Source organism: Methylophilus luteus (assembly GCF_042676265.1).
Taxonomy (GTDB): domain Bacteria; phylum Pseudomonadota; class Gammaproteobacteria; order Burkholderiales; family Methylophilaceae; genus Methylophilus; species Methylophilus luteus.
On the sequence record NZ_JBHTKB010000001.1, the window covers coordinates 1,816,390 to 1,872,167 of the forward strand.

Genomic DNA, 55,778 nt, shown 5'->3' on the forward strand with positions numbered 1-55,778 from the left:
TACTACCCGGCCTTCAAACAGGCTTGTGACGAATATTTCTTTCTCAAACACCGCAAAGAACCGCGCGGTGTGGGCGGTATCTTTTTTGATGACTTTAGCGAGCTGGGCTTTGCGCAAAGTTTTGCCCTGCAACGCGCGGTGGGCGATGCTTTCCTGCATGCCTACCTGCCTATCGTGCAGCGCCGCAAGCACCAGACATATGGTGAACGCGAACGCGACTTCCAGGCTTACAGGCGTGGCCGCTATGTCGAATTCAACCTGATTTATGACCGTGGCACCATTTTTGGTCTGCAATCCAATGGCCGCACTGAATCCATACTGCTTTCCATGCCGCCCATCGTCAAATGGCGCTATGACTGGAAACCGGAGACCGGCAGCCCGGAAGCCAAACTGTACACAGATTTTTTAATCGAGAAAGACTGGGTTTAACATGCCAATCTCAATAGATGCCAGACAACGCGCCCTAGCCCTGCTGGAGTTTATTGATGCCAGCCCCAGCCCCTGGCATGCCGTCACCCAGGTTGAACAGGCATTGGCCGCGCATGGCTACTGCCGGCTGCAGGAGCAGGACAGCTGGCAGTTCACTCCTGGTGGCAAATACTACGTCGTGCGTGATGGCGGTTCTATCATTGCGTTCGTGCTCGGTCTACAGCCTATTGCCGAACAGGGCTTCCGCATCGTAGGTGCACACACCGATTCGCCAGGCTTGCGCCTGAAACCCAAGGCGGCTTACAGCACTGAAGGGATCGCGCAACTTGGGGTAGAAGTGTACGGCGGGCCTATCCTGGCTACCTTTACCGACAGAGACCTCAGCCTGGCCGGGCGCGTCATCGTTAAAACCGCTGGCGGCCATAGCTCGCACCTGCTCAGACTGGAGCAGGCAGTCGCCCGCCTGCCTAACCTGGCTATCCATATGAACCGGGAAGTGAATGAAAAAGGCCTGGCTTTGAACAAGCAAACCGGCCTGCCGCTGATTTTTGGCCATGCCGCCAATAGCGAAGCGGCCAGACAATTACTGTCAGACACCCTGGCCAGCCACTTGCAGGTAGCGGCGGAAGATATTTTAAGCTGGGACCTGGCGCTTTATGACACCCAAGCCGGCAGCTTCTGGGGCATGGAACAAGAGTTTATTGCCGATAGCCAGCTGGATAACCTGGCTTCTTGCCACGCAGCATTGCAAGCCTTGCTCAGCACCGAAAAACCGCAGGCGACCTCTATTTGTGCATTATTCGACCACGAAGAGGTAGGCTCTGAGACGGCCACCGGTGCTGGCGGCAGTTTTCTGCTCGATGTGCTGGAACGCATCAGCCATACACAGCAGCTGACGCAGGAAGACAAATTGCGCAGTTTTTCGCGCAGTTTCTTTATCAGTGCCGATATGGCGCATGCCTTTCATCCTAACCATGCTGGCAGTTACGAGCCTTGCCACCACGTGCAGGTGAATCAGGGGCCGGTGATCAAAACCAATGCCAACCAGCGTTACAGCACCAATGCCGCCACCGCTGCGCGCTTTATCCAGCTTTGCCAGCAGGCTGGCGTGCCTTACCAGCAATACGCCCACAGGACTGACCTCGGTTGTGGCAGCACCATAGGCCCTATCATGGCTGCCCAGCTCGGCATAGCCACCGTGGATGTAGGCAACCCGATGTGGGCCATGCACAGCATACGTGAGAGCGCAGGCGTGCTGGATCACAGTTACATGATAGCCACCTTGCAGCAGCATTACGCCAGCTGACCTGGTCAGATGCCTGAGCGGCAAATTTGTCAATTGCATTGACGCTGGTATAACGATTGCTTTACCCTTGCATGACAAGGGGATTCAGCAATGCTAAAACAATTATTACGTAAAAAACCTATACAGCCGCATGCGCACACCGGCCTGCGCAAATGTCTAACCGCTTTTGATCTGGCATTACTCGGCATAGGCGGTGCGATAGGCACCGGTATTTTCGTGCTCACCGGTATCGCCGCCGCCACACAGTCGGGCCCGGCGGTGGTCATTTCATTTATCATCGCTGGCATTGCCGCCGGCTTTGCCGCGCTGGCCTATGCCGAACTGGCGTCTTCTATAGGCGGCTCGGGCAGCGCATATGGCTATAGCTATGTCGCATTCGGCGAGTTTGCGGCCTGGATGATGGGCTGGATGCTGTTACTGGAATATGGCGTAGGCGCGGCCGCGGTGGCCAATGGCTGGGCGGGCTACTTTGTGAATACCGCCAGCAGCCTGGGCTGGCATATCCCCGTGCACCTGACCAAAGCCCCGGTGCTGGGTGGCAGTATCAACCTGCCGGCTTTTGCCATCATCTGGATCCTGACCTTGCTGCTGATGGTAGGCGTCAAGGAGAGCGCGCGCGCCAACAACCTGATGGTGGCGATCAAACTTTCAACCATTGCGACTTTTATTATTCTGGCGGTCGGTCATATCAATGTAGATAACTGGCAGCCATTCATGCCATTCGGCTGGTTTGAAACGCTGGAAAATGGCAAGAATATAGGCGTATTCGCCGGTGCATCACTGGTGTTTTTTGCCTATTTCGGCTTTGATGCGGTGTCTACCGCGGCCGAAGAATGCAAGAATCCGCAACGCGATCTGCCTATAGGCCTGATCGCCTCGCTGCTGTTCTGCACCATCATCTACATCATCGTTTCGGGTACGCTGACCGGCGTGGTGCCCTATGCAGAATTAAACACTTCTTCACCGGTAGCGTTCGCACTGACCAAACTGGGTTATCACTGGTCATCCACACTGGTGGCTACCGGCGTGATCGCCGGGCTGATCACCGTATTGCTGGTGCTGCTCTACGGCCTGACCCGCATCCTGTTCGCCATGAGTAGGGACGGCCTGATCTCGCCCATCTTTTCTGAAGTGAACCCAGACCGGCAAACGCCGAGCAAGATCATTCTGATGTGCGGCTTTGTGGTGTCTATCGTCGCCGGGTTTATTCCGCTGGGCGAGTTGGCCGAGACGGTCAATATAGGCACGCTGGCCAGTTTTATCATGGTGTGTATCGGTGTGATCCGCCTGCGCATGACGCACCCGCAGCTGCCACGCCCATTCAAGAATCCATTTAATCCGCTGATCCCGGTTGCCGGCGTCGTTGCCTGCGGCGCGCTGATGTCTTTTCTGCCGGCCGAGACCTGGCACCGTTTTATCAGCTGGGCGCTGATAGGGGCGGTGTTCTATTTCGTCTACTCCATACGTCACAGCAAATTACGCCCTTAGCCGGACGTGATTGCCATAATAAAAAAGCCGACACGAAGTCGGCTTTTTTATTGCTCAGGCAAAGATTACAGCGCCAGGATCCACTCAACTATGGTCTTGATATCTTCGTCTTTTACTTGCGGGCTGTTAGCTGGCATAGGAATGTTTCCCCAAACACCGCTGCCGCCTTTTTTCACTTTATCGATCAGCTTGCCTTCTGCTGATTTGTCACCCTTGTATTTTGCCGCAACATCTTTATACGCTGGACCCAATACTTTTGCATCTACACTGTGGCAAGCCAGACAGCCGCTTTTTTGTGCCAATGCTTTTGCTGCCGCTGCATCTGCAGCTTGAGCCTGACCAGCCGTTAGTAAGACGGCTGCTGTGATTGCAGAAAATAAAACTTTCATGCGCACTCCTTGAATATCTTTAAAATAATAAATCCCCAATGCAATTTTCATGCATGTGGCATCTTACCTGACCAGGTAAATTCCACAAGCATGTAGCCGTGAAAATGCCAGGCACATCAAATATTTTCAGTTTGATTGGTATTTTGCCAACATGGGTAAAACGCACGTGTCACAAATGCGTTGACACGTGCGTTTTAAAAGGGAGTTACAGCGTTTCTATGGAGTATTCAGCGCTGAGGATGTGTTTGCGGCCAGGGTTGATGACAACCATGTTATCCAGGGCATTGGTGGTTTCTACACAAATGGTCTTGCGCCATTCGTCACCCACGCCCATATCGCCCATGGAGCCGGCTTTTTCGGCACCCGGGTTCCATACCACGGTGGCATCACTGCCAGATTTGGCGATATGCACGATGCGGTTAAAGCCGCTGTCATGTATCGCACAATCAGAACTGTGGTGGACGTAAACGCGATCATACTCGCTGCCATCAAAGGCCAGCGCATTGTGTTCGACGTTACGTTCATAATCGAGCAGTTTGTCCAGATAGACGCAGTCCTGCATGCCAGTGATCTTGATATTGGAGATATCGCTGACATTAAAATAGGTATGGAAAGCCTCACTGATGACAAACGGGTGTTTGGCCAGGTTGGTGGTCGCCAGATCTATACGCAAACGGCGGCCTATGGTGATGGTCAGTGTCAACTCATATGGGTAGGACAACTGGCGTTGCGCTTCCGGGGTCTGTTGCATCTCGAGGATGATGCGCGTCGCACCGGTAGGGGTGGCATCAATATCCATCACCCGCCATGGAATCACACGCGCAAAGCCATGTGGGCACAGGGTGCTGTCAGTCGGGTGGGCACCGAACCATGGCCAGCAGATAGGGGTGCCACCACGGATAGAGCGGCCTTTGACATAGCGTGCATTGCTAGACAGCCACAATACCGGATCAGCCAGAAACTTGGGCTGCCATTGCATGACATGTGCGCCTTGCAAGGCGATCTTGCCAGTCGCCAGCGGGTTATCGATCTCCAGATATTGCAGGCCTTGCTCATCTTGCAGCTGGTTGACGTGCGCATGCAGTTTCATGCGTTTAGTCATTTCGGGTTGACCTTGTTCCAATGTTGCGTGTGCGGTCATTTATTACCCCTTTCAATTTGTGACACATCTCTCACTGCGCCTCTGGCGGCGCTGGTACTCATGGCGGCATAGGCTCGCAACGCAGGTGAAACCACACGTTCACGGGTGGCCGGTTTCCAGGCATGGTGGCCTTTGGCTTCCATGGTGGCGCGTCTGTGCGCCATGTCTTCATCACTGATGACTAAATGTATGGTGCGGTTAGGGATGTCTATCTCTATGGTATCGCCCTCTTCCACCAGCCCGATAGCGCCACCTTCTGCCGCTTCCGGCGAGGCATGGCCTATACTCAGGCCAGAAGTACCGCCTGAAAAACGTCCGTCTGTCAGCAAGGCACACGCTTTGCCCAGGCCTTTGGATTTCAGGTATGAAGTCGGATACAGCATTTCCTGCATGCCTGGCCCGCCACGCGGGCCTTCATAACGAATGACCACCACATCGCCAGCGACTACCTGGTCAGCCAGGATACTTTCCACCGCATCATCCTGGCTTTCAAACACGCGTGCGCGGCCAGTGAATTTCAAGATACTGTCATCGACACCGGCGGTTTTAACGATACAGCCATCCAGCGCGATATTGCCATACAACACTGCCAGACCGCCATCTTGCGAGTAAGCATGTTCTTTGTTGCGGATACAACCGTTTTCCCTATCATCATCCAGGTCTGGCCATAACATGCTCTGACTGAAAGCAATAGTGGTGGAGATACCGCCAGGCGCTGCGCGATAAAACTTTTTCACTTCTTCATCTTGCGTGGTGACGATATCCCACTTGGCCAATGCTTCACCCATGCTCGCACTATGAACGGTTGGTACATCGGTATGGATGACACCGGCGCGATTAAGTTCGCCCAATATGCCCATCACGCCACCGGCTCTGTGCACGTCTTCCATATGGTATTTACTGGTCGCTGGTGCCACTTTAGACACACAAGGCACCTGGCGGGAGATACGGTCTATATCACGCATGGTGAAATCCAGCCCGGCCTCGTGCGCGGCGGCCAGCAGGTGCAACACGGTATTGGTAGAGCCACCCATGGCCACATCCAGGCTCATGGCATTCTCAAAAGCCTGCATGTTGGCGATATTGCGTGGCAGGACTGAATAATCATCCTGCTCGTAATGGCGCTTGGCCAGATCAACGATCAGGCGGCCGGCCTGCAAGAACAATTGTTTACGCGCGGCATGTGTCGCCAGCGTTGAACCATTGCCTGGCAAACTCAGGCCTAGTGCCTCAGTCAGGCAATTCATGGAGTTGGCAGTAAACATACCGGAACAGGAGCCGCACGTCGGGCAGGCAGAACGTTCAACTTCAGCTACCTCTTCATCGCTGACGTGACTATCTGCTGCTTCGACCATGGCATCGACCAGATCCAGTTTACGCACTGTGCCTTGCCAGTTGACTTTACCGGCTTCCATAGGGCCGCCGGAAACGAACACCACCGGGATATTCAGGCGCAATGCCGCCATCAGCATACCGGGTGTGATCTTGTCGCAATTAGAGATACACACCAGCGCATCTGCACAATGCGCATTCACCATGTATTCCACACTGTCGGCGATCAGGTCACGGCTGGGCAGGCTGTACAGCATGCCGCTGTGGCCCATGGCAATGCCGTCATCCACCGCAATGGTATTGAATTCTTTAGCTACGCCACCGGCTTTTTCAATCTCACGCGCGACTAACTGGCCCAGGTCTTTTAAATGCACGTGCCCAGGCACAAACTGGGTGAACGAGTTTGAGATAGCGATAATCGGCTTGGAAAAGTCTTCATCTTTCATGCCGGTGGCTCGCCAAAGCGCGCGGGCACCAGCCATGTTACGGCCCTGAGTTGTCGTATGAGAACGGTATTTAGGCATGAGAAACACTAGGATGGTCGTTAAAACGTTATTTTAACTGAATAAACCGTCGCGATGGAACCGCTTACAAGATTGTTACATCCTGCACATAACAACAATAGCCTGATGCAGCAATTTTAATTGCAAGCTTTGAACACTATGCTTATCATCGCTTTACCAAAAATAATAAAGGGAGAATAAAAATGAAATGGCTTGTTATAGGATTGCTGGCCTCAATCCCACTATCTGGATGTATGCCTGAACTTAAAGTTGCTAATGTCGACAACGGCGGGCTGATTCAGGCTAAAGAAGGTAGAAAATTAGGTCAGGCCGACGTTACAAAGAGCACGAAATTTCCATTAAATCATTATAAAGAAATGGCTTTTTTCTCATCTAACCAATACTACTTTCAGTATGGCTATGATCAATTAAAATCCTTCAATCATTTCAACCAGGTCTTAAAATACAATGATTTAGAAAAAATCGTCATTGCCAACAACCTGCAAGATAAAGTCATTAATCTGGACAGCCAAATAGGTTTAAGCCGTTTTGCTAACAACTACAAACCATTTTTATGGATAAGACTTTATCCCAAGCAGGAAAATAACAAAAACTACCTGACATTGGTCGTCACCAATCCGGTTAATGCAGAAGACCTGTTTGAAGCAAGGACATGGCATGATGGTCAAACCGATGAGGCATTGCTATATCCACTGTTCAATGCGCTTTCAGTATGGATAAAAGAAAATCAATAATCCTGGAAATAATATGAAAAAAATTCTAATTAGCTTTTTAATGGTTTTATTAAGTGCTTGCAGCGTACTCAAAGTCGTCCCTTTAGACCCAAAGACAGGTTATTACCCGGCTCAAACCGAGGCAAAAACCATCCTTAAGAAACCTATCGATCTGGATAAGAGAAAGTCTTTACTTTTAATCAATGATGAAGATTTTGTTCGCGGTCAGATTACAAATATGCACTATTTTGATAGCTTAATGACGCTCAATGAACTTGAAACACGAATTGTTCAAGCCAACCTGACGGATAAAATACCTTCAGTCTCTGACAGAATAGGCATTAATAATGCCGCCAAGAACTACAAAGACTTTTTATGGTTCAGGGTCGAATTTAAAAAAGAAGGCTACACGAACAAATCTGTACAATTTATTTTAACTGACCCTCAAACCATGGAGGACATATTCATTACCGAAACCGAGTTGGATTATGCGTGGAAAGGAGTTAACGATCAGTACAATTGGTACCCGATGTTTAACGCCATGTTGAAATATATACGCGAAAATTCCAAAACATATAAATAACGATTTAAGAAGCCATCTGTTTCACCAGGTGGCTTCCACTAAAGCCATTCAGCAACAACGTTTCAGCCCTTTCCATTTGTTATCCTGCCATTGCTTGAAAAATTCCGCTTTTGATAAGGGTGGAGCATTCTCTGCCAGCGGAGCATGATGCTCAGCATAGTGTTGCAAATAACGCTCATACGCATCATCGCCGGATAATTGCCGGATACGCCGCCAGCATCGTTTAAGCCAGTTCATACCATCACCTTCGCTTTCTTAGACTTCGCCAGCAACATATTTGGTAGGTACATACGGCGTTTCGGTGGATGGCAGCACCCGCTTACCCGCAAAGTAACGCCAGCTCATGACTAACATATCAAAAAACACCACCCACAGCACTGCTACAAAAAACAGGGTCAGCCAGGCATCGAGCTGCTGGTTGAAAATCAGCTGTGGCGCGACTGCCGCTTTGTCCGGCGGCAATAAGCCGGCCGCCAGCTTGTGTGACAGATCATTGGCGGCGGCAAAAAAACCGACGCGCACATCACTGCTGAATATTTTTTCGTAAGCCGCCGTGCTGGTGATGATCAGCAGCCAGACCAGAGGTAAACCGGTGATCCAGGCTTTGCCGGCCTTGCCCGATTTGATCAATATGCCGGTGCCAACTGACAGGGCGATCGCGGCCAGCATCTGGTTGGCAATGCCAAACAATGGCCACAGGATATTGACGCCACCATTGGGGTCTATCACACCGATATAAAGAAAATAACCCCAGCCGGCCACCACCAGTGCACTGGTCAGGATCACGGAAGGTGTATAAGAGGTCTCGCCGAGCTTGGGATGCAGATTGCCCAGCATATCCTGCAACATAAAGCGGCCGACGCGGGTACCGGCATCCAGGGTGGTCAGGATGAAAATGGCTTCGAACATAATGGCAAAGTGGTACCACAAGGCTAATAAATGTTTGCCAAAGACTGTGCCCAGAATACTGGCCATGCCAACAGCCAGGCTAGGCGCACCGCCGGTACGGGCAAATAATGTAGTTTCACCCATGGCACTGGCCAAACTCTGCATTTGCTCAACAGATACCTGATAACCCCAGCTGCTGATGGTATTCACTGCGTCTAACGCTTCTTTGCCCACCACACCGGCCGGGCTGTTGATGGCAAAAAATACACCGGGTTCAAGTATGGTCGCCGCTATCATGGCCATCATGGCGACAAAGCTTTCCAGCAGCATGGCGCCATAGCCTATCATGCGTATATCGCATTCACAGGTGATCAGCTTGGGCGTCGTGCCACTGGCGATCAGGGCATGAAAACCGGAGATCGCCCCACAGGCAATGGTGATAAATACAAACGGAAACAGCTTGCCGCCAAAGATAGGGCCAGTGCCATCTATGAATGGCGTGATGGCCGGCATGCGGATATCCGGGCGCAGCCATAATATGGCGATCGCCAGCATCAGCACTGTGCCCAGCTTCATAAAAGTGGATAAATAATCACGCGGCGCCAGCAGCAGCCAGACCGGCAGCACGGCAGCAGCAAAACCATAGGCGATGACACTAAAGGCCAGCGGCAAGCCTTCATGGTCAAACCAGCCAGACAACAGCGGGTGGTGGTCGACCCAGCCACCCAGCACAACAGAGCCCAACAGCAATACCACCCCCAGCAGCGAAGCCTCCAGCACCCGCCCCGGCCGCAAGTAACGCATATACACGCCGACTATCATGGCGATAGGGATGGTGGCTGCCACAGTAGAGGTGCCCCAGGGGCTGTGCTTCATGGCATTCACCACCACCAGGCCCAACACGGCGATCAGGATGATCATGATCATAAAAGTACCAAACATGGCGGCGATACCGCCTATGGCACCGATTTCGTCTCTGGCCATCTGCCCCAGGCTACGACCGTTGCGCCGGGTAGAAAGAAACAGAGTCACCATGTCCTGCACCGCCCCACCCAGCACGGCACCTATCAGTATCCACAGTGTGCCTGGCAAATAGCCGAACTGCGCCGCCAGGGTAGGCCCGACCAGTGGCCCAGGCCCTGCGATAGCAGCAAAGTGGTGGCCAAACACCACCCAGCGATTGGTAGGCACAAAATCGCGGCCGTTATTCAGGCGTTCCGCCGGCGTCGCTCTGGTGGCATCCAGACTCAATATACTGGCGGCGATCCAGGCCGAATAAAAACGGTAGGCAATGGCATATACACAAAGTGCGGCGGTGATCAACCATAAAACATTCAGCGCCTCACCCCTGGACAGCGCGATTTGCGCGACTGCGAACACCCCCAGCAATGTCAGCAAAGCCCAGCCAGCACGCCCAAAAAAACCCTTCATAATCAATTCTTTCTATTCTTCATGTTTTTCTTATCGGTAAAAAGCCTGCTTATGCAGCAGCTCCCGCAGCCCAACCCCGTAGCTTGGTGCAGCAGCACTGCAGTGGTGCAACCCGGCATGCTACCCCATGTGCATGGTGTCGGCAATATACCTTAACAATCATACACTTACAATCAGCAAGTTAACTGGCACACAGATTGCTAAATCATGTTTGCATTAAATTTAATTTACTTTTTGACCAATGAGACCTTCGACACCCACCACTTCTGCCCCATTTGACGCTACACGCCACGCCGGTTTGAGTCTGGAAGAGCAAAAACTGGTAGATGGCGCCAGGGATATTTTAATGCGCCAGCGCGCCCTGAATGAAGAAGAAGCCTATACCCTGCTTTCTGAAATGGCAGATAAACGCAGAACGGGGATGGCAGATATTTCATTGCAGCTAATCAACATCACCAAGCGCCTGACGGTTTAAGCTGCGCCCCGCTATGGCTGACACTGCAATCGCTGTTAAAAACTCAGCTGCCCCTCTTGCAAGAACAAAAGGGTTAGGTATAATGCGGCCTTCGTTACCAGGCACGGGTGCTTAGCTCAGTTGGTAGAGCGTCGCCCTTACAAGGCGAATGTCAGCGGTTCGACCCCGTTAGCACCCACCACCCCCCTGCCCTGGCTTCAAACTCATCGTTGCAAACTTACAGCTTCAGATCAATCCCCGTTCGTTAAACGAAAACGTGTCCTGACCGGCCACGATAATGTGATCCAGCACTTTCACCTCCACCAGGCTTAAAGACTGTTTTAATAGTTGCGTCAATTGCTGATCGGCACGACTGGGCACAGCGTTTCCGCCAGGGTGGTTATGGCTGAGGATCACTGCAGCTGCATTCAATGCCATTGCGCGTTTGACCACCTCCCTGGGATGCACGCTGGTCTGCATCAGGCTACCTTCAAACATGGTTTCATAGGTGATCAGGCGGTTTTGCGCATCCAGAAAAAGCACGCAGAACACTTCGCGCAGCAGAGGTGATAGCTGCAATTGTAAAAAAGCTTTCACTTGTACCGGCGAGTTAAAGCTATCTACCTGCTGCAAGGTTTCGCCCAGCGCGCGCTTGCTCATCTCCAGCACCGCCTGCAGCTGGCAATATTTGCTCGCGCCCATGCCATGCACTTGCTGCATCTCACCCAGACTGGCAGCAAAAATGCCATTCAGGCTATGAAAATGTTGCAACAGATCACGCGCCAGATCGACGGCGGTTTTGCCCACCACACCTACCCTTAAAAAAATGGCGAGCAACTCGGCGTCAGAAAGTGCCATGGCACCAGCCCGCAGTAACTTTTCGCGCGGACGCTCTTGTTCGGGCCAGTCGGTGATTGCCATCGCTTATTCCTCACATCAAGGTTAGTTGGACATAGCTTTATTTGGCCCAGCCTATCTCCCTGGATGTCGGTCTACCAATAACAGTCTCATCCAGATTGATGGCCATGCGCGCCCGGTTTTCAGTAAGCGGGATCTTGCCAGCCATGATTTCCGCCTTTTTTTGCGGATACAGCGGTTGCATATATGGCTCGGCGTAGCCTTGCGGTCGCAAAGGCGCATTGGTATTCAGATCATATTTATCGCTGGCACTCAGGGTATGCAGCAACTCATGCGCGATCACCACCGTATTCTGCTCATGCTGCGCGGCGACGGCGAACAGGTTCACGCGACCGATACGGCCTTTTTGTAATGCCGTCGAATGCAATAAGCGGGAATGGGTGTGCACATCGTGATACAACAGATAAAGTCTGATATCGACCGACTGGCCTACAGGTGGCTGATGTTGCCAGGCAAACCAGCGGAATTTCAGGCTCCAGAAAATGATGTCCAGCAAGGGTGCGTTCACGGCGGGCGGTGCCGGCGGAATCCGTTTGATCGCTGGCCCCAGGTGCAAAAAAATAGGCTGTGACAATGGCAACCGATACCTGCGCGCCTCGCGGGCAAAATATTGCGCGATGACTTCAAAATCATCCGCTTGCAAGCTTGCTATATAAGCCTCGACTTCTGCGGAGTCATCGGCGTTGACCGGATACAAGGCCACATGCAAAGGCTTGTGCCACTGTCGCGCCTGATACTCATCCCACAGCTGCATCAGCGCTGTCGCTACCACGGCTACCCAGAACATGACTCGGACAGTTTTTAGCATCTACTCAACCTGTTTGACTGCCACATCTTAACATGTTTAAAGTTTGTGCTAAGCGGCCTGGTCCCAAATATGCGTCCAAATATGCGCGCTTTACAGTTAAAATACGCAGATGAATAGTGCGCACTCACAGCCTCATCATTTACTTTTAGGTGTCACCGGCGGCATTGCAGCCTACAAAACTGCCGAACTGATCCGCCTGCTGATCAAACAGGGTCATAGCGTACAAGTGGTGATGACAGAGGCGGCCACTCATTTCATCACGCCAACCACATTGCAGGCGCTGTCTGGCAATCCGGTATTTATCGATAGCTGGGATACCCGCATTGCAAACGCGATGCCGCATATAGAACTAAGTCGGCCAGCAGATGCCATTCTGGTCGCACCGGCCAGCGCGGATTTCATTGCCAAACTGGCACATGGCTTTGCCAACGACCTGCTCTCCACATTGTGCCTGGCGCGTGAGTGCCCACTCCTGATCGCACCGGCCATGAACAAACAGATGTGGGAAAACCCGAGCACACAACGCAATATTGAGCAGCTGTTAAAAGACCAGGTCACGCTACTCGGGCCAGACAGTGGCGAACAAGCCTGTGGTGAAGTCGGTCAGGGCAGGATGCTTGAACCTGAAATGCTGCTGCATGGGATACAAACACACTTCACCCCCAAACTACTGGCGGGCAAAAAGATCCTCATCACCGCTGGCGCCACCATGGAAATGCTGGACCCGGTGCGTGGCATCACCAACATCAGCAGTGGCAAAATGGGTTTTGCACTGGCTAAAGTCGCCACGCAAATGGGCGCCGAAGTGACATTGGTGCATGGGCACGCCACAGCCGTGCGGCCTGAAGTCAGCCATGCCTACTTTGCGGGCACGGCCAACGCAATGTATCAAAGCGTGATGCAGCATATCGCGGATCAGGATGTATTTATAGCGATAGCAGCGGTGGCCGATTACAGCCCGCTGGTTTCTGCCGAGCAAAAAATCAAAAAAAGTGAAGAGTCACTCACCATACAACTCAAACGGAATAAGGACATTCTGGCAGACGTTGCCAAATTACCCAACCCGCCTTACTGTGTAGGCTTTGCCGCCGAGACTGAACACGTATTGCAACATGCCAGACAAAAGCGGCAAGACAAGAACATTCCGCTCATTGTCGCCAACCAGGCCAACCTGGCTTTAGGCAGCGACAATAACAGCGTCACCCTGATTGATGACAGTGGCGAATATGCGCTGGAAACCGCCGACAAAACCAGCATTGCGGCAAAAATCCTGAGCCACCTGCACAGCCAACTCAACTAATCCGGCACAACCACACCGCCACTCATGATATTCATGAAAATACTGAGGGGCGCAGCCTGACAAACAGCTTACAATCGCGCCATTTGATTTCATTCGTATTGAGTACCTTATGCGCGCTTTTGTGTTCCGTTTAACGCCAGTCTGCCTGGCCGTTTCATCCGTTTTTGCTGGCTTATCATTGGCCGAGGCCGAAGAAGAAAAAACCCTGGTACTTTCACCGGTAGTAGTGACTGCCACCCGCCAGGCGCAAAACAGCTTTGACCTGCCAGTGGCGATCGATGTGGTTGAACAGCATAATATCCGCGACGGACAGCTACAAATGCAACTCTCCGAAAGCCTGATTCGGGTTCCCGGCATCACCGCACAAAACCGAAACAATCAGGCGCAAGATCCGCAGATTTCAACACGTGGGTTTGGTTCACGCTCTGCGTTTGGGGTCAGAGGTGTAAGGGTTTATGTAGATGGAATTCCTTTAACGATGCCGGATGGACAAGGCCAACCTGGTGTCGTTGACCTGTCAGCGGTTAAAAGCATTGAGGTCATGCGAGGCCCTTTTTCATCACTATACGGAAACTCATCTGGTGGTGTCATCCAAATGCTAACGCAAGACGCGCCACAATCTCCAGAAGTAGATGGCAGCATCATGTTTGGCAGTTACGGTACCAAACGTCAAACTTTACAAGCCAGTGGCCAATCAGAGAACGTTGAGTACATGTTGAACGTCTCGAATTTCGAGACAGATGGCTATAGAGACCACAACAGCGGAAAGAAACAACAAGCCACCGCAAAATTTAAATTTAATATTAGTGACGATACCAAGTTAACCGCATTGGTTAACTGGTTTGACCAGGAAGCACAAGACCCATTAGGCCTAAACAGAGCTGCCGCTTTCAGCACACCTAAAGCGGCTGGCGTCGGATCAATCGCATCAAATACCCGCGTCTCTCGCACACACACTCAAGTAGGCTTCAACCTTCAACATGCATTTAATGAAAACAACTCTATCAGCTTTATACCTTATGTAGGGACCAGGCAAAATGAGCAGTTTCTTGCATTACCACCAGCAGCACCGATTAATGCAAATGGTCGTGCGAGCGAAATTTCACGCGATTTTTGGGGCGCCGACCTACGCTGGGATAATAAGGGGATCGTTTTAAGCAAACCATACAATGTAAGTTTGGGCTTAACTTACGGAAAAATGAACGATGACCGTGTAGATACTAATGCGGACAATGGCATTGCTAGAAATAATAATGTGGTTAATAACGCCAACTTTGGCTTGAATCGTCGCGAAGAGAATATCTCAAGAAACTTTGACCAGTATATTCAGGGCAGACTTTCCTTAACTGATAGTTTTGATATTCATGCAGGCGCAAGGCATACCAAAGTAAATTTAAAAATTAAAGACGATTTCATTACTGGAAACAGCGCGAATGGTAACAACAGCGGCGCTGTGGAATACCAAAAGACTACGCCTGTGATTGGCGCAGTTTGGAAAGCAACTGATTCGATTAACCTTTACGCAAACTTTGGCAAAGGCTTTGAAACACCAACATTTATCGAATCATCATTTGCAACTTCTGCCGCAAACAGTACGCCCAACCTCGGTTTAAAACCAAGTGAAAGTAACAACTATGAGCTAGGTGTTAAGGCTTATCTAAATAGCACCACTAGAGCAAACATGACTTTGTATCATGTCTCAACCGATGACGAGATAATCGTACAGGACAACATTGCGGGTCGCGCAAGCTACACCAATGCAAACAAAACCAAAAGGAGGGGCGTCGAATTCTCTATTCAATCCGAATTCGATAACAACATATCCCTTTATGGCGCTTACACTTTATTAGATGCCAAATTTGATTCCGACTTTACCAACAGGCTTAACACAACCATTCGCTCTGGCAATACTATCCCAGGCACTTACAGATCCCAACTTTATGGTGAGGTAGCATGGCGTTACCAGCCTCTGGGCTTTTTCTCAGCACTGGAGGGTCGCTACAACAGCAAAGTGTATGTTGATGACGTAAATAGTGACTCAGCTCCCTCTTACACTATATTTAATCTAAGGGCTGGCTTTGAACAAAAACTGAAGAACTGGCGCTTTAAGGAATACTTACGTGTTGAAAATATGTTCGATAAAGACTATATCGGCTCTGTAAGAATTAATGATGGTAACTTACGCTTTTTTGAACCCGCTACTGACCGTAATTATCTTGTCGGGCTGAGTGCAGGGTATACCTTCTAGATCTTCTCGTTTCTAAAAGCCAGCACTCGCTGGCTTTTTTATTGCGAGCTAGTTATCGTGCTAAGTGATTTTGCAGCAGGTTTCATGCTTTAATAGCGCAATATTTTTGGAGCAACTATGTCAATTACTGTAGACCTCAAGATCCTCGACCCGCGCTTGCACCACATGATGCCTACTTATGCGACGCCTGGTTCTGCGGGGCTGGATCTGCGCGCCTGTATAGAGCATACGCAAACCATACAGCCGGGTGAAACAATTATGATCCCTACCGGCATGGCGATACATATTGATAATGCCTACTATGCGGCGCTGATACTGCCGCGTTCTGGCTTGGGTCATAAGCACGGCATTGTGCTTGGCAACCTGGTCGGGCTGATCGATTCAGATTACCAGGGCCAGCTGCTGGTTTCATGCTGGAACCGCAGTAAAGAGCCGTTTATTCTGAACCCACTGGAGCGTATCGCACAGATGGTGATCGTGCCTGTCGTGCAGGCGGATTTTCATATTGTGGATGAATTTACCACCAGTGAACGCGGTGAAGGTGGCTTTGGCAGCACCGGAAAGCATTAATCACTAAAAAGCATAACAATTGCTTGATTTAGTCTTGCTTTTCATTCTATAATCTCGCTCTTTCTGAAAAAGATAAAGTATTTGGAGATAACCATGGCACGTGTATGTCAGGTAACAGGCAAAAAGCCGATGGTGGGTAACAATGTTTCTCACGCACAAAACAAAACAAAACGCCGTTTCTTGCCTAACTTGCAAAACCGTAAGTTCTGGGTTGAGAGCGAAAATCGCTGGGTAAGCCTGCGCATTACTAACGCTGCTTTGCGTACTATCGACAAAAATGGTATCGACGCTGTGTTGGCTGATTTGCGTGCAGCTGGCGAAAAAATCTAACTCGCGACATTTAGTCTGCAAAGGATATTATCATGCGTGAAAAAATAAAATTGGAATCAAGTGCTGGTACAGGTCATTTCTATACCACTACTAAAAACAAACGTACCATGCCTGAGAAAATGGAGATCAAGAAGTTTGATCCAGTTGCTCGCAAGCATGTTCTATACAAAGAAACTAAATTGAAATAATTTCAGTTTAAAGCATTAATAAAAAAGCCTGCATATGCAGGCTTTTTTATTAGCTATTACTCCAGGTGAGCCTTCATTACTCTGCCGCCGCATTCAACGCGCTCTGACCGGAAATAATGCGCACATCTTGCTGTGGGTATGGGATCTGAATATTATTCGCTTTAAAGCGCTGCCAGATCTCGTAATAGACCTCACTTTGCAGCTTGGCGGTGCCTTCTTCAGGGTTGAGCACGCCTACCGCCAATTGCAAATCAATTCCATACTGACCAAATGATTTGATGATCACCTCTACCGCATTATCATCTCTAAGAGTGCGCTCATGCGTTCTACCAACTTCATGTAATAGCTTGATGGCTAGATCAAGATCGCTTGCATATGAGATCTGCACCGAGACCGGCACCTTTGCTTTGTGCGCTGCGGAGGTATGATTGATCACCACGTCAGTGATGATGGTTTCATTCGGGATGATGAATTCAGTGCCATCCAGCTTGCGTAAGACAATATAGCGCGAGCGCAGCTCGCCCACCATACCATAGAAACCGCGTATGGTCACGATATCGCCCATATGCAGCGACTTATCCATCAGGATAATAAAACCACTCACATAGTTGCTGGCGATCTTTTGCAGGCCAAAACCCAGACCCACACCCAGAGCACCACCAAATACCGATAACATGGTGACATCAATACCTACCGCGGCCAGAGACATCAGCAAGGCGATCACGATCGCCACCATACGCACCAGCTTGACCATGATGACACGCCAGTTGCTATCGATCTTCTCCGAAGCCATCAGTCGCAGCTCTAACATACGACTCAGCCACAAGGCGACCAGCATGGTAATGATGATGGTCAACCCGCCTTGGATCAGCAGTAGCAGATCTAACTTTTGCTTGCCGACACTGAATTGCACATCCTCCAGCACCTGCAATACAGGATCGAGGAAGCCACCGATATGCAAGGCGACTATCACCCAGACTGTCCAGCCGATCACACGCTCAAACGAATGCAACCAGGCACTGGGAGAAAATACATAGCGCAGCACATACACAACGCTACGGATAATGATCATGGCCAGCAGCATACGCGCAGCCAGGCGGATCAAGCCTACATGCATCCAGTGCTGTAACGAGTAGCGCGCAATCACCAGTAACAAAAAGCCGACAAAAGGAAAAAACAGGCGCTGTATGCCACCGAGTAGCATTTTGTAAACCACATTTACCCGGCCAGCCTGGATCTGCTTACGCAGGTGCCAGTTAAGCAAGCCACTTACAGCAAGAATGCTCCCTATCACTAACAACTGCCACAGGGCAGAAGCGGTGCTGAAATCCTGAACGATTTCTTTCCAAAGTATATTGATGTCGTTATCCATTGCGTTTATTTATAACAAGATGATGGTTGCCAAACCAAGGAATATAAGAAAGCCGCCACTGTCGGTAATCGCTGTGATCATGACACTGGTGCCAACCGCAGGATCTCGCCCCAGCTTGTTCATGACCAGCGGGATCATGACGCCATTGACTGCCGCCAGCAGCAGATTCAGCGTCATGGCTGACATCATGACCAGACCCAATGCGGCACTGCCATATAGCATATAAGCGATCAGCCCCAGTACGCCGCCCCATAGCAAACCGTTGAGCAATGCCACGCCCAACTCTTTTTGCAATAACGATTTCATGTGATAGCTGGAGATCTGCCCCAGCGCGAGACCACGCACTATCATGGTCGAGGTCTGGTTGCCTGAGTTACCGCCGATGCCGGCCACGATAGGCATCAATGCTGCCAGCGCGACTATCTTCTCGATACTGTCCTCAAACAAACCGATCACGCGTGAAGCGACCAAGGCCGTCACTAGATTAATCGCCAGCCAGGCCCAGCGGTTTTGCACTGATTTCCAGATAGAGGCAAAGAAGTCTTCTTCTTCGCGCAGACCGGCCCAGGAAAGCATATCGGCTTCCGCTTCTTCACGGATGATATCCATCACCGTATCGACGGTGATACGTCCTACCAGCTTGCGGTTATTATCAACCACCGGCGCTGTCACCAGGTCATAACGTTCAAACGCCATCGCCGCCTGGTCAGACATATCCTCGGGGTGAAAAACCACCGCATCGGTAGACATGATGTCGCCCACTTCGGTTTCCGGGTCATTGAGGATGATGCGCTTGAGTGGCAGCACGCCTTGCAGTATGTCGTCGCGATTGATGACGAACAATTTATCGGTATGGTCCGGGAATTTAGGCAAGCGGCGCAGGTAGCGCAACACCACCTCCAGCGTGATATCGTCGCGTATGGTGACGATATCAAAATCCATGATCGCACCTACCGTGTCTTCAGGATACGACAGCGCAGACTGCAGACGCTCGCGGTTTTGCGTATCCAGGCTGTACATCAAGTCCTGCAACACGTCTTTTGGCAGGTCGGGCGCCAGGTCAGCCAGCTCATCGGTATTCAGCTGTTCGGCCGCAGCAAGCAGTTCCTCGCTGTCCATGTCCGCAATCAGCGTCTGCCGCACTGCATCAGAAGCTTCCAGCAGGATCTCGCCATCACGCTCGGCTTTGACCAGGTCCCACACCATAAGCCTGTCATCGAGCGGCAATGATTCCAGGATATAGGCCACGTCAGCCGGGTGCAGCTGATCTAGTTTGTGTTGCAGGATATTCAGGTTCTGCTTGTGGACCAGCGATTCAACCAGCCCATGGTTAGGCATATCCTGCTTGTGCACAACATGCTCTACCAACTTATGCTTGCCGAGCAAATTAATCACCTGTTGCAGCGTTTCGCTCAGGCTCTCCTTGCTCTCACTCACCTTCTCATCATGTTCACGAATTTCAGTCATGCTTTTTCCAATGTTGAGCAGGGTTTATTTTTTACAGGTAATATTGTACAAAGCGTTGATGACACTACCTAGCGATTTATGCAGAAGTATTTGATTTTATATGGCACCGTGGGCTGTCACTTATGTGACGATGCAGAGCGGGTGTTGCAGACCTTGGGACTGGCTTACCAAACAATAGACATTATTGATGACAATCGCCTGCTAGAGAAGTTTGCCACCAGCATTCCGGTACTGCAGGGCGCAGACGAAAGCTACTTGTATTGGCCGTTCGATACAGAGCAGGTGACGCACTGGTTAAGTGAACACAGATAGGACTGCTGCTCTATAGCAGGCAAAAAGTCATTGTTTAAATACCGAGCTGATAGCACGCTCAAAAAACAAAAAAGCCAGCAAAGCTGGCTTTTTTATTTGAGACTTGCAACTGGAATTATTCTGCAGCTGCTGGTGCTTCAGCGATTTCCGGGCGGTCAACCAGCTCAACAAATGCCATAGGTGCATTGTCGCCATTACGGAAACCACATTTCAGGATACGCAGGTAACCACCATTACGTGCGTTGTAACGTGGGCCCAGTTCACCGAACAATTTGCCAACGATATCACGGTCACGCAAACGGCTGAAAGCCAGGCGACGATTTGCCAGTGTAGGTGTTTTACCCAGAGTGATCAAAGGCTCTGCATATTTACGCAGTTCTTTTGCTTTTGGCAAAGTAGTCTTGATGACTTCGTGACGCAGCAAAGAGGTCACCATGTTGCGGAACATAGCAGCGCGGTGGCTACTTGTTCTGTTCAATTTACGATTGCTATTACCGTGACGCATAGTAATTCCTTAAGTATTTATCTTATTAGAAATTAAGCTTTTTCCAAGCCAACAGGTGGCCAGTTTTCCAGCTTCATTCCAAGTGTCAAGCCTTTGGAGGCCAACACGTCTTTAATTTCATTCAATGATTTTCTGCCCAGGTTCGGAGCTTTTAACAGCTCGTTTTCTGTACGTTGAATCAAATCACCAATGTAAAAAATGTTTTCCGCTTTGAGGCAGTTGGCAGAACGTACTGTCAATTCCAGATCATCCACTGGACGCAACAGGATAGGATCAACCTGTGGTGCAGCTTTTACTTCTACATCAGCAGAAGCGCCTTCCAGATTTGCAAACACTGACAACTGGCCGATCAGGATGCGTGCTGCATCGCGTATGGCTTGTTCTGGCTCGATAATGCCGTTGGTTTCAACGTCCATGATCAGCTTGTCCAAGTCAGTACGTTGCTCAACACGCGCACTCTCAACATGGTAGCTCACCTTGTTGATAGGGCTGAAAGAAGCATCCACCATCATGAAGCCCAATACGCGGTCTTCATCGTTTGCTTTCTGGCGTGCTGGCACAGGCTGATAACCACGACCCATTTCAATCTTCACTTCCAGATTCAACTTACCACCTTTGGTGATATGTGCGATCACGTGATTCGGGTTGACGATCTCAGCATCATGACCAACTTCAAAGTCACCTGCAGTCACAATGCCTTCACCAGACTTGCTTAATACCAAGATGGTTTCAGTTTTGTTGTGCAGTTTTAATGCAACACCTTTAAGGTTCAGCAAGATATCAACAACATCTTCCTGAACGCCTTCAATGGTGGAGTACTCATGTACTACGCCATCGATTTTTACTTCAGTAATGGCAAAGCCTGGGATAGAAGATAAAAGCACTCTTCTTAAAGCGTTACCCAATGTATAGCCGAAGCCGCGCTCCATTGGTTCTAAAGTCACACGCGCACGCAGAGGATTAATGACCTCAACGTCTACTACGCGTGGCTTCAAATATTCTGTAGGGCTATTTTGCATATATTTCCTTGGAGTAATTGGGTATAAACAAATAAACCTTAGCCTGGACTAAGTGATTACTTAGAATACAACTCAACGATCAATGACTCATTGATGGTAACTGGCAACGCATCACGCTGAGGCTTAGCCTTGTACATACCACTCAATGCCTTGATGTTGACGTCCAACCACTCAGGAAAACCGCGTTGCCCAGCTGCTTCAACTGCAGCTGTAATACGCAATTGCGATTTAGCCTTTTGTGAAACACTGATCACATCACCTGCTTTAACCTGGTAAGAAGGGATGTTCACACGCTTGCCATTCACCAGAATGCTGTTATGGCGTACAACCTGACGAGCTTCGGAACGCGAACCTGCCAGCCCCATACGATAAGCTACATTGTCTAAACGTGATTCCAGCAATTGCAATAAGCTCTCGCCGGTAATTCCTTTTTGACCATCTGCTTTAGCGTAGTAAGCACGGAATTGACCTTCCAAAACTCCGTAGATACGACGCACTTTTTGTTTTTCACGCAATTGCACACCGTAGTCCGACATGCGGGCTACACGGCGTTGGCCGTGTTGACCTGGTGCGAAGTTACGCTTTTCGATTGCGCATTTGTCTGTAAAGCATTTTTCAGCTTTTAGAAACAACTTCTCACCTTCACGACGGCACTGGCGGCATTTAGGGTCTAGATTTCTAGCCAAAATATTCTCCATTAATCGATTCGCTGACCATGCGATCAGCGAAATGAATTAAATCCTGCGTTTTTTAGGTGGACGGCAACCGTTGTGCGGCACTGGTGTTACATCGGTGATGCTAGTGATTTTGAAACCAGCAGCATTCAATGCACGTACTGCAGACTCACGACCTGGGCCTGGGCCCTTGATGCGAACTTCCAGATTCTTAACACCAGATTCCTGAGCAGCTTTACCAGCTACTTCAGAAGCAACCTGTGCTGCAAATGGAGTACTTTTACGTGAACCTTTAAAACCCTGACCACCGGAAGTAGCCCATGACAATGCATTGCCTTGACGATCGGTAATCGTAATAATCGTGTTGTTAAAAGAAGCGTGCACGTGAGCGATACCCTCGGCAATGTTCTTTTTAACTTTTTTTCTAACGCGTACATTAGCTTTTGCCATGTTGTACTGTCCTTAATATCTACTAATGTTCAAAGAGATTATTTAGCTTGCTTGATGGCCTTGACAGGACCCTTACGCGTACGCGCATTGGTCTTGGTACGCTGTCCGCGCACTGGCAAACCGCGACGATGACGGATACCACGGTAGCAACCCAGATCCATCAAACGCTTGATGTTCATGGTCACTTCGCGGCGCAAGTCACCTTCTACAGTGAACTTCGCAACTTCGTCACGCAACTTTTCCACCTCTGCATCGCTCAGGTCTTTGACCTTCACTGTCGTCAGTACACCTGCTGCTGCACAGATCTTCTGCGCAGTATTACGGCCGATACCGTAGATCGATGTTAAAGCGATTTCCGCATGTTTGTGGTTTGGGATATTCACCCCGGCAATACGAGCCATACTTAAACTCCAATAATCAATCGTTCATCACGATCAAACTTGTGCGTAGAAAAGAAAAGCCGCATATTATATCAGCCTATCCCTACCCTCACAAGAAATTGTTATACCAATTAACCTTGACGTTGTTTATGACGTGGGTCTGTACAAATAACACGAACAACACCGCGACGTCTTACCACTTTACAGTTACGGCACAATGCTTTAACTGATGCGCGAACTCTCATCTTATTTCCTTTAGTTAATTCACTTACTTTGTGCGGAATGTATATTCACGCACGGGTTAAATCATTTAGCGTTATCTTTGCAGCAACTCCGCCAGTTGGCAGACGGCAAATCTAGCGACCAGATCCTTTAAAATTTGCTTTTTTGAGCAAACCTTCATACTGCTGTGACATCAGGTGTGATTGCACCTGCGTCATAAAGTCCATGGTGACCACAACAATAATCAGCAATGACGTACCACCAAAATAAAACGGTGTATTAAATTTCAACACCAGAAATTCCGGTAACAGACAAACCAGCGTGATATACAACGCACCGATCAGTGTCAAACGTCCCATAATCCTGTCTATATATTTTGCTGTTTGATCACCAGGACGTATGCCAGGCACAAAAGCACCACTTTTCTTCAGGTTATCTGCCGTTTCTTTGGGGTTGAACACCAAAGCGGTATAGAAGAACGCAAAGAACAAGATCGCAGCTGCAAACAACAGAATATACAGTGGCTGACCTGGTGACAGTTTGGCACTGACATCCTTCAACCAATACATATGCTCACTACTTCCGAACCAACCTGCCAGGGTGGCTGGGAACAAAATAATACTTGAAGCGAAGATCGGTGGGATCACACCAGACATATTCAACTTCAACGGCAGGTGGGTAGATTGACCACCGTAGATACGGTTACCGACCTGACGTTTGGCATAATTCACCGTAATCTTGCGTTGGCCACGCTCAACGAATACCACCAGCGCCGTGACCAGAATCACTGCAACAAACAGGAACATCACTAATGGAATAGAGAATGCGCCAGTTTTTGCTAAATCTAATGTACTGCCAATGGCATGCGGCAGACCCGCCACAATACCGGCAAAAATGATAATGGAAATACCGTTACCAATACCGCGCTCGGTGATCTGCTCACCCAGCCACATCAAAAACATGGTGCCTGCCACCAGTGTGGTCACCGCAGTGATGCGGAAAGCCAAACCTGGATCCAGCACCAGACCAGCCTGCCCTTCGAGAGCAATGGCAATGCCTAACGCCTGGAAAGTCGCCAGCAACACAGTGCCGTAGCGTGTATATTTGGTGATTTGACGGCGACCAGCTTCACCTTCTTTTTTCAGCTGCTCTAATTGTGGTGAAACCACGGTCAGCAACTGCATGATGATGGAAGCTGAGATGTAAGGCATGATCCCGAGGGCAAACACGGTGAAACGTGATAATGCACCACCAGAGAACATGTTAAACATGCCCAGAATGCCATCCTTTTGTGTGTCGAATAATTGCTTCAACACAGTAGGGTCAATGCCTGGCACTGGAATATGAGCGCCGAGTCGATAAACGATCAACGCCCCCAACAAGAACCACAAACGGGCTTTTAATTCGCCAAGTTTGCCTACGGAACTTAAAATATTATCCTGTGCCAAGCTGATACTCTCTTATGACAACAATTAAACTTCGAGTACTTTGCCGCCAACGGATTCGATGGCTGCTTTAGCACCTTTAGTCAACAACAAGCCTTGAACCTGTACTTTAGCAGTGACGTCACCAGACAAATACACTTTGACTGATTTGACAGAAGCTGGGACCAGTTTGGCTGCTTTCAATGCCAAAATGTCTATCACTTCCACGTCGACCAGAGCCAGTTCGCTAGTGCGGATACGTGCAGTATCAGCATGCGTCAAAGAATTAAAACCACGTTTAGGCAAACGACGTTGCAAAGGCATTTGACCGCCTTCGAAACCTACCTTGTGGAAACCACCGGCACGTGACTTTTGGCCTTTGTGACCACGACCACCAGTTTTACCCAAACCGGAGCCAATGCCACGACCTAAACGACGACGTTCCTTTTTAGCGCCTTCTGCAGGCTTAATCGTGTTCAATTGCATTATGCTTCAACCTTTAAAAGATAGCTTACAGCATTGATCATGCCGCGGATTTCTGGCGTATCTTGCACTTCAACTGTGTGATGCATACGACGCAGACCCAAGCCACGTACTGTCGCTTTATGCGCTTCAATACGACCAATCAAACTTCTTACTAACGTCACTTTTAAAGTAACGTTTTCTTTTTTCGCTTTAGCCATGATTAACCTCTGATTTCTTCTAAGGTCTTACCACGTTTAGCAGCAATTTCAGCTGGTGTGTTCATGGAAGCCAGACCGTTCAAGGTTGCACGCACCAGATTGTAAGGGTTGGTAGAACCAAGACTCTTAGCAATCACGTTTGTGATACCCATCACTTCAAAAATAGCGCGCATCGTGCCACCAGCAATAATACCGGTACCTTCAGAGGCAGGCTGGATCAGTACTTTAGCAGCGCCGTGTACACCGGTAACTGCATGATACAAAGTACCATTCTTCAAATTCACTTTTACCATGCTGCGGCGGGCTTCATCCATGGCTTTTTGTACAGCCACTGGCACTTCACGTGCTTTACCTTTACCCATACCCACAGTGCCGTCACCATCACCAACCACGGTCAATGCAGCGAAGCTCATGATACGACCACCCTTAACCGTTTTACTTACACGGTTAACAGTAATCATTTTTTCACGCAAACCGTCTGTTTGCTGCTGTTCAAAATCTTTAGCCATTCTTTATCTCACCCATTAGAATTTGAGACCATGTTCACGGGCAGCGTCAGCCAAAGCTTTGATACGACCGTGATACTTGTAGCCTGAACGATCAAAAGCAACGTCAGTGATGCCTGCTTTTACAGCTTTTTCAGCGATACGTTTGCCAATCAAGGTTGCAGCTTCGATGTTGCCACCATTTTTCAGTTGTTGACGCACTTCCGCCTCAACGGTAGATGCACTCGCCAATACGCGATCACCGGTTTCTGTGATGATCTGTGCATAAATATTTGTATTGGTGCGATGTACACTCAAACGTGTCACTTTTAACTCGGCGATTTTGGCACGGGTTTTACGTGCTCTGCGCAATCGGTTATTAACGTTTTTCATTGAATTTACCTTTAATATTGATTCACTGTTCAGGCTATTTCTAACCTAGAAGTGCTTTACTTATTTTTTCTTGGTCTCTTTGATGACGACCACTTCATCCGCATAACGAACGCCTTTACCTTTATATGGCTCAGGAGCACGGTAACCACGAATCTGCGCAGCAACCTGGCCAAGCACTTGCTTGTTGGCACCAGTCAACACGACTTCTGTCGGTGTTGGTGTCTGCACAGTCACGCCTTCAGGCATTTTGTGGTTGATCGGATGAGAGTAACCTAACTCCAGGTTCAAAGTTGAACCCTGAGCATTAGCTTTGTAACCCACGCCTATCAGTGTCAATTTACGGGTAAAGCCAGCAGAAACACCCTGCACCATATTTGCCAGCAAGGCACGTACGGTTCCAGACATTGCTCGCGCATGCTGTGTCTCATTGTTGGCTTTCACCAACAACTGTTCGCCATCACGCGTCACAGAGATATCTGCAGACAGCGCCTGGTTCAATTTACCCAGAGGACCGCTCACTGCGATCTCGGCTGGAGAGATTACGACTTCTACCTTGGCAGGAATCGCAACCGGATTTTTAGCAACACGTGACATATCAAACTCCTCTTAGGCCACGATGCACAAAACTTCACCACCGATACCGGCAGCTTGTGCTTTACGATCAGTCATTACACCTTTTGAGGTAGAAACGATGGTTACACCTAAACCGTTCATCACTCGAGGAATGTTTTGACTACCTTTGTATATACGCAGACCTGGTTTAGATACACGCTCGATCTTCTCGATAACGGGACGACCAGCGTAGTACTTCAGGCTGATGTTCAAAACAGGTTTACCTTCATTGCTTTGAACGTTGAAATCTTCAATGTAACCTTCATCTTTCAGTACGTTTGCAATGGCGCCTTTAACTTTAGACGCAGGCATTGAAACTGATGGCTTATTCGTACGTTGCGCGTTACGAATACGGGTCAACATATCGGCAATCGGATCACTCATACTCATGTTCTATTCCTCCGTTACCAGCTGGCCTTGGTGACGCCTGGTACATGACCAGCCATCATCAACTTACGCAACTCATTACGTGCGATACCAAATTTACTGAACACACCACGTGGACGACCAGTCAATGCACAACGGTTACGTGTACGCACCGGGCTGGAATTACGTGGCAAACTTTGCAATTTTGAACGTGCAGCGAAACGATCTTCAACGCTTGCAGATTGGTTATTAATGATCTCAACCAATTCAGCACGTTTGGCTGCATATTTTTTTACGGTTTCGCGACGCTTCTGTTCGCGCTCTGTCATACATACTTTTGCCATGACTTAACCTCTAAAGGGGAAACTAAATGCAGCCAACAGTGCTTTTGCTTCTTCATCTGTTTGAGCTGTCGTGGTAATGGTGATGTTCATTCCGCGCAGGGCATCGATCTTGTCGTATTCGATTTCCGGGAAAATGATCTGCTCTTTAACACCCATGTTGTAGTTACCACGGCCATCAAAGGACTTGCCTGAAATACCACGGAAGTCACGAATACGTGGGATAGCCACAGTAATCAGACGATCCAGGAATTCATACATACGCTCGCGGCGCAATGTGACTTTACATCCAACAGGATAGTCATCACGGATCTTAAACGCAGCCACAGACTTTTTAGCCTTGGTCACGATAGGTTTTTGACCAGCGATTTTTTCCATATCAGAAACGGCGTTTTCCATGACTTTCTTGTCAGCCACTGCTTCACCTACACCCATGTTCAGGGTGATTTTTTCGATACGTGGCACCTGCATTGAGGAGGTGTAGCCAAATTGTTCTGTCAATTTGGAAACCACTGTATCTTTATAGTATTGTTTTAAACGTGCCATATGTATTCCTATGCGTCGATCGACTCGCCGCTAGATTTGTAAACACGAATCTTGCGACCATCTTCGAGTACCTTAAAACCAACACGATCAGCTTTTTTAGTTGCACTGTTATAGATTGCAACGTTGGAAATGTCCAAAGGCATTTCCTTGCTGATAATGCCACCAGTAACACCACGCATAGGGTTAGGGCGAGTGTGCTTTTTAACCACATTCAAGCCTTCCACCACTACATGGCCGGTTGGCAAGACGTTTAAAACAGCACCTGTTTTACCTGCGTCTTTACCTGTATTCAAAATGACTTGGTCACCTTTGCGAATTTTGCTCATTTATCGTCTCCCGCCTATTACAGCACTTCAGGCGCTAATGAAACGATCTTCATGAAGCGCTCACTACGCAACTCACGTGTCACCGGGCCAAAAATACGTGTACCAATCGGCTCAAGCTTGTTGTTCAACAAGACTGCAGCATTGGCATCGAATTTAACTAAAGAACCATCTGGGCGACGTACACCTTTGGCAGTACGCACAACCACAGCGTTATAGATTTCACCTTTTTTGACGCGACCACGCGGGGCAGCATCTTTAATGCTGACCTTGATGATATCGCCAATGCTGGCATAACGACGCTTGGAACCACCCAAGACCTTGATACACTGCACGGAACGCGCACCAGTGTTATCGGCTACTTCAAGCCGAGATTGCATTTGAATCATGAGAAATAATCTCCAACTTAATCCGTTATAACCACTACCAGCCGTTGCTTTGAACTTGCATTCAAAAACATTTTTCGGCCAATAGACCACGGTCAGTATTGGGGTGCCAGCTACATGCCATCTAAGGCGGGCACCGAAAAGTCCAACATTATACAACCAAAAAAACGCTTATGACAAGCGCTTTTCCAGTTTTATATTTTGAAGCCTTATTTAGCTTCGATTTTGCTTACTACCCAAGACTTGGTCTTGGAGTATGGGCGTGATTCAGTGATCGTAACCAGATCGCCTTCCTGACATGCATTAGCTTCGTCATGTGCATGGAATTTGTTCGATTTGGAAACCACTTTACCAATCAGAGGATGTTTCACCTTACGCTCGACAAGCACAGTCACGGTTTTATCCATCTTGTTGCTCACCACGCGGCCAGTCAAACTGCGTACAACTTTCGCTTTTTCAGTCATCATGCCTGTTTCGCCTTCTCAGCCAGCACGGTCTTCACGCGAGCTACATCTTTGCGCACTTTACCCAGCTGATCTACTTTGTTCAATTGTTGAGTGGCCAATTGCATGCGCAGTGAAAACTGTGCGCGGCGCAACTCGACCAACTCGGTGTTCAGCTCTTCAGCTGACTTTGCTCTAAATTCTGAAGCTTTCATTTAACTACTCCTTAACTGCCGATTTGACGGGTCATGAATGTAGTTTCAATCGGCAACTTAGCAGCAGCCAATTTGAAAGCTTCGCGAGCCAACTCTTCACTCACGCCATCCATCTCGTACAACATTTTGCCTGGCTGAATTTGAGCGATGTAGTAGTCCACGCTACCTTTACCATTACCCATACGAACTTCAGCAGGTTTTTTGGAGATCGGTTGATCAGGGAACACACGGATCCAAACGCGGCCACCACGTTTAATGTGACGAGTCATCACACGACGTGCAGCTTCGATCTGGCGTGCGGTCAAACGACCACGACCAATCGCTTTTAAACCAAATTCACCAAAGCTTACCTTGTTACCAGTAGTCGCAATACCTTTATTGCGACCCTTTTGCATCTTGCGGTATTTCTGTCTAGCTGGTTGCAGCATCTTTAGCCCTCGGCTTTCTTACTTTTTTCTCTGGCTCAGCATCGGCAACAGCAGCATTTGCAGCAGCGTTATCACCAAAAATCTCACCTTTGAATACCCAAACTTTAATCCCGATGATACCGTAGGTGGTAGAAGCTTCTGCCACACCGTAGTCGATATCAGCACGCAGTGTATGGAGAGGCACACGGCCTTCACGATACCACTCGGTACGTGCGATCTCGATACCGTTCAAACGACCGGAACTCATGATCTTGATGCCTTGTGCGCCCAAACGCATGGCGTTTTGCATGGCGCGCTTCATGGCACGACGGAACATCACGCGTTTTTCCAATTGCTGGGCAATGGATTGTGCGATCAATGTTGCATCTAACTCTGGCTTACGCACTTCTTCAATGTTCAGGTGAACAGGCACGCCCATCAACCCTTGCAGTGAAGAACGCAAAGACTCGATGTCTTCACCTTTTTTACCGATCACAACACCTGGACGGGCACTGTGTATGGTGATTTTTGCGTTTTTAGCCGGGCGCTCGATGATGATCTTGCTCACAGCAGCGCTAGCCAGCTTTTTGTTCAGGAACTCGCGCACTTTGATGTCGCCTTGCAACATCGCCGGGAAGTTCTGGCTATTTGAGTACCAACGTGACGCCCAGTTTTTCTGAACGCTCAAACGGAACCCAATTGGATGAATTTTCTGTCCCATATTATTCCTTTGAGTCACCGACTGTCACATGAATATGACATGTTGGTTTCGTAATACGACCAGCGCGACCTTTTGCACGTGCACGGATACGTTTCATGACAATGCCTTTATCAACGTAGATTGAAGTCACCTTCAATGCGTCAATATCAGCCCCATTGTTATGCTCGGCATTGGCAATCGCAGACAGCACCACTTTTTTGATGATCTCGGCACCGCGCTTAGGCGTGAACTCGAGAATATTCAAAGCGTGATCCACTTTTTTGCCACGTACCAAGTCGGCCACCAAACGCGCTTTTTGCGGAGAAAGGTGTACGCCTTTTAAAACTGCAGTAACTTGCATATCAGCCCCTTACTTCTTCGCTTTTTTATCAGCCGCGTGCCCTTTGAACGTGCGTGTCAACGCAAATTCGCCAAGCTTGTGACCAACCATGTTTTCAGAAATCAACACAGGCACATGTTGTCTACCGTTGTGCACTGCGATGGTTAAACCAATAAAGTCAGGCAATACAGTCGAACGGCGAGACCAAGTTTTGATTGGTTTTCTATCGCGGTTCGCTGACGCAGTTTCGACTTTTTTAGCCAAGTGAGCGTCCACAAATGGACCTTTTTTAACAGAACGTGCCATGGCGATTACCTTACATTTCTCGGACGACGACTTACGCGCATGTTATCAGTACGCTTGTTCTTACGTGTACGATAACCCTTAGTTTTCTGACCCCATGGTGAAACCGGGTTCATACCAGCAGCAGTACGGCCTTCACCACCACCGTGCGGGTGATCAACCGGGTTCATCACCACACCACGTACGGTTGGGCGGACACCGCGCCAACGCATCGCACCGGCTTTACCGATTGAACGCAATGAGTGCTCTTCGTTACCCACTTCGCCCAAGGTTGCCTTGCAGTCTACGTGCACACGGCGAACTTCACCGGAACGCAAACGCAGCTGAGCATAAGCACCTTCACGTGCCAGCAACTGGACAGAAGTACCGGCTGAACGCGCGATCTGCGCGCCTTTGCCTGGCTGGATCTCGATACAATGTATCGTGCTACCGACCGGGATGTTGCGCAAAGGCAATGCATTACCAGCACGGATAGGCGCTTCAGAACCGCTCACCAGTTGTGCACCTGCAGCAATGCCGCGTGGTGCAATGATGTAACGACGCTCACCATCCGCATAGCACAGCAACGCGATGTTGGCTGTACGGTTTGGATCGTACTCGATACGCTCTACTGTTGCAGGAATACCATCCTTGTTACGACGGAAGTCGATTACACGGTAGTGCTGCTTGTGACCGCCACCTTGGTGACGGGTTGTGATGCGGCCGTTGTTGTTACGACCAGCATTTTTACTTTGACTTTCCAACAGCGGCGCGTAAGGCTTACCTTTGTGCAGATCAGGTGTGACAACCTTCAATACACCACGACGACCGGGGGAAGTTGGTTTGACTTTAACTAATGCCATGTCTTCTCTCCTTATTCGCCAGCTGCAAAATTAATTTCTTGACCTGGTTTCAGGCTCACATAAGCCTTTTTCCAGTCACTACGCTTACCAGTACGACGGCCAGCACGCTTTACTTTACCTGCAACGTTAATCACAGACACAGAAGCCACTTCGACCTTGAATACCAATTCAACTGCAGCCTTGATTTCAGGCTTGGTTGCATCAGTACGTACTTTGAAAGCGATCTGCTGATGTTTGTCAGCAATAAAAGTCGCCTTCTCGGTAATTTGTGGTGCCAAAATCACTTGCAATAAACGATCTTGAGTTTTGGTTGCTGCGGTAATCATGCCAAGATCTCCTCAAGTTTCTTCACTGCACCAGCAGTAACCAAAACGTTAGGGAAACGCACCAGGCTGACCGGGTCAGCAAATTGCGCTTCAACTACCAATACGTTTGGCAGGTTACGGGAAGACAAGTACAAATTCTCATCAAAACCATCGATCAATACCAACACACCACCATCTACACCCAGCGCATTGATTTTCTGTACCAATTGTTTTGTTTTTGGTGTGTCTACAGTGAATGTATCCACCACCTTCAACCTATCCTGACGAACCAGCTCAGACAAGATAGTCTGCATGCCGGCACGGTAAGCCTTACGGTTCACCTTGTGGCTGTAGTTTTCGTTAGGACTGTTAGGGAATGCACGACCACCTCCGCGCCAGATCGGGCTGGAAGTCATACCAGCACGTGCGTTACCTGTACCCTTTTGCGCATATGGCTTGTGGGTAGTGTGGGCAACGGTAGCACGGGTCTTCTGTGCGCGGGTCGCTGTACGGGCATTCGCCATGTAAGCAACAACTACTTCGTGCACCAGAGATTCGTTAAATTCACGACCGAAAGTCACGTCAGACGCATCAACGCCTTTTTTAGCAACTTTGCCGTTCAGATCAATCAGCTTCAATTCCATTATGCAGCCCCTTTCGCTTTGATGGCTGGACGTACAACAACATTGCCACCTTTGGAGCCAGGTACGGAACCTTTAATCAACAACAGATTACGCTCTGCATCTACACGCACGATTTCCAGGTTTTGGGTGGTGACTTTAACGTCGCCCAAATGACCAGGCATGCGCTTACCAGGGAATACTCGACCCGGATCTTGCGCCATACCGATAGAACCCGGTACGTTGTGTGAACGAGAGTTACCGTGAGAAGCACGGTTAGAGGAGAAGTTGTGACGCTTGATCGCACCGGCAAAACCTTTACCGATGGATGTACCTGTCACGTCTACCAACTGACCTACAGAGAAAATATCAACAGTGACATTTCCACCGACCTGGAAGTTGGCCAGAACATCTTCAGCCACATTGAATTCTTTGATACCAGCACCGGCAGTTACGCCAGCTTTGGCAAAGTGACCAGTCAACGCTTTGTTGATACGGCTAGCACGACGCTCACCGTATGCAACTTGCAGGCCTGTATAGCCATCAGTTGCAACTGTCTTTACTTGTGTCACGCGGTTAGGAATCACTTCCAGCACTGTTACAGGAACGCTTGCGCCTTCTTCTGTAAAAATGCGGGTCATGCCCACCTTGCGACCAATAAGCCCTAAGCTCATGATCAGTTCCTTATAATAGTTTAAAGTGGACGATTACAATTGACCGTCCACCGAAGAGCGCGGATTATACCGGACTATTCTTGACTTGACAATAGCCTTCAACTTGAAGGCTAAGTCGGGAATGACAAACTTTGTTGATTAAAGCTTGATCTCTACATCCACACCAGCTGGCAGGTCCAGCTTCATCAGGGCATCTACAGTCTTGTCTGTAGGGTCCACGATGTCCATCAGACGCTGATGGGTGCGGATTTCAAACTGGTCACGTGAAGTTTTGTTCACGTGTGGGGAACGCAGAATATCAAAGCGCTCAATACGTGTTGGCAATGGCACCGGACCTTTTACAACTGCACCAGTACGTTTCGCTGTATCCACGATCTCCAAAGCTGATTGATCGATCAAACGATAGTCAAATGCTTTCAGACGGATACGAATTTTTTGAGCTGCCATGTTTTTTCCTTAAAAAGAGCAAAAGCGGCAGGAAATTCCTGCCGCCCATAAAAATTAATTACTCGATGATCTTGGCTACAACGCCAGCACCAACAGTACGACCACCTTCGCGGATAGCGAAGCGCAAGCCGTCTTCCATCGCGATAGGCGCAATCAGCGCAACCGAGATAGATACGTTGTCACCTGGCATCACCATTTCGGTACCTGCTGGCAATTCAACTGCACCAGTCACGTCAGTCGTACGGAAGTAGAACTGTGGACGGTAGCCGTTGAAGAATGGTGTATGACGACCACCTTCATCTTTACCCAACACGTAGATTTCTGCTGTGAACTTGGTGTGTGGCTTGATAGAACCTGATTTGGACAATACTTGACCACGCTCAACTTCTTCACGCTTGGTACCACGCAACAGTACACCTACGTTGTCGCCTGCCTGACCTTGGTCCAGCAGTTTACGGAACATTTCAACACCGGTACATGTGGTTTTCAGTGTTGGCTTGATACCTACGATTTCGATCTCGTCACCGACTTTAACAATACCGCGCTCGATACGGCCAGTCACTACTGTACCACGGCCAGAAATAGAGAATACGTCTTCTACTGGCATCAGGAAAGTACCGTCGATGGCACGCTCAGGCGTTGGGATGTAGCTGTCTAATGCGTCAGCCAAAGCGAAGATCGCTGGCTCGCCGATTTCTGATTGGTCACCTTCAAGGGCCAGTTTAGCTGAACCTTTGATGATAGGAGTGTCGTCACCTGGGAAGTCATATTTAGACAACAGGTCACGCACTTCCATTTCTACCAGTTCCAGCAACTCTGCGTCATCAACCATGTCGGCTTTGTTCAGGAATACTACGATGTATGGCACACCAACCTGGCGGGCCAACAGGATGTGTTCACGCGTTTGTGGCATAGGGCCGTCAGCAGCTGAACATACCAGGATCGCGCCGTCCATCTGTGCAGCACCGGTAATCATGTTTTTAACGTAGTCAGCGTGACCTGGACAGTCGACGTGGGCGTAGTGACGTGAAGCTGTCTCGTACTCAACGTGAGCTGTGTTGATGGTGATACCACGCGCTTTTTCTTCTGGCGCCGCGTCAATTTGATCGTAAGCCTTCGCTTCACCACCAAATTTCTTAGTCAATACAGTGGTGATCGCCGCTGTCAGTGTTGTCTTACCGTGGTCAACGTGACCAATCGTACCAACGTTCACGTGTGGCTTGGTACGTTCAAATTTGCCTTTTGCCATGATGTTTTCCTTTTAATTAAATCTGTAGTAAATCAATTATTTTTTGTTGATGATTGCTTCAGCAACGTTCTTAGGTGCGTCGGAATAATGCTTGAATTCCATGCTGTAGGTGGCACGACCTTGTGACAAGGAACGCACTACAGTGGAGTAACCAAACATCTCTGACAACGGCACTTCGGCCTTGATCGCTTTGCCGCCACCAGGCATGTCATCCATACCCTGGATGATGCCGCGACGTGAAGACAAGTCACCCATTACGTCACCCATGTAATCTTCAGGTGTTTCAACTTCAACCGCCATCATAGGCTCAAGCAATACCGGGTCTGCTTTACGCATACCATCTTTAAAGCCGATAGAAGCCGCCATTTTAAATGCGTTTTCGTTAGAGTCAACGTCATGGTATGAACCATCAAACAGGGTGACTTTCACGTCAACTACCGGGAAACCAGCCAGCACACCGGCAGGAATAGTTTCACGCAAGCCTTTTTCAACCGCAGGAATAAATTCACGCGGCACGGTACCACCTTTGATCTGGTCAACAAACTCAAAGCCTTTACCAGCTTCGTTAGGTTCCATTTTGAGCCATACGTGACCGTATTGACCCTTACCACCGGATTGCTTAACGAACTTGCCTTCAACTTCGACTGACTTGCGGATCGCTTCACGGTACGCCACTTGCGGGGCACCAACGTTAGCTTCAACGTTGAATTCACGACGCATACGGTCTACCAGGATCTCCAGGTGCAATTCACCCATACCGGAAATGATGGTCTGACCAGACTCTTCATCTGAACGCACGCGGAATGAAGGATCTTCCTGAGCCAGACGACCCAGCGCCAGACCCATTTTTTCCTGGTCACTCTTGGTTTTTGGTTCTACAGCCACGTGGATCACTGGCTCAGGGAAAACCATACGCTCAAGAATGATAGGCTTGTCTGGAGAACACAGAGACTCACCGGTAGTCACGTCTTTCAGGCCGATACAGGCGGCGATATCGCCAGCCAGAACCTCTTCAACCTCTTCACGGTTGTTCGCATGCATCTGCACGATACGGCCGATACGCTCTTTCTTATTCTTGATAGAGTTCAGAACAGTATCACCCTTGTTCAGCACGCCAGAGTAAACGCGGATAAACGTCAACTGACCAACAAACGGGTCTGTCATCAGTTTAAATGCCAGGGCAGAGAAGCCTTCTTTGTCGTCAGCTTTACGGCTGGCAGGCTTGCCGTAGTCATCTTCACCAGTCACATCATCAATATCGATCGGTGATGGCAGGAAATCAACCACTGCGTCCAGCATGCGCTGTACACCCTTGTTTTTAAAGGCTGAACCACACAGCATAGGCTGGATCTCACCAGCGATGGTGCGTGTACGGATACCTAAAACGATGTCTTTTTCATCCAGATCGCCGTTTTCAAGGTACTTGTTCATCAAGTCTTCGCTGGCTTCAGCAGCAGACTCAACCATTTGCTCACGCCATTTGGCAGCAGTTTCGACCAGGTCAGCCGGGATCTCGCCGTAAGTGAATTTCATGCCTTGTGAAGCCTCATCCCAGATGATGGCTTTCATTTTCAGCAGGTCAACCACACCAGCAAAAGTATCTTCACGGCCGATAGGGATCACCACTGGCACCGGGTTGGCGCGCAAGCGGGTTTTCATTTGATCTACGACTTTGAAGAAGTCGGCACCGGAACGGTCCATTTTGTTGACAAAGGCCAGACGTGGCACTTTGTACTTGTTGGCCTGACGCCATACAGTCTCAGACTGGGGCTGCACGCCACCAACTGCACAGTACACCATACAGGCACCATCCAGCACACGCATGGAGCGCTCTACCTCAATGGTAAAGTCCACGTGTCCCGGGGTATCAATAATGTTGAATCGATGCTCAGGCAAGGAAAGGTCCATACCTTTCCAGAAACAGGTCGTCGCCGCAGAAGTAATGGTGATACCACGTTCCTGCTCTTGCTCCATCCAGTCCATGGTGGCTGCACCATCGTGCACCTCACCAATTTTATGGTTCACACCGGTGTAAAACAGAATACGTTCTGTAGTGGTTGTTTTACCTGCGTCAATGTGCGCAGAAATACCAATATTCCGGTAGCGTTCAATAGGGGTTTTGCGTGCCACGATAGTTTACCTTTGCTATCAATTCAACTAATTATTAAAGAACGAGGTCGTTTAATTAAAAACGGAAGTGTGAGAAAGCTTTGTTAGCTTCTGCCATACGGTGGACTTCTTCACGCTTTTTCATTGCTGAACCACGACCTTCTGAAGCTTCGATCAGCTCAGCAGCCAAACGCAGGCCCATGGACTTCTCGCCCCGCTTGCGGGCTGCATCACGCAACCAGCGCATAGCCAGCGCACTACGGCGGCTTGGGCGCACTTCAACAGGCACCTGGTAGTTTGCACCACCAACACGGCGGCTCTTAACTTCAACGACAGGACGCAGATTATTCAACGCTGTGGTGAATAATTCCAGCGGGTCCTTACCGCTCTTGCTGGCCACCTGGTCAAAGGCACCGTAAATGATGCGCTCGGCAACAGATTTTTTACCACCTGTCATCAGCACATTTACAAATTTGGATACTTCCTGGCTACCAAATTTTGGATCCGGCAAGATAATACGTTTGGGGACTTCTCTACGTCTTGGCATAACTATTCTCTTTTCATTTAAATTTTTGCTAGCAATTACACTCGCAAGGCATTTCAGCCGCTATAAAAAATGGAAAAACTCTTTGCTACCGCTTGATAAATTAAGCTTTAGCTTCTTTAGGGCGCTTAGCACCGTATTTGGAACGTGACTGCTTACGGTCTTTAACACCGGCAGTATCCAAGCTACCACGCACCATGTGGTAACGCACACCTGGCAAGTCTTTTACACGACCACCGCGCAGTAATACCACGCTGTGCTCTTGCAGGTTGTGACCTTCACCGCCGATGTAGCTAATTACTTCGTAACCATTGGTCAAACGGACCTTGGCAACTTTACGCAACGCTGAGTTTGGTTTTTTTGGTGTTGTTGTGTATACACGGGTACACACACCACGCTTCTGCGGGCAAGCTTCCAAAGCTGGAACCTTGCTCTTTGTAACCACTTTAACGCGTGGTTTACGTACTAACTGATTAATGGTTGGCATTGCCTTAACCTCTTCACCTTTTTTAAGAACCACCAATTTGAGCAGGAAGACTCAGGTTTGGTGGCATATCAACAATAATGCCTTATTGAGACAATAAGGCCATTCTGAGAAACCCAGCATTTTAGTAAATGAGTCAAGGGGTGTCAAGCATTATTCATGCGAGACACCCCTTGAAAACAGGGACAACAGTGATCGAATTACTCGGCCGTGTTGTCGTCTGCTGCAGTCTCTTCTACTACGACTTCTGGTGCAAACATCGCTTCAGCAGCCAGCATGGCTTGTGAAGGCTCTGCTACGTTTGGTGTCAGTGACGCCACCGCTGCACGCTTGCGTGACTCGTGATAAGCCAGGCCGGTACCGGCTGGAATCAAGCGACCCACGATCACGTTTTCTTTCAGGCCACGCAGATCGTCGCGTTTGCCCAAAATAGCCGCTTCGGTCAGTACACGGGTAGTTTCCTGGAAGGAAGCCGCCGAGATGAACGAATCGGTAGACAGCGAAGCTTTGGTGATACCCAGCAACACGTACTCGAAAGTAGCCGGACGCTTGTCCTCAGCCACTACGCGTTCGTTTTCTGTCAACAGATCAGCACGTTCAACTTGCTCACCGGTAATGAAGCCGGTATCGCCGGCATCGGTCACACGTACACGACGCAACATCTGACGCACGATCACTTCAATGTGCTTGTCATTGATCTTAACGCCTTGCAAGCGGTACACATCCTGCACTTCGTCTATGATGTAGCGTGCCAGTGCCTCGCGGCCTTGCAGACGCAGGATGTCTTGCGGGTCAGCCGGGCCGTCAACAATAGACTCACCCTTAGTCACCACTTGACCATCATGCGCAGTCACGTGCTTGTCCTTGGCGATCAGGAACTCGCTGGTGATACCATCCAGATCAGTGATCACCAGACGCTGCTTGCCTTTGGTGTCTTTACCGAACGAAACAGTACCAGTCACCTCAGCCAGCATGCCGGCATCTTTTGGTGAACGTGCTTCGAACAGTTCAGCCACACGTGGCAGACCACCGGTAATATCACGGGTTTTGGAAGACTCTTGCGGGATACGTGCCAGCACTTCACCCACGCCAACTTCCTGACCATCTTTCACCGTAATGATACAACCAAGCTGGAAGGTCACGTTCACTGGCGTATCAGTACCAGCGACTTTCACTTCCACACCGTTAGCATCCAGCAATTTCACTTGCGGACGCAGGCCTTTGGACTGGCCAGCACGCTGTTTAGGATCGATCACCACCAGTGATGACAAACCGGTCACTTCATCTACCTGTTTGGCAACGGTCACGCCTTCTTCAACGTTCTCGAATTTCACATGACCAGCATACTCGGTAATGATAGGACGGGTATGCGGGTCCCATGTCGCCAATGCCTGGCCGGCTTTCACTGTTTTACCATCGGTGATGGTCAGTGTCGCACCGTATGGCACTTTATGACGCTCACGCTCACGGCCATTGTCTTCAGAGATCACTACTTCACCATTACGTGAAATCACGATCTGTTCATTGCGTGAGTTAGTCACATAGCGCATGGTGGAGGTAAAGCCAGCCACACCGTTAGACTTACTCTCAACCTGAGACACAGAAGCCGCACGCGATACCGCACCACCGATGTGGAAGGTACGCATGGTCAACTGGGTACCCGGTTCACCGATGGATTGCGCAGCGATCACACCGACAGATTCACCGATACTGATCAGCTTGCCGCGACCCAGGTCTCGACCGTAACACTTGGCACAAATACCGTAACGGGTGTCGCAAGTCAGTGCGGTACGCACTTTGACTTCATCGATACCCAGGGCATCGATCTTCTCGACTTCGTCCTCACCCAGCAATGTACCAGCCGGGTAAACCACTTCCTGTGTTTCAGGGTGCAGTACATCCAGCGCAGCAGTACGGCCCAGGATACGGTCATGCAATGGCTCGACCACTTCACCGCCTTTAACCAGCGCTTTAGTCACCAGACCATCAACAGTGCCGCAATCTATCTGTGTCACGACCAGATCTTGTGTCACGTCTACCAGACGGCGTGTCAGGTAACCTGAGTTCGCCGTTTTCAATGCCGTATCAGCCAAGCCTTTACGTGCACCGTGAGTAGAAATAAAGTACTGCAACACGTTCAGACCATCACGGAAGTTGGCCTTGATCGGCGTTTCAATAATGGAACCATCCGGTTTCGCCATCAGGCCACGCATACCGGCCAGCTGACGCACCTGCGCCGCAGAACCACGGGCTCCAGAGTCGGCCATCATGTAAATCGCGTTAAACGACTCCTGACGTACAGCCTTGCCGTCTTTCATGACCACATTGCCGTCAGCGTCTTTTACATCTTCTTCGCGCAACTGTTTCATCATGGCGTCAGCCACTTTGTCACCGGCACGACCCCAGATATCGACCACCTTGTTGTAGCGTTCGCCTTGAGTCACAAGACCGGAGACATACTGGTCTTCGATCTCTTTCACTTCAGCGTCAGCTGCAGCGATCAATTGCTCTTTCTCTGGTGGCACCAACATATCGTTGATGCTGATAGAGATACCTGCTTTAGTCGCGTAGGAGTAACCGGTATACATCAGTTTGTCAGCGAAGATCACTGTCTCACGTATGCCTACTTTACGGAAGCTGGCGTTGATCAGGCGTGAAATCTCTTTTTTCTTCAGTGCCTTGTCAATGTAGCTGTATGGCAAGCCAGGTGGCAGGATCTCAGACAGCAATGCACGACCGACTGTGGTGTTATAGCGGTTCAGCTTCTCGGTTTTTTCACCGGCAACATCGAGCTCGAACTCTTTGATACGCACAGTCACTCTGGCGTGCAGATCGATCAGGCCCTGGTCGTACACACGCTGTACTTCCTTGATGTCACTGAAGATCATGCCTTCGCCGCGTGCAGCCACTTTTTCGCGGGTCATGTAGTACAGACCCAAAACGATATCCTGTGACGGCACAATGATAGGTTCGCCGTTGGCTGGAGACAGCACGTTGTTAGACGCCAGCATCAGGGTGCGGGCTTCCATCTGCGCTTCCAGGCTCAATGGTACGTGTACCGCCATCTGGTCACCGTCAAAGTCGGCGTTAAAGGCTGAACACACCAGCGGGTGCAACTGGATCGCTTTACCTTCGATTAACACTGGCTCAAACGCCTGGATACCCAAGCGGTGCAGTGTAGGCGCACGGTTCAGCAATACCGGATGCTCGCGGATCACGTCTTCCAGGATATCCCAGACTTCTGGTCCTTCCTCTTCAACTTTTTTCTTCGCGGCTTTGATTGTAGTCGCCAGGCCTAATACTTCCAGTTTATGGAAGATGAAAGGTTTGAACAGTTCCAGCGCCATTTTCTTAGGCAGACCGCACTGATGCAGTTTCAATTGCGGGCCAACCACGATCACGGAACGACCGGAGTAGTCCACACGTTTACCCAGCAAGTTCTGACGGAAACGACCGCCCTTACCTTTGATCATGTCAGCCAGTGATTTCAGCGGACGCTTGTTAGCGCCTGTCATCACTTTACCGCGACGGCCGTTATCCAGCAGTGAATCCACTGCTTCCTGCAGCATACGTTTTTCGTTACGTACGATGATTTCCGGCGCTTTCAGCTCCAGCAGGCGCTTCAAACGGTTGTTACGGTTGATCACGCGACGGTACAGATCGTTCAGGTCAGACGTTGCGAAACGGCCACCATCCAGTGGTACCAAAGGACGCAATTCTGGCGGCAGAACCGGTAGTATCTCCAGGATCATCCACTCAGGTTTGATGCCTGATTTCTGGAACGCTTCCAGCACTTTCAGGCGCTTGGCGATCTTTTTGATCTTGGCTTCTGAACCGGTGGCAGACAACTCGCTACGCAGTGTTTCGATCTCACGGTTGATGTCCATGGTACGCAACAACTCGCGTATCGCTTCAGCACCCATCACGGCGTTGAATTCGTCACCGTATTCTTCTACCTTGGCGATGTAGTCATCTTCAGTCAGCAACTGGCCACGTGTCAGTGGTGTCATGCCTGGGTCGATAACGATAAATGCTTCAAAGTACAGAACACGCTCGATGTCACGCAGGGCGATATCCAGCACCATACCCAAGCGGCTAGGCAGGGATTTCAGGAACCAGATATGTGCGACCGGTGAAGCCAGCTCGATGTGGCCCATACGCTCGCGACGCACTTTGCTCAGTGTGACTTCAACGCCACACTTCTCGCAGATCACGCCACGGTGCTTCAGACGTTTGTATTTACCGCACAAGCATTCGTAATCTTTGATAGGGCCAAAGATCTTGGAGCAGAACAAACCGTCCCGCTCTGGTTTGAAGGTACGGTAGTTGATGGTTTCTGGCTTTTTCACTTCGCCATAAGACCATGAGCGGATTTTTTCAGGTGAAGCCAGCGCAATCTTGATTGCGTCGAACTCTTCTTCTTGCGTAACCTGTTTAAATAAATCTAATAACGCTTTCATAGAGACTCTCCTTAATGGCGGGATTAATTACGGTCTAAATCGATATCAATAGCCAGTGAACGTATTTCTTTCACTAACACATTGAATGATTCAGGCATACCCGCATCAATTTTGTGCTCACCCTTGACGATGTTTTCGTACACTTTGGTACGACCATTCACGTCATCCGATTTCACAGTCAACATCTCTTGCAAGGTGTATGACGCACCATAAGCTTCCAGTGCCCAAACCTCCATCTCACCGAAACGTTGGCCACCGAACTGAGCTTTACCGCCCAATGGTTGCTGTGTCACCAGACTGTAAGGACCGGTAGAACGTGCGTGCATCTTGTCATCAACCAAGTGGTGCAGTTTCAGCACGTGCATGTAACCCACGGTCACCGGACGCTCGAAAGCATCACCGGTACGGCCATCAAACAGCTTGACCTGTGTCTTACCTGCGTGGAACTGCAGCTTCTTGGTATGTTCATCGTCATCCGGGAAAGCCAGGTCCAGCATGGCTTTAATATCGGATTCAGCAGCGCCGTCAAACACCGGAGTCGCAAATGGCACGCCGTGTTTCAGGTTGGTCGCCAGGTCTATCACTTCAACGTCAGTCAGGCCGGCGATGTCTTCTTTCTTGCCGGTGCTGCTGTTGTAGATCTTGTCCAGGAAACCACGGATCTCCGCGACTTTGGCTTCAGCTTGCAACATGTCGCCCAGGCGTTTGCCCAGACCTTTAGCAGCCCAGCCCAGATGCGTTTCCAGAATCTGGCCTATGTTCATACGTGAAGGAACGCCCAACGGGTTCAGCACGATGTCCAGTGGCGTACCATCAGCCATGTGCGGCATATCTTCAACCGGGCAGATCTTGGAGATCACACCCTTGTTACCGTGACGACCCGCCATTTTGTCACCAGGCTGGATACGACGTTTCACCGCCAGATACACTTTCACCATTTTCTGCACGCCAGGTGGCAATTCGTCACCCTGGGTCAGTTTACGCTTCTTCTCTTCAAACTTGTTGTCGAACTCGACGCGTGCCTGGCTCAGGCTGTCTTTCAACTGCTCCAGTTGACGGGCAGCTTCTTCGTCATTCAGACGAATATCGAACCAGTCATAACGGCCTACGCTCTCCAGGTATTCAGCAGTGACGCTGTCGCCTTTTTTCAGCTTGTTAGGGCCACCGGTGGCAGCTTTACCAGTCAGCAAACGGCTGATACGGCCAAACGTGTCATCTTCCACAATACGCATCTGGTCGCCCAGGTCTTTCTTGTAGTGTGACAGCTGGTCATCAATGATCTGCTGGGCACGGGTATCACGGTCTATACCTTCACGCGTGAACACTTGCACGTCTATCACTGTACCTGTCATGCCAGAAGGCACGCGCAGGGAAGTATCTTTCACGTCAGAAGCTTTTTCACCGAAGATCGCACGCAGCAATTTTTCTTCAGGTGTTAAAGTCGTTTCACCTTTTGGTGTCACTTTACCGACCAGTACGTCACCGGCTTCAACCTCGGCACCGATGTAGATGATACCGGAGTCATCCAGACGGCCCAGCATACGCTCGGACAGGTTGGAGATATCACGGGTGATCTCTTCAGGCCCCAGTTTGGTATCACGTGCAACGACTGACAGCTCTTCGATATGGATGGATGTGTAACGGTCATCAGCCACAACGCGCTCGGAGATCAGAATCGAGTCTTCGTAGTTATAACCGTTCCAAGGCATAAAGCCTACCAGCATGTTCTGGCCCAACGCCAACTCGCCCATATCGGTAGAAGCACCATCGGCGACCACGTCACCACGAGAGATCACATCACCCACTTTAACCAACGGACGCTGGTTGATGTTGGTGTTCTGGTTAGAACGTGTGTACTTGGTCAGGTTGTAGATATCAACACCGACTTCATCCGCTTGCGCTTCAGCATCGTGTACACGGATCACAATACGGCCTGAATCGACGTAATCAACGATACCACCACGACGGGCAGTAACCACAGTACCCGAGTCAACCGCTACAGTACGTTCGATACCGGTACCGACCACGGCTTTTTCAGCGCGCAGACAAGGCACAGCCTGACGTTGCATGTTGGCACCCATCAATGCACGGTTCGCGTCATCGTGTTCCAGGAAAGGAATCAATGAAGCCGCCACAGACACGATCTGTCCTGGTGCCACATCCATGTACTGTACACGGTCTGGCTGCGTCATGGTGAATTCATTGTGGAAACGCGCAGAGATCAGGTCTTCTTTAAAACTGCCATCTTTTGCCACTTCGGTGTTTGCCTGGGCAATCACGTACTGGCTCTCTTCGATCGCAGACAAGAAGTTGATCTGGTCACTAACTTTGTTGCCTTCGACCAAACGGTATGGTGTCTCGAGGAAACCATAGTCATTGGTGCGCGCATACAAAGCCAGAGAGTTGATCAGACCAATGTTTGGACCTTCAGGCGTTTCGATAGGACATACACGGCCGTAGTGGGTGGTATGTACGTCACGCACCTCAAAACCGGCACGTTCACGGGTCAGACCGCCAGGGCCCAGGGCTGAGATACGACGCTTGTGCGTGATCTCGGACAAGGGGTTGGTCTGGTCCATAAACTGTGACAGCTGGCTGGAGCCAAAGAACTCGCGGATCGCGCTGGAAACTGGCTTGGCGTTGATCAGGTCATGCGGCATCAGGTTTTCTGATTCAGCTTGTGACAAACGCTCTTTCACTGCACGCTCTACCCGTACCAGGCCGGCACGGAACTGGTTCTCAGCCAATTCACCGACTGAACGGATACGGCGGTTACCCAGGTGATCGATATCGTCGATCTCGCCACGGCCATTGCGCAACTCGATCAATACGCCGATCACGGCCAGGATGTCTTCGTTAGACAACACATTGGCACCGGTATCGCCCTGTGCGCCTACGTTTTCGTAAAAACGACGTATCCAGGCTGCAGAACGGTCTTCCAGCTTGGTCGGGTAAGCACGGCGGTTGAACTTCATGCGGCCAACCACAGACAAGTCATAGCGGTCTTCAGAGAAGAACAGGCCGTTGAACAAGGCTTGTACTGCATCTTCGGTCGGTGGCTCACCAGGACGCATCATGCGGTAGATGGCGACGCGTGCGCTGTACTGGTCAGGGATCTCATCGCTGCGCAATGTTTGCGAGATGAAGTCACCGTGATCCAGGTCATTGGTGTAAATGGTATCGACTTCGCTGATCTTGGCAGCGACTAATTTTTCCAGCAATGCAGGTGTGATCTCATCGTTGGCATTGGCGATCAATTCACCACTGTCAGTATCGACGATATTTCTGGCCACGGCGCGACCCATGATAAAGTCGGTAGGCACAGCCATGGCTTTGATACCGGCTTTTTCGATGTCACGGATGTGTTTGACCGTTACGCGCTTGTCTTTAGCGACCAGCACGTTGCCATCTTTATCGGCGATATCGAATTTTGCCACTTCGCCACGCAGGCGGTCAGGCACCAACTCGAATTCCAGGCCTTTAGGGCCGATGTGGAAAGTGTCAGTGTCGTGGAATGTTTCCAGGATCTGTTCCGGGTTATAGCCCAGTGCTTTCAGCAGGATAGTCACTGGCATTTTGCGTCTGCGGTCAACGCGGAAATACAGGTAATCTTTAGGGTCGAACTCAAAGTCTAACCATGAACCACGGTAAGGAATGATACGTGCCGAGAACAGCAGCTTGCCTGAACTGTGGGTCTTACCACGGTCATGCTCAAAGAACACACCAGGGCTACGGTGCAACTGGGACACGATCACGCGCTCAGTACCGTTGATCACAAAAGAACCATTCTCGGTCATGAGTGGCAATTCACCCATGTACACTTCCTGTTCTTTCACTTCTTTCACCGTAGGCTTGGAAGCTTCACGGTCCATGATGGTCAGGCGCACTTTCACGCGCAATGGCACAGCATAGGTCAGGCCACGTTGTTGACATTCTTTGACGTCAAACGGCTCTGCACCTAACTGGTAGCTGACATAATCCAGACGTGCATTCTCGGAATGGCTCACGATAGGGAAAATGGAACGGAAAGTCGATTCCAGACCTTGGTCTTTACGTTGGTCTACTGCGACATTTTCTTGCAGGAATGATTTGTAGGATTCCAGCTGCATAGCCAGCAGATAAGGAACCTCTTGAACACTGTCGCGCTTGGCAAAGCTTTTGCGGATGCGTTTCTTTTCGGTAAAGGAATAGCTCATAGCGTCTCCTGAGATTTTGAGGGTAGAAGACAAAACACTTTTCATCCACAGCAATGTTTTGACATCTAACTTCGCATTAAAAACAGCCACTTAGATCAGATCATATGCGGCCACAACACTACTTTTACAACACCTGCACTGACAAAAGCAGCTTATGAATAATCTGCAACGCCAGAAACGGCGAAGGCCGACGGTTGCCCGTCAGCCCTGCCAGTAGCACAAAGATGAATTATTTCAATTCAGCAGTCGCGCCAGCTTCGATCAATTTCTTAACAGCAGCTTCAGCGTCAGCTTTGCTTACGCCTTCTTTAACTGCTTTAGGTGCGCCGTCAACTACGTCTTTAGCTTCTTTCAAGCCCAGACCAGTCAATTCACGAACCGCTTTAATCACGCTAACTTTGTTGTCGCCAGCGCTGTTCAAGATCACGTTGAACTCAGTTTGCTCAGCAGCAGCAGGTGCAGCAGCACCGGCAGCAGCGCCACCAGCAACTGCAACAGCAGCAGCAGAAACGCCAAACTTCTCTTCGATTTCTTTAATGAATGCGGTCAGTTCTAATACGGTCTTGCTACCAATTGCATCCAAGATATCAGCATTTGAAATTGCCATGATAATAATTTCCTAAAATAAATTTGTTTAAAAATTAAGCCGCTTGCTTTTCTTTTTCGTCGCGTACTGCTGCAACGGCACGAGCGAACTTGGTCGGGATTTCGTTGAGCATGCCAGCCAGTTTGGACAGCAACTCATCGCGGCTCAATGTAGTAGCCAGTGCTTGCACACCAGCAGCGTCTAAACGCTCATTAGGCATCGCGCCTGCAACCAGTTTGAACTGATCATTGCCTTTGGCAAAATTGTTCAATACTTTAGCAGCCGCCACCGGGTCAGTAGAAATACCGTACACCAGTGGGCCAACCATGTCGTCAGCCAATGCGGCAAAAGGCGTACCTTCTACTGCACGACGAACCAGGGTATTTTTTAATACACGCAGATACACACCTGCATCACGTGCTTCAGCACGCAGTTTCGTCATATTGGCAACGCCGATACCACGATACTCAGCAAGAATGATTGACTGTGCATTCGCCACTTGGGCGCTTACCTCTGCAACGACTTCTTTTTTCTCTGTAAGATTAAGACTCAAGGTCTGTTCTCCTTCCGTTAATGAAAGCCCGACTTACATCGGGCCACTCACGGCGTCCTTGTTCAGGGCATGGAAATATCCTGTGTCGGGGATCGCCATCTGCGCTGGTTTCAAACACCTGTGTACAGAGGATCTCTCACCCATACACAACGCGTTTTTCAATTAAGTGAAACACACCAACGGTCTTTGATGCTCTTGAGTCAGGTGGTAAAACCGCCTGACTCAAGCCCAAAGTTCTTGCCTGACCTCAAGCTGAGGCCAGTATTCAATAGTTAAGCTGTAACAGTTGCCTGATCGATACGTACGCCAGGACCCATGGTGCTGGAAACGGACAATTTTTTCAGGTATACGCCTTTTGAGCTGGTAGGCTTGGCTTTGTTCAATGCCTCCAGTAAAGCAGCCAGGTTGCCCTGCAATTGCTCAACTGTGAAAGAAGCACGACCGATGGTGCAGTGCACGATACCACCTTTGTCAGTACGGTATTGTACTTGACCAGCTTTAGCGTTTTTAACTGCAGTCGCCGCGTCAGGTGTCACGGTACCCACTTTTGGGTTAGGCATCAAACCACGTGGACCCAATACTTGGCCCAAAGCACCGACGATACGCATCGCATCAGGCGTAGCAATCGCTACGTCGAAGTCCAGCATGCCACCTTTAACTTGCTCGGCCAGGTCTTCAAAACCAACGATATCAGCACCGGCGGCTTTCGCAGCTTCAGCTTGTGCACCTTGTGCAAATACTGCCACGCGTACTGATTTGCCCGTACCGTTAGGCAATACGATAGCACCACGTACCAGTTGGTCGGATTTACGTGGGTCTATACCCAGGTTGACTACCGCATCAACAGATTCGTTAAATTTTGCAGCAGCACCTTCTTTTACCAGGTTCAGTGCATCAGTTGCAGGATACAGCTTGTTGCGGTCTATCTTGGCGCGCAACGCATCAATTCTTTTACCCATGTTATACACCCTCCACTTCGATACCCATACTACGTGCACTACCAGCGATGGTACGTACAGCAGCATCCAGATCTGCAGCAGTCAGGTCAGGTTGTTTTGTTTTTGCGATCTCTTCAGCTTGCGCACGTGTGATCTTGCCTACCTTGTCGGTATGCGGACGTGGAGAACCTTTTTCCAGCTTGGCTGCTTTTTTGATCAGCACCGTTGCTGGCGGGGTTTTCATGATAAAAGTAAAGCTCTTGTCAGCAAACGCAGTAATCACTACTGGTACTGGCAGGCCTGGCTCAACGCCTTGTGTGGCGGCGTTAAACGCTTTACAGAATTCCATGATGTTCAAACCACGTTGACCAAGTGCTGGACCAACTGGTGGGCTTGGGTTGGCTTTACCTGCAGGGATCTGCAGCTTGATGTAGCCAATGACTTTCTTTGCCATTTTTGACTCCTTAAATGGGTACTAGCGCTCTTGCGAGCTCCCCGTTGAAAAAACTGCTACTAAGCTTTTTGTGACTTAAACTTCTTTTTCGACTTGGGCAAAGTCGAGCTCTACCGGTGTCGCACGACCAAAGATCACCACAGAAACGCGTACTTTGTTCTTGTCGTAATTGATCTCTTCGACACTGCCTGAGAAATCCTTGAACGGGCCGTCGATCACGCGCACACTCTCGCCTTTTTCGAAGGTCATCTTCTGCGTCGGGTTAGACTTGCTGTCATCCATGCGACGCAGAATGATCTCTACTTCTTTATCCTTGATCGGGGTAGGACGCTGTGCGGTACCACCGATAAATGAAGTCACACGCGGTGTACTTTTCACCAGGTGCCAGCTTTCATCTGTCATATCCATCTGCACCAGGACATAGCCGGGATACAGGCGACGCTCGGAAATGGTCTTCTGACCACCCTTCATCTCGACCACTTCTTCTACCGGCACCAGGATGTCACCAAACTGGTCTTGCAAGTTGGATCTGATAATACGTTCTTCCAAACCGGCTTTCACGGATTTTTCCATGCCGGAGAAAGCTTGAACTGCATACCAACGCATTGACATTAAGCACCTCGACCCATAATCCATTGCACCATGTAGGCGAAACTGATATCAACCAACGCCAGGAATGCAGCCATGATCACAACCAGCACTATTACCGCCAGTGTGGTTTGTATGGTTTCCTGACGCGTTGGCCAGACAACACGCTTTGCTTCGGCAACGGACTCATTAAAAAAGCTCAACGCCTGTTTACCTTGCGGAGCAGTCCATGCTACCGCGACAGACGCGACAATACCTGCCAAAACGGCAAGTATTCTAACAACCATTGCTTTATCTTCAAAAAGATAAAAACCGGCAATCCCCAAAACTAGCAACAACAGGGACAAAGCCAGTTTGATTTTATCGATCATATACTTAACTTTATGTTTTTTACACCCTAGATCATTAGGACCCAGGTTCACCGGAAATCAGTCTATCGGGTGTTTGGCAGGCCAAGAGGGTCTCGAACCCCCAACCCTCGGTTTTGGAGACCGATACTCTACCAATTGAGCTATTGGCCTGTACTCTTAAACGTAAAACCTGCACGGGTTGTAGTGCAGGTTTTTACACGATCAAATCAATTATTCGATGATCTTGGCTACAACGCCAGCACCAACGGTACGACCACCTTCGCGGATAGCGAAGCGCAAACCGTCTTCCATCGCGATAGGCGCAATCAGCGCTACTGAGATAGACACGTTGTCACCTGGCATCACCATTTCGGTACCTGCTGGCAATTCAACTGCACCAGTCACGTCAGTCGTACGGAAGTAGAACTGTGGACGGTAGCCGTTGAAGAATGGTGTATGACGACCACCTTCATCTTTACCCAACACGTAGATTTCTGCTGTGAACTTGGTGTGTGGCTTGATAGAACCTGATTTGGACAATACTTGACCACGCTCAACTTCTTCACGCTTGGTACCACGCAACAGTACACCTACGTTGTCGCCTGCCTGACCTTGGTCCAGCAGTTTACGGAACATTTCAACACCGGTACATGTGGTTTTCAGTGTTGGCTTGATACCTACGATTTCGATCTCGTCACCGACTTTAACAATACCGCGCTCGATACGGCCAGTCACTACTGTACCACGGCCAGAAATAGAGAATACGTCTTCTACTGGCATCAGGAAAGTACCGTCGATGGCACGCTCAGGCGTTGGGATGTAGCTGTCTAATGCGTCAGCCAAAGCGAAGATCGCTGGCTCGCCGATTTCTGATTGGTCACCTTCAAGGGCCAGTTTAGCTGAACCTTTGATGATAGGAGTGTCGTCACCTGGGAAGTCATATTTAGACAACAGGTCACGCACTTCCATTTCTACCAGTTCCAGCAACTCTGCGTCATCAACCATGTCGGCTTTGTTCAGGAATACTACGATGTATGGCACACCAACCTGGCGGGCCAACAGGATGTGTTCACGCGTTTGTGGCATAGGGCCGTCAGCAGCTGAACATACCAGGATCGCGCCGTCCATCTGTGCAGCACCGGTAATCATGTTTTTAACGTAGTCAGCGTGACCTGGACAGTCGACGTGGGCGTAGTGACGTGAAGCTGTCTCGTACTCAACGTGGGCTGTGTTGATGGTGATACCACGCGCTTTTTCTTCTGGCGCCGCGTCAATTTGATCGTAAGCCTTCGCTTCACCACCAAATTTCTTAGTCAATACAGTGGTGATCGCCGCTGTCAGTGTTGTCTTACCGTGGTCAACGTGACCAATCGTACCAACGTTCACGTGTGGCTTGGTACGTTCAAATTTGCCTTTTGCCATGATGTTTTCCTTTATTGATACTGAAAATGCCAATAAATAATTGTGTTTTCACAAATGATGCGACGCGGATGACACCACCCTGAAACGCCACTACTTAACAAACTCTATGCTACCAAACCCTACGCCACTAATTTCATACGACTACATTAGCTAAACTAGCGTGAGCAAAACTGGTGCCCATGGCGGGAATCGGACCCGCGACCTCTCCCTTACCAAGGGAGTGCTCTACCACTGAGCCACATGGGCGCTTAATGCTTTAGCTGCTGTTGGAGCGGGCGACGAGGTTCGAACTCGCGACATCTTGCTTGGAAGGCAAGTGCTCTACCAACTGAGCTACACCCGCACTATGCAGAACACCCAAGGAAGGCTCTCACCATCCCGCTTTACAAAACGCCTACAGACAGTATATTTGGTGGAGGAGGCTGGATTCGAACCAGCGTACTCTGAGAGAACGGATTTACAGTCCGTCGCCTTTAACCACTCGGCCACCCCTCCAAAATCGACCGCGATTATCGCGGCAAATTCAATCAGCGTCAATGCTAACTGTATTTAATCTTATGGTGCCGGGTATCGGAATCGAACTGATGACCTTCGCATTACAAGTGCGCTGCTCTACCAACTGAGCTAACCCGGCATTTCGGAAAGGCGCAACTATAGCACTTTTTTATGCGTTGTATCTAGTGCTTTGAGAAAATTTTTTATTCTCGCGCCTATGCGCCGTAAAAGCGGCGCAACAACGAAAGTGCAGCCCGGTCACGCCATTTTCGTGACCGGCTATTTTACAAAGTGACGCTTCACTTGACAACTTTAAGGTGGGATTTTTTCGCTGCAGCCGGCTCAGGCGCGTCTGTTGCAGCTGATTCTGCTCTTTTTTGCGGGTCTGGCGACTGGCCGTCAACCACTTCAAAAAACATGCCCTGGCTGTTCTCGCGCGCAAACACACCGGCTATGCGTCCTATAGGCACATATATATGCTGCGCCACGCCGCTGAAGCGCGCCGAAAACACCACAGCGTCATTATCGATATGCAGGTCTTTGACGGCGGTGTAATTGATATTGAGCACGATCTCGCCATTTTTGACGAACGCCATAGGCACACGCGTCTGCGCATCGACCTTGACCAGCAGATGTGGCGTCAAGGCGTTATCCACACACCATTCATGGATAGCGCGTATCAGATAGGCAGTGGTAGGGATCAATGTGCTCATGCTGGCTTTCCTTAAAAAAACAGCGCGGGAAACTCGCCGCGCTGTATATGTGTGCACAAAAACTTACTTGCGCATGGCCTTTTCAGAAGGGGTCATCGCTTCGGCATACATAGGACGCGAGAACAGGCGCTCGGCATATTTCAGCAATGGCGCTGCCTGGCTAGGCAAGTCGATGCCATAGTGGCCCAGACGCCATAGCAATGGCGTGATCGCCACGTCCAGCATGGAGTATTCATCACCCATCAGATAATTCTGCTTGCTGAATATAGGCACTAACTGCGTCAGGTTATCACGAATGACCTTGCGTGCACGCTCTACTCTTTCATCCTCGCCGGACTCGATGTCCTTGATGTGGTTGAACAGGTCTTTTTCAAAGTTATACAAATACAGACGTGCACGGGCGCGCATGACCGGGTCAGCCGGCATCAGTTGCGGATGCGGGAAGCGCTCGTCTATGTATTCATTGATAATATTGGCTTCTGACAATACCAGGTCGCGCTCTACCAACACCGGCACTTCGCCGTAAGGATTCAGAATAGCGAGGTCTTCAGTTTTGTTAGTGAGGTCAACATCGATGACTTCAAAGTCCATGCCTTTTTCAAACAGCACGATACGGCAACGGTGGCTGTAAGGATCGACAGTGCCCGAATACAATCTCATCATAATCATTTTTCCCTATAAAAAAAGACACCAAGGCCCAGGCCCTGGTGTCGGACTTGGTTGCTGGTTACCGAATGTCTTTCCAGTATTCGGCTTTGATTTTCTTCACCAAGACTAACAGCACAGACAAAAACAGCAGCACGAACACGCCAATCCAGTATCGGGATTGTTTCGCAGGTTCTGCCATAAATGCCATAAAGTTGGATAAATCACCGGCAAACTGGTCATATTCTTCAGGACTCAATTTACCGGCTTTTTCCAGTTTCAGCGTATGTGTTTCATGATCCAGCACCTGCACGCCCTGCAATTCATACAACACGTGCGGCATGGCGACTTTATCGAACACCAGGTTATTCCAGCCGGTAGGACGGGTATCATCTTTATAGAAACTGCGCAGGTAGGCATACACCCAGTCTGCACCACGCGCGCGCACTTCCACGCTCAGATCAGGCGGTGCTGCACCAAACCATTTCTTGGCATCTTTGGGATTCATGCTGACACGCATGGTCTCGCCGACTTTCTCACCGGCAAACAGCAAGTTATCCTTGATCTGCTTATCGGTCAGGCCTATATCCTGCAAACGGTTGTAGCGCATGTAATTGGCGCTATGGCAGTTGAGGCAGTAGTTCACAAAGATCTTAGCCCCACGCTGCAAGGAAGCCTTATCGCTCATATTGATCGGTGCAGTGACATCAATATGCACTTCATTGGCGAAAGCAGCGCCCGACACCAGCAATGCCAAACCGGCAAATGCCTGAATAAACAATTTCTTCATCATTAGAATGTCACCCTTTCTGGCACAGGCTTGGTTTTATCTTTTTTGGTGTACCAGGGCATCAAGACAAAGAATGCAAAGTAAACCACGGTACAAATACGGGCAATCACTGTAGCGCGATCCGCACGTCCCATCCACGGGCCGAACTGACCCCATACATCACCAGGAACGGTACCCAGATAACCCAATACCACGAAGCTGATGACAAAAGCAGTCAACCAGCGCTTGTACAATTTGCCGCGGTAACGGATAGATTTCACCGGACTCTTATCCAGCCATGGCAGGAAAGCAAACGCCACCACTGACAAGCCCATGGCTACTACCCCGGGGAATTGCGAAATACCGATAGGCGGCACTGCACGCAAAATCGAATAGTAAGGAGTGAAATACCAAACTGGCGCAATGTGTGCCGGCGTTTTCAGCGGGTCAGCTGGAACAAAGTTGTTGGCTTCAAGGAAGTAACCACCCATTTCCGGCATAAAGAACACGATCGCAAAGAACACCATCAGGAAAGCCACCACACCCACCATATCCTTAACAGAATAGTAAGGGTGGAAAGGAATACCATCTAGCGGGATACCTGTTTCCTTGTCTTTGTGTTTTTTGATTTCCACGCCATCAGGGTTATTTGAACCCACCTCATGCAAGGCCACGATGTGTACGGCTACCAGACCTAACAGCACCAATGGCAAGGCGATCACATGGAAAGCAAAAAAGCGGTTCAAGGTCGCGTCAGACACCAGGTAGTCACCACGCAACCACTCGGACAGATCAGGGCCGATAAATGGCACAGTAGAGAACAGGTTGACGATCACCTGCGCCCCCCAGTACGACATCTGGCCCCATGGCAGCAGGTAACCAAAGAAAGCCTCACCCATCAGCACCAGGAAGATACCGACACCAAAC

66 protein-coding genes and 6 tRNA genes (2 of these 72 only partly in view) are annotated in these 55,778 nt (G+C 49.7%); 13 read left to right on the plus strand and 59 right to left on the minus strand.

The features are described from left to right. The 3 genes from hemF to ACFQ1Z_RS08505 all read left to right on the plus strand — a co-directional run. Positions 1-429 carry the 3' end of an oxygen-dependent coproporphyrinogen oxidase gene (gene hemF, locus ACFQ1Z_RS08495; RefSeq protein ID WP_379056987.1) on the plus strand. 486 nt of this gene lie to the left of the window's left edge, so only the last 429 of its 915 coding nucleotides appear in the window; its start codon lies off the left edge, out of view; its stop codon occupies positions 427-429. 1 nt (position 430) lies between these two features. Further along, positions 431-1,735 (plus strand): M18 family aminopeptidase, encoded by a 1,305-nt coding sequence (locus ACFQ1Z_RS08500; RefSeq protein ID WP_379056988.1) that lies wholly within the window; start codon positions 431-433, stop codon positions 1,733-1,735. A gap of 90 nt (positions 1,736-1,825) precedes the next feature. Continuing rightward, positions 1,826-3,223 carry an amino acid permease gene (locus ACFQ1Z_RS08505; RefSeq protein WP_379056989.1) on the plus strand — a complete coding sequence of 466 codons (1,398 nt, stop codon included), beginning with the start codon at positions 1,826-1,828 and terminating at the stop codon, positions 3,221-3,223. A gap of 65 nt (positions 3,224-3,288) precedes the next feature. Here the strand turns inward: ACFQ1Z_RS08505 and ACFQ1Z_RS08510 are convergent, their stop codons facing one another. From ACFQ1Z_RS08510 to ilvD, 3 genes are all read right to left on the minus strand, one after another. Beyond that, on the minus strand, positions 3,289-3,612 hold the full coding sequence (locus tag ACFQ1Z_RS08510; RefSeq protein WP_379057203.1) for a c-type cytochrome: 324 nt from the start codon (positions 3,610-3,612) through the stop codon (positions 3,289-3,291). 205 nt (positions 3,613-3,817) lie between these two features. Continuing rightward, complete coding sequence (locus ACFQ1Z_RS08515) at positions 3,818-4,753, minus strand: D-hexose-6-phosphate mutarotase (protein WP_379056990.1); 936 nt, start codon at positions 4,751-4,753, stop codon at positions 3,818-3,820. Further along, positions 4,750-6,609: a dihydroxy-acid dehydratase gene (ilvD, locus tag ACFQ1Z_RS08520; RefSeq protein ID WP_379056991.1), complete on the minus strand. Its 1,860-nt coding sequence runs from the start codon at positions 6,607-6,609 to the stop codon at positions 4,750-4,752. The genes ACFQ1Z_RS08515 and ilvD overlap by 4 nt, the downstream gene beginning before the upstream one ends. 182 nt (positions 6,610-6,791) lie before the next feature. Here ilvD and ACFQ1Z_RS08525 point away from each other — a divergent pair, with 182 nt between their 5' ends. Both ACFQ1Z_RS08525 and ACFQ1Z_RS08530 read left to right on the plus strand, forming a co-directional pair. Then, positions 6,792-7,343 carry a hypothetical protein gene (locus ACFQ1Z_RS08525; RefSeq protein WP_379056992.1) on the plus strand — a complete coding sequence of 184 codons (552 nt, stop codon included), beginning with the start codon at positions 6,792-6,794 and terminating at the stop codon, positions 7,341-7,343. 13 nt (positions 7,344-7,356) lie between these two features. Continuing rightward, the gene (locus ACFQ1Z_RS08530) at positions 7,357-7,905 is read left to right on the plus strand and encodes a hypothetical protein (RefSeq protein WP_379056993.1); all 549 of its coding nucleotides are present in this window, start codon (positions 7,357-7,359) and stop codon (positions 7,903-7,905) included. 48 nt (positions 7,906-7,953) lie between these two features. On the opposite strand, the gene ACFQ1Z_RS08535 is transcribed toward ACFQ1Z_RS08530, so the two are convergent. Together ACFQ1Z_RS08535 and ACFQ1Z_RS08540 are read right to left on the minus strand one after the other, a co-directional pair. Then, entirely contained in the window at positions 7,954-8,142 is a 189-nt protein-coding gene (locus ACFQ1Z_RS08535) for a CstA-like transporter-associated (seleno)protein (RefSeq protein WP_379056994.1), read from the minus strand. Positions 8,143-8,160: 18 nt separating this feature from the next. Next, positions 8,161-10,224, minus strand: coding sequence for a carbon starvation CstA family protein (locus tag ACFQ1Z_RS08540; protein ID WP_379056995.1), 2,064 nt, complete (start codon positions 10,222-10,224; stop codon positions 8,161-8,163). A 241-nt stretch (positions 10,225-10,465) separates the two neighbouring features. On the opposite strand from ACFQ1Z_RS08540, the gene ACFQ1Z_RS08545 reads away from it, so the two are divergent. Both ACFQ1Z_RS08545 and ACFQ1Z_RS08550 read left to right on the plus strand, forming a co-directional pair. Continuing rightward, entirely contained in the window at positions 10,466-10,699 is a 234-nt protein-coding gene (locus ACFQ1Z_RS08545; RefSeq protein ID WP_379056996.1) for an ANTAR domain-containing protein, read from the plus strand. Between the two features lie 105 nt (positions 10,700-10,804). Continuing rightward, positions 10,805-10,880 (plus strand) — tRNA-Val (locus tag ACFQ1Z_RS08550). A 44-nt stretch (positions 10,881-10,924) separates the two neighbouring features. Here the strand turns inward: ACFQ1Z_RS08550 and radC are convergent. Both radC and ACFQ1Z_RS08560 read right to left on the minus strand, forming a co-directional pair. Then, on the minus strand, positions 10,925-11,599 hold the full coding sequence (radC, locus tag ACFQ1Z_RS08555; protein ID WP_379056997.1) for a RadC family protein: 675 nt from the start codon (positions 11,597-11,599) through the stop codon (positions 10,925-10,927). Positions 11,600-11,636: 37 nt separating this feature from the next. After that, positions 11,637-12,404: a hypothetical protein gene (locus ACFQ1Z_RS08560; protein ID WP_379056998.1), complete on the minus strand. Its 768-nt coding sequence runs from the start codon at positions 12,402-12,404 to the stop codon at positions 11,637-11,639. Positions 12,405-12,513: 109 nt separating this feature from the next. Here ACFQ1Z_RS08560 and coaBC point away from each other — a divergent pair, with 109 nt between their 5' ends. The 5 genes from coaBC to rpmG all read left to right on the plus strand — a co-directional run bounded on the left by coaBC (position 12,514) and on the right by rpmG (position 17,040). Further along, positions 12,514-13,704 carry a bifunctional phosphopantothenoylcysteine decarboxylase/phosphopantothenate--cysteine ligase CoaBC gene (gene coaBC / locus ACFQ1Z_RS08565; RefSeq protein ID WP_379056999.1) on the plus strand — a complete coding sequence of 397 codons (1,191 nt, stop codon included), beginning with the start codon at positions 12,514-12,516 and terminating at the stop codon, positions 13,702-13,704. Positions 13,705-13,813: 109 nt separating this feature from the next. Continuing rightward, on the plus strand, positions 13,814-15,952 hold the full coding sequence (locus ACFQ1Z_RS08570; RefSeq protein ID WP_379057000.1) for a TonB-dependent receptor family protein: 2,139 nt from the start codon (positions 13,814-13,816) through the stop codon (positions 15,950-15,952). A gap of 117 nt (positions 15,953-16,069) precedes the next feature. Then, the gene (gene dut / locus ACFQ1Z_RS08575) at positions 16,070-16,522 is read left to right on the plus strand and encodes a dUTP diphosphatase (RefSeq protein ID WP_379057001.1); all 453 of its coding nucleotides are present in this window, start codon (positions 16,070-16,072) and stop codon (positions 16,520-16,522) included. Between the two features lie 93 nt (positions 16,523-16,615). Continuing rightward, positions 16,616-16,852 carry a 50S ribosomal protein L28 gene (gene rpmB / locus ACFQ1Z_RS08580; RefSeq protein WP_091472854.1) on the plus strand — a complete coding sequence of 79 codons (237 nt, stop codon included), beginning with the start codon at positions 16,616-16,618 and terminating at the stop codon, positions 16,850-16,852. Positions 16,853-16,884: 32 nt separating this feature from the next. Beyond that, entirely contained in the window at positions 16,885-17,040 is a 156-nt protein-coding gene (gene rpmG, locus ACFQ1Z_RS08585) for a 50S ribosomal protein L33 (protein WP_011478679.1), read from the plus strand. 76 nt (positions 17,041-17,116) lie between these two features. Here the strand turns inward: rpmG and ACFQ1Z_RS08590 are convergent, their stop codons facing one another. Beyond that, positions 17,117-18,412, minus strand: coding sequence for a mechanosensitive ion channel family protein (locus ACFQ1Z_RS08590; protein WP_379057002.1), 1,296 nt, complete (start codon positions 18,410-18,412; stop codon positions 17,117-17,119). 9 nt (positions 18,413-18,421) lie between these two features. Next, complete coding sequence (gene mgtE / locus ACFQ1Z_RS08595) at positions 18,422-19,879, minus strand: magnesium transporter (protein ID WP_379057003.1); 1,458 nt, start codon at positions 19,877-19,879, stop codon at positions 18,422-18,424. A 78-nt stretch (positions 19,880-19,957) separates the two neighbouring features. Here mgtE and ACFQ1Z_RS08600 point away from each other — a divergent pair, with 78 nt between their 5' ends. Beyond that, a complete protein-coding gene (locus ACFQ1Z_RS08600; RefSeq protein WP_379057004.1) occupies positions 19,958-20,191 on the plus strand; it encodes a glutaredoxin family protein in 234 nt (77 codons plus the stop codon). A gap of 115 nt (positions 20,192-20,306) precedes the next feature. Here ACFQ1Z_RS08600 and rplQ read toward each other — a convergent pair whose 3' ends face one another. The 50 genes from rplQ to ACFQ1Z_RS08850 form a co-directional block, all read right to left on the minus strand. Then, positions 20,307-20,696: a 50S ribosomal protein L17 gene (gene rplQ, locus ACFQ1Z_RS08605; RefSeq protein WP_055827082.1), complete on the minus strand. Its 390-nt coding sequence runs from the start codon at positions 20,694-20,696 to the stop codon at positions 20,307-20,309. 32 nt (positions 20,697-20,728) lie between these two features. Further along, positions 20,729-21,715, minus strand: coding sequence for a DNA-directed RNA polymerase subunit alpha (locus ACFQ1Z_RS08610; protein ID WP_055827085.1), 987 nt, complete (start codon positions 21,713-21,715; stop codon positions 20,729-20,731). 56 nt (positions 21,716-21,771) lie between these two features. Next, entirely contained in the window at positions 21,772-22,401 is a 630-nt protein-coding gene (gene rpsD / locus ACFQ1Z_RS08615) for a 30S ribosomal protein S4 (protein WP_379032465.1), read from the minus strand. Positions 22,402-22,449: 48 nt separating this feature from the next. Next, positions 22,450-22,839 carry a 30S ribosomal protein S11 gene (rpsK, locus tag ACFQ1Z_RS08620; protein WP_018986256.1) on the minus strand — a complete coding sequence of 130 codons (390 nt, stop codon included), beginning with the start codon at positions 22,837-22,839 and terminating at the stop codon, positions 22,450-22,452. A 38-nt stretch (positions 22,840-22,877) separates the two neighbouring features. Next, positions 22,878-23,240: a 30S ribosomal protein S13 gene (rpsM, locus tag ACFQ1Z_RS08625; protein ID WP_091472875.1), complete on the minus strand. Its 363-nt coding sequence runs from the start codon at positions 23,238-23,240 to the stop codon at positions 22,878-22,880. Positions 23,241-23,350: 110 nt separating this feature from the next. After that, on the minus strand, positions 23,351-23,464 hold the full coding sequence (gene rpmJ / locus ACFQ1Z_RS08630) for a 50S ribosomal protein L36 (protein WP_325241676.1): 114 nt from the start codon (positions 23,462-23,464) through the stop codon (positions 23,351-23,353). Between the two features lie 111 nt (positions 23,465-23,575). Next, entirely contained in the window at positions 23,576-24,889 is a 1,314-nt protein-coding gene (gene secY, locus ACFQ1Z_RS08635; RefSeq protein ID WP_379057005.1) for a preprotein translocase subunit SecY, read from the minus strand. A gap of 24 nt (positions 24,890-24,913) precedes the next feature. Further along, entirely contained in the window at positions 24,914-25,351 is a 438-nt protein-coding gene (gene rplO / locus ACFQ1Z_RS08640; protein WP_379057006.1) for a 50S ribosomal protein L15, read from the minus strand. Next, positions 25,351-25,548, minus strand: a complete 198-nt coding sequence (rpmD, locus tag ACFQ1Z_RS08645) for a 50S ribosomal protein L30 (RefSeq protein ID WP_055827098.1) — start codon at positions 25,546-25,548, stop codon at positions 25,351-25,353. The genes rplO and rpmD overlap by 1 nt, the downstream gene beginning before the upstream one ends. Positions 25,549-25,550: 2 nt before the next feature. After that, on the minus strand, positions 25,551-26,057 hold the full coding sequence (gene rpsE / locus ACFQ1Z_RS08650; protein WP_055827101.1) for a 30S ribosomal protein S5: 507 nt from the start codon (positions 26,055-26,057) through the stop codon (positions 25,551-25,553). A 15-nt stretch (positions 26,058-26,072) separates the two neighbouring features. Then, positions 26,073-26,426 carry a 50S ribosomal protein L18 gene (gene rplR / locus ACFQ1Z_RS08655; protein ID WP_055827104.1) on the minus strand — a complete coding sequence of 118 codons (354 nt, stop codon included), beginning with the start codon at positions 26,424-26,426 and terminating at the stop codon, positions 26,073-26,075. Between the two features lie 60 nt (positions 26,427-26,486). Beyond that, the gene (rplF, locus tag ACFQ1Z_RS08660) at positions 26,487-27,020 is read right to left on the minus strand and encodes a 50S ribosomal protein L6 (protein ID WP_379057007.1); all 534 of its coding nucleotides are present in this window, start codon (positions 27,018-27,020) and stop codon (positions 26,487-26,489) included. 12 nt (positions 27,021-27,032) lie between these two features. After that, positions 27,033-27,428 (minus strand): 30S ribosomal protein S8, encoded by a 396-nt coding sequence (rpsH, locus tag ACFQ1Z_RS08665; protein WP_379057008.1) that lies wholly within the window; start codon positions 27,426-27,428, stop codon positions 27,033-27,035. A 14-nt stretch (positions 27,429-27,442) separates the two neighbouring features. Further along, positions 27,443-27,748 (minus strand): 30S ribosomal protein S14, encoded by a 306-nt coding sequence (gene rpsN / locus ACFQ1Z_RS08670; RefSeq protein ID WP_379032487.1) that lies wholly within the window; start codon positions 27,746-27,748, stop codon positions 27,443-27,445. Between the two features lie 3 nt (positions 27,749-27,751). Continuing rightward, a complete protein-coding gene (rplE, locus tag ACFQ1Z_RS08675; protein ID WP_379032490.1) occupies positions 27,752-28,291 on the minus strand; it encodes a 50S ribosomal protein L5 in 540 nt (179 codons plus the stop codon). 8 nt (positions 28,292-28,299) lie between these two features. Further along, a complete protein-coding gene (gene rplX / locus ACFQ1Z_RS08680) occupies positions 28,300-28,617 on the minus strand; it encodes a 50S ribosomal protein L24 (RefSeq protein WP_379057009.1) in 318 nt (105 codons plus the stop codon). A 17-nt stretch (positions 28,618-28,634) separates the two neighbouring features. Beyond that, on the minus strand, positions 28,635-29,003 hold the full coding sequence (gene rplN / locus ACFQ1Z_RS08685) for a 50S ribosomal protein L14 (RefSeq protein WP_019881229.1): 369 nt from the start codon (positions 29,001-29,003) through the stop codon (positions 28,635-28,637). 206 nt (positions 29,004-29,209) lie between these two features. Beyond that, on the minus strand, positions 29,210-29,467 hold the full coding sequence (gene rpsQ / locus ACFQ1Z_RS08690; protein ID WP_379057010.1) for a 30S ribosomal protein S17: 258 nt from the start codon (positions 29,465-29,467) through the stop codon (positions 29,210-29,212). Beyond that, positions 29,464-29,658 carry a 50S ribosomal protein L29 gene (gene rpmC / locus ACFQ1Z_RS08695; RefSeq protein WP_379057011.1) on the minus strand — a complete coding sequence of 65 codons (195 nt, stop codon included), beginning with the start codon at positions 29,656-29,658 and terminating at the stop codon, positions 29,464-29,466. Before rpmC ends, rpsQ begins: the two co-directional genes overlap by 4 nt. A gap of 11 nt (positions 29,659-29,669) precedes the next feature. Next, positions 29,670-30,086 carry a 50S ribosomal protein L16 gene (gene rplP / locus ACFQ1Z_RS08700; RefSeq protein WP_055827127.1) on the minus strand — a complete coding sequence of 139 codons (417 nt, stop codon included), beginning with the start codon at positions 30,084-30,086 and terminating at the stop codon, positions 29,670-29,672. After that, a complete protein-coding gene (gene rpsC, locus ACFQ1Z_RS08705; RefSeq protein WP_379057012.1) occupies positions 30,070-30,786 on the minus strand; it encodes a 30S ribosomal protein S3 in 717 nt (238 codons plus the stop codon). The genes rplP and rpsC overlap by 17 nt, the downstream gene beginning before the upstream one ends. 1 nt (position 30,787) lies before the next feature. Beyond that, entirely contained in the window at positions 30,788-31,126 is a 339-nt protein-coding gene (gene rplV, locus ACFQ1Z_RS08710; protein ID WP_055827133.1) for a 50S ribosomal protein L22, read from the minus strand. Positions 31,127-31,135: 9 nt separating this feature from the next. After that, the gene (gene rpsS / locus ACFQ1Z_RS08715; protein ID WP_055827137.1) at positions 31,136-31,411 is read right to left on the minus strand and encodes a 30S ribosomal protein S19; all 276 of its coding nucleotides are present in this window, start codon (positions 31,409-31,411) and stop codon (positions 31,136-31,138) included. 5 nt (positions 31,412-31,416) lie between these two features. Continuing rightward, a complete protein-coding gene (rplB, locus tag ACFQ1Z_RS08720; RefSeq protein ID WP_325241270.1) occupies positions 31,417-32,250 on the minus strand; it encodes a 50S ribosomal protein L2 in 834 nt (277 codons plus the stop codon). A gap of 11 nt (positions 32,251-32,261) precedes the next feature. After that, positions 32,262-32,576, minus strand: coding sequence for a 50S ribosomal protein L23 (gene rplW, locus ACFQ1Z_RS08725; protein ID WP_055827143.1), 315 nt, complete (start codon positions 32,574-32,576; stop codon positions 32,262-32,264). After that, positions 32,573-33,199, minus strand: a complete 627-nt coding sequence (gene rplD, locus ACFQ1Z_RS08730; RefSeq protein ID WP_379057013.1) for a 50S ribosomal protein L4 — start codon at positions 33,197-33,199, stop codon at positions 32,573-32,575. The genes rplW and rplD overlap by 4 nt, the downstream gene beginning before the upstream one ends. Further along, a complete protein-coding gene (gene rplC / locus ACFQ1Z_RS08735; RefSeq protein WP_379057014.1) occupies positions 33,199-33,849 on the minus strand; it encodes a 50S ribosomal protein L3 in 651 nt (216 codons plus the stop codon). The genes rplD and rplC overlap by 1 nt, the downstream gene beginning before the upstream one ends. Before the next feature lie 138 nt (positions 33,850-33,987). Continuing rightward, complete coding sequence (rpsJ, locus tag ACFQ1Z_RS08740; protein ID WP_018986280.1) at positions 33,988-34,296, minus strand: 30S ribosomal protein S10; 309 nt, start codon at positions 34,294-34,296, stop codon at positions 33,988-33,990. A gap of 58 nt (positions 34,297-34,354) precedes the next feature. Then, positions 34,355-35,545: an elongation factor Tu gene (tuf, locus tag ACFQ1Z_RS08745; RefSeq protein ID WP_379057015.1), complete on the minus strand. Its 1,191-nt coding sequence runs from the start codon at positions 35,543-35,545 to the stop codon at positions 34,355-34,357. 36 nt (positions 35,546-35,581) lie between these two features. After that, the gene (gene fusA / locus ACFQ1Z_RS08750) at positions 35,582-37,675 is read right to left on the minus strand and encodes an elongation factor G (RefSeq protein WP_379057016.1); all 2,094 of its coding nucleotides are present in this window, start codon (positions 37,673-37,675) and stop codon (positions 35,582-35,584) included. Between the two features lie 55 nt (positions 37,676-37,730). Continuing rightward, positions 37,731-38,201 carry a 30S ribosomal protein S7 gene (gene rpsG / locus ACFQ1Z_RS08755; protein ID WP_019881216.1) on the minus strand — a complete coding sequence of 157 codons (471 nt, stop codon included), beginning with the start codon at positions 38,199-38,201 and terminating at the stop codon, positions 37,731-37,733. 100 nt (positions 38,202-38,301) lie between these two features. Further along, positions 38,302-38,685: a 30S ribosomal protein S12 gene (rpsL, locus tag ACFQ1Z_RS08760; RefSeq protein WP_018987692.1), complete on the minus strand. Its 384-nt coding sequence runs from the start codon at positions 38,683-38,685 to the stop codon at positions 38,302-38,304. 197 nt (positions 38,686-38,882) lie between these two features. After that, on the minus strand, positions 38,883-43,142 hold the full coding sequence (gene rpoC, locus ACFQ1Z_RS08765) for a DNA-directed RNA polymerase subunit beta' (RefSeq protein WP_379057017.1): 4,260 nt from the start codon (positions 43,140-43,142) through the stop codon (positions 38,883-38,885). Between the two features lie 23 nt (positions 43,143-43,165). Then, positions 43,166-47,338, minus strand: a complete 4,173-nt coding sequence (rpoB, locus tag ACFQ1Z_RS08770; protein WP_379057018.1) for a DNA-directed RNA polymerase subunit beta — start codon at positions 47,336-47,338, stop codon at positions 43,166-43,168. 229 nt (positions 47,339-47,567) lie between these two features. Next, complete coding sequence (gene rplL / locus ACFQ1Z_RS08775) at positions 47,568-47,945, minus strand: 50S ribosomal protein L7/L12 (protein ID WP_379057019.1); 378 nt, start codon at positions 47,943-47,945, stop codon at positions 47,568-47,570. 34 nt (positions 47,946-47,979) lie between these two features. Next, a complete protein-coding gene (rplJ, locus tag ACFQ1Z_RS08780; protein ID WP_379057020.1) occupies positions 47,980-48,477 on the minus strand; it encodes a 50S ribosomal protein L10 in 498 nt (165 codons plus the stop codon). A 272-nt stretch (positions 48,478-48,749) separates the two neighbouring features. Continuing rightward, a complete protein-coding gene (gene rplA, locus ACFQ1Z_RS08785; protein ID WP_379057021.1) occupies positions 48,750-49,436 on the minus strand; it encodes a 50S ribosomal protein L1 in 687 nt (228 codons plus the stop codon). 1 nt (position 49,437) lies between these two features. Beyond that, positions 49,438-49,869 (minus strand): 50S ribosomal protein L11, encoded by a 432-nt coding sequence (gene rplK, locus ACFQ1Z_RS08790; protein ID WP_379057022.1) that lies wholly within the window; start codon positions 49,867-49,869, stop codon positions 49,438-49,440. A gap of 75 nt (positions 49,870-49,944) precedes the next feature. Next, on the minus strand, positions 49,945-50,481 hold the full coding sequence (gene nusG, locus ACFQ1Z_RS08795) for a transcription termination/antitermination protein NusG (protein ID WP_379035199.1): 537 nt from the start codon (positions 50,479-50,481) through the stop codon (positions 49,945-49,947). Next, positions 50,481-50,828, minus strand: a complete 348-nt coding sequence (gene secE, locus ACFQ1Z_RS08800; protein WP_379057023.1) for a preprotein translocase subunit SecE — start codon at positions 50,826-50,828, stop codon at positions 50,481-50,483. Before secE ends, nusG begins: the two co-directional genes overlap by 1 nt. Before the next feature lie 74 nt (positions 50,829-50,902). Beyond that, positions 50,903-50,978 (minus strand) — tRNA-Trp (locus ACFQ1Z_RS08805). A 60-nt stretch (positions 50,979-51,038) separates the two neighbouring features. Then, entirely contained in the window at positions 51,039-52,229 is a 1,191-nt protein-coding gene (gene tuf / locus ACFQ1Z_RS08810) for an elongation factor Tu (RefSeq protein WP_379057015.1), read from the minus strand. A gap of 171 nt (positions 52,230-52,400) precedes the next feature. Further along, positions 52,401-52,475 (minus strand) — tRNA-Thr (locus ACFQ1Z_RS08815). A gap of 21 nt (positions 52,476-52,496) precedes the next feature. Further along, positions 52,497-52,572 (minus strand) — tRNA-Gly (locus ACFQ1Z_RS08820). A 67-nt stretch (positions 52,573-52,639) separates the two neighbouring features. Beyond that, positions 52,640-52,724, minus strand: a tRNA-Tyr gene (locus ACFQ1Z_RS08825). 63 nt (positions 52,725-52,787) lie between these two features. Further along, positions 52,788-52,863, minus strand: a tRNA-Thr gene (locus tag ACFQ1Z_RS08830). Between the two features lie 160 nt (positions 52,864-53,023). Then, a complete protein-coding gene (locus ACFQ1Z_RS08835; RefSeq protein ID WP_379057024.1) occupies positions 53,024-53,437 on the minus strand; it encodes a ClpXP protease specificity-enhancing factor in 414 nt (137 codons plus the stop codon). A gap of 63 nt (positions 53,438-53,500) precedes the next feature. Then, positions 53,501-54,100 carry a glutathione S-transferase N-terminal domain-containing protein gene (locus tag ACFQ1Z_RS08840; protein WP_379057025.1) on the minus strand — a complete coding sequence of 200 codons (600 nt, stop codon included), beginning with the start codon at positions 54,098-54,100 and terminating at the stop codon, positions 53,501-53,503. A 64-nt stretch (positions 54,101-54,164) separates the two neighbouring features. Further along, the gene (locus tag ACFQ1Z_RS08845; RefSeq protein WP_379057026.1) at positions 54,165-54,875 is read right to left on the minus strand and encodes a cytochrome c1; all 711 of its coding nucleotides are present in this window, start codon (positions 54,873-54,875) and stop codon (positions 54,165-54,167) included. Beyond that, on the minus strand, positions 54,875-55,778 hold the 3' portion of the coding sequence (locus tag ACFQ1Z_RS08850) for a cytochrome b (RefSeq protein ID WP_379057027.1). The gene runs 383 nt beyond the window's last position; only the last 904 of its 1,287 coding nucleotides appear in the window; the start codon falls outside the window, past its right edge — the gene reads right to left on this strand; the stop codon is at positions 54,875-54,877. Before ACFQ1Z_RS08850 ends, ACFQ1Z_RS08845 begins: the two co-directional genes overlap by 1 nt.

Coding starts and splice junctions, on each gene's coding strand:
- ACFQ1Z_RS08545 (WP_379056996.1), top strand. CDS start 10,466: ATGAGACCTTCGACACCCACCACTTCTGCCCCATTTGACGCTACACGC.
- nusG (WP_379035199.1), bottom strand. CDS start 50,481: ATGTCAATGCGTTGGTATGCAGTTCAAGCTTTCTCCGGCATGGAAAAA.
- mgtE (WP_379057003.1), bottom strand. CDS start 19,879: ATGACTGAAATTCGTGAACATGATGAGAAGGTGAGTGAGAGCAAGGAG.
- ACFQ1Z_RS08835 (WP_379057024.1), bottom strand. CDS start 53,437: ATGAGCACATTGATCCCTACCACTGCCTATCTGATACGCGCTATCCAT.
- rplQ (WP_055827082.1), bottom strand. CDS start 20,696: ATGCGTCACGGTAATAGCAATCGTAAATTGAACAGAACAAGTAGCCAC.
- coaBC (WP_379056999.1), top strand. CDS start 12,514: ATGAATAGTGCGCACTCACAGCCTCATCATTTACTTTTAGGTGTCACC.
- rplC (WP_379057014.1), bottom strand. CDS start 33,849: ATGAGCTTAGGGCTTATTGGTCGCAAGGTGGGCATGACCCGCATTTTT.
- rpmD (WP_055827098.1), bottom strand. CDS start 25,548: ATGGCTAAAGCGAAAAAAGAAAACGTTACTTTAAAAGTGACGTTAGTA.
- rpsK (WP_018986256.1), bottom strand. CDS start 22,839: ATGGCAAAAGCTAATGTACGCGTTAGAAAAAAAGTTAAAAAGAACATT.
- rpmB (WP_091472854.1), top strand. CDS start 16,616: ATGGCACGTGTATGTCAGGTAACAGGCAAAAAGCCGATGGTGGGTAAC.
- ACFQ1Z_RS08530 (WP_379056993.1), top strand. CDS start 7,357: ATGAAAAAAATTCTAATTAGCTTTTTAATGGTTTTATTAAGTGCTTGC.
- rpsJ (WP_018986280.1), bottom strand. CDS start 34,296: ATGGCAGCTCAAAAAATTCGTATCCGTCTGAAAGCATTTGACTATCGT.
- ACFQ1Z_RS08590 (WP_379057002.1), bottom strand. CDS start 18,412: ATGGATAACGACATCAATATACTTTGGAAAGAAATCGTTCAGGATTTC.
- ACFQ1Z_RS08505 (WP_379056989.1), top strand. CDS start 1,826: ATGCTAAAACAATTATTACGTAAAAAACCTATACAGCCGCATGCGCAC.
- rpmJ (WP_325241676.1), bottom strand. CDS start 23,464: ATGAGAGTTCGCGCATCAGTTAAAGCATTGTGCCGTAACTGTAAAGTG.
- rpsC (WP_379057012.1), bottom strand. CDS start 30,786: ATGGGACAGAAAATTCATCCAATTGGGTTCCGTTTGAGCGTTCAGAAA.
- rpsN (WP_379032487.1), bottom strand. CDS start 27,748: ATGGCAAAAGTATGTATGACAGAGCGCGAACAGAAGCGTCGCGAAACC.
- tuf (WP_379057015.1), bottom strand. CDS start 35,545: ATGGCAAAAGGCAAATTTGAACGTACCAAGCCACACGTGAACGTTGGT.
- rplL (WP_379057019.1), bottom strand. CDS start 47,945: ATGGCAATTTCAAATGCTGATATCTTGGATGCAATTGGTAGCAAGACC.
- rpsQ (WP_379057010.1), bottom strand. CDS start 29,467: ATGATGACTGAAAAAGCGAAAGTTGTACGCAGTTTGACTGGCCGCGTG.
- ACFQ1Z_RS08525 (WP_379056992.1), top strand. CDS start 6,792: ATGAAATGGCTTGTTATAGGATTGCTGGCCTCAATCCCACTATCTGGA.
- ACFQ1Z_RS08560 (WP_379056998.1), bottom strand. CDS start 12,404: ATGCTAAAAACTGTCCGAGTCATGTTCTGGGTAGCCGTGGTAGCGACA.
- ACFQ1Z_RS08840 (WP_379057025.1), bottom strand. CDS start 54,100: ATGATGAGATTGTATTCGGGCACTGTCGATCCTTACAGCCACCGTTGC.
- rpsS (WP_055827137.1), bottom strand. CDS start 31,411: ATGGCACGTTCTGTTAAAAAAGGTCCATTTGTGGACGCTCACTTGGCT.
- ACFQ1Z_RS08570 (WP_379057000.1), top strand. CDS start 13,814: ATGCGCGCTTTTGTGTTCCGTTTAACGCCAGTCTGCCTGGCCGTTTCA.
- rplO (WP_379057006.1), bottom strand. CDS start 25,351: ATGCAATTGAACACGATTAAGCCTGCAGAAGGCGCTAAAAAGGAACGT.
- ilvD (WP_379056991.1), bottom strand. CDS start 6,609: ATGCCTAAATACCGTTCTCATACGACAACTCAGGGCCGTAACATGGCT.
- ACFQ1Z_RS08510 (WP_379057203.1), bottom strand. CDS start 3,612: ATGAAAGTTTTATTTTCTGCAATCACAGCAGCCGTCTTACTAACGGCT.
- rplB (WP_325241270.1), bottom strand. CDS start 32,250: ATGGCATTAGTTAAAGTCAAACCAACTTCCCCCGGTCGTCGTGGTGTA.
- rpoB (WP_379057018.1), bottom strand. CDS start 47,338: ATGAGCTATTCCTTTACCGAAAAGAAACGCATCCGCAAAAGCTTTGCC.
- rplE (WP_379032490.1), bottom strand. CDS start 28,291: ATGGCACGTTTAAAACAATACTATAAAGATACAGTGGTTTCCAAATTG.
- rpsE (WP_055827101.1), bottom strand. CDS start 26,057: ATGGCTAAAGATTTTGAACAGCAGCAAACAGACGGTTTGCGTGAAAAA.
- rpmC (WP_379057011.1), bottom strand. CDS start 29,658: ATGAAAGCTTCAGAATTTAGAGCAAAGTCAGCTGAAGAGCTGAACACC.
- rplN (WP_019881229.1), bottom strand. CDS start 29,003: ATGATTCAAATGCAATCTCGGCTTGAAGTAGCCGATAACACTGGTGCG.
- ACFQ1Z_RS08515 (WP_379056990.1), bottom strand. CDS start 4,753: ATGACCGCACACGCAACATTGGAACAAGGTCAACCCGAAATGACTAAA.
- ACFQ1Z_RS08845 (WP_379057026.1), bottom strand. CDS start 54,875: ATGATGAAGAAATTGTTTATTCAGGCATTTGCCGGTTTGGCATTGCTG.
- ACFQ1Z_RS08610 (WP_055827085.1), bottom strand. CDS start 21,715: ATGCAAAATAGCCCTACAGAATATTTGAAGCCACGCGTAGTAGACGTT.
- rplW (WP_055827143.1), bottom strand. CDS start 32,576: ATGATTACCGCAGCAACCAAAACTCAAGATCGTTTATTGCAAGTGATT.
- rpsM (WP_091472875.1), bottom strand. CDS start 23,240: ATGGCTCGTATTGCCGGGGTGAATATCCCAAACCACAAACATGCGGAA.
- rpsH (WP_379057008.1), bottom strand. CDS start 27,428: ATGAGTATGAGTGATCCGATTGCCGATATGTTGACCCGTATTCGTAAC.
- ACFQ1Z_RS08600 (WP_379057004.1), top strand. CDS start 19,958: ATGCAGAAGTATTTGATTTTATATGGCACCGTGGGCTGTCACTTATGT.
- rplV (WP_055827133.1), bottom strand. CDS start 31,126: ATGCAAGTTACTGCAGTTTTAAAAGGCGTACACCTTTCTCCGCAAAAA.
- rplR (WP_055827104.1), bottom strand. CDS start 26,426: ATGAAAAACGTTAATAACCGATTGCGCAGAGCACGTAAAACCCGTGCC.
- rpsG (WP_019881216.1), bottom strand. CDS start 38,201: ATGCCAAGACGTAGAGAAGTCCCCAAACGTATTATCTTGCCGGATCCA.
- rpsL (WP_018987692.1), bottom strand. CDS start 38,685: ATGCCAACCATTAATCAGTTAGTACGTAAACCACGCGTTAAAGTGGTT.
- rplF (WP_379057007.1), bottom strand. CDS start 27,020: ATGTCACGTGTTGCTAAAAATCCGGTTGCGATTCCTGCCAAGGTAGAA.
- radC (WP_379056997.1), bottom strand. CDS start 11,599: ATGGCAATCACCGACTGGCCCGAACAAGAGCGTCCGCGCGAAAAGTTA.
- rpmG (WP_011478679.1), top strand. CDS start 16,885: ATGCGTGAAAAAATAAAATTGGAATCAAGTGCTGGTACAGGTCATTTC.
- rplD (WP_379057013.1), bottom strand. CDS start 33,199: ATGGAATTGAAGCTGATTGATCTGAACGGCAAAGTTGCTAAAAAAGGC.
- rplP (WP_055827127.1), bottom strand. CDS start 30,086: ATGCTGCAACCAGCTAGACAGAAATACCGCAAGATGCAAAAGGGTCGC.
- ACFQ1Z_RS08535 (WP_379056994.1), bottom strand. CDS start 8,142: ATGAACTGGCTTAAACGATGCTGGCGGCGTATCCGGCAATTATCCGGC.
- ACFQ1Z_RS08500 (WP_379056988.1), top strand. CDS start 431: ATGCCAATCTCAATAGATGCCAGACAACGCGCCCTAGCCCTGCTGGAG.
- dut (WP_379057001.1), top strand. CDS start 16,070: ATGTCAATTACTGTAGACCTCAAGATCCTCGACCCGCGCTTGCACCAC.
- rplX (WP_379057009.1), bottom strand. CDS start 28,617: ATGAGCAAAATTCGCAAAGGTGACCAAGTCATTTTGAATACAGGTAAA.
- rpoC (WP_379057017.1), bottom strand. CDS start 43,142: ATGAAAGCGTTATTAGATTTATTTAAACAGGTTACGCAAGAAGAAGAG.
- tuf (WP_379057015.1), bottom strand. CDS start 52,229: ATGGCAAAAGGCAAATTTGAACGTACCAAGCCACACGTGAACGTTGGT.
- rplA (WP_379057021.1), bottom strand. CDS start 49,436: ATGGGTAAAAGAATTGATGCGTTGCGCGCCAAGATAGACCGCAACAAG.
- secE (WP_379057023.1), bottom strand. CDS start 50,828: ATGATCGATAAAATCAAACTGGCTTTGTCCCTGTTGTTGCTAGTTTTG.
- rplK (WP_379057022.1), bottom strand. CDS start 49,869: ATGGCAAAGAAAGTCATTGGCTACATCAAGCTGCAGATCCCTGCAGGT.
- ACFQ1Z_RS08540 (WP_379056995.1), bottom strand. CDS start 10,224: ATGAAGGGTTTTTTTGGGCGTGCTGGCTGGGCTTTGCTGACATTGCTG.